This window comes from Shewanella xiamenensis (assembly GCF_024971755.1).
Lineage (GTDB): Bacteria > Pseudomonadota > Gammaproteobacteria > Enterobacterales > Shewanellaceae > Shewanella > Shewanella xiamenensis.
In genome coordinates this window covers 4,782,501-4,834,681 of the sequence record NZ_CP079718.1, presented here as the reverse complement: position 1 = coordinate 4,834,681, position 52,181 = coordinate 4,782,501, and the positions used below count along the sequence as shown (strand labels likewise).

At 46.4% G+C, this 52,181-nt stretch carries 57 protein-coding genes, 6 tRNA genes and 3 rRNA genes; 58 read left to right on the top strand and 8 right to left on the bottom strand.

The genetic code is table 11. The features are described from left to right. Nucleotides 1-10 precede the first annotated feature (10 nt). From KXJ80_RS22385 to birA, 7 genes are all read left to right on the top strand, one after another. Nucleotides 11-1,553: ribosomal RNA gene (locus tag KXJ80_RS22385) — 16S ribosomal RNA — on the top strand. Nucleotides 1,554-1,623: 70 nt separating this feature from the next. Then, a tRNA-Ile gene (locus tag KXJ80_RS22380) sits at nucleotides 1,624-1,700 on the top strand. A 137-nt stretch (nucleotides 1,701-1,837) separates the two neighbouring features. Beyond that, nucleotides 1,838-1,913: transfer RNA gene (locus KXJ80_RS22375), tRNA-Ala, on the top strand. A 282-nt stretch (nucleotides 1,914-2,195) separates the two neighbouring features. Next, a 23S ribosomal RNA gene (locus tag KXJ80_RS22370) occupies nucleotides 2,196-5,087 on the top strand. Nucleotides 5,088-5,309: 222 nt separating this feature from the next. Continuing rightward, a 5S ribosomal RNA gene (rrf, locus tag KXJ80_RS22365) occupies nucleotides 5,310-5,425 on the top strand. Together the 16S, 23S and 5S rRNA genes with 2 tRNA genes alongside form the textbook arrangement of a ribosomal RNA operon. A gap of 225 nt (nucleotides 5,426-5,650) precedes the next feature. Next, nucleotides 5,651-6,676, top strand: a complete 1,026-nt coding sequence (gene murB / locus KXJ80_RS22360; RefSeq protein ID WP_218737621.1) for a UDP-N-acetylmuramate dehydrogenase — start codon at nucleotides 5,651-5,653, stop codon at nucleotides 6,674-6,676. After that, complete coding sequence (gene birA / locus KXJ80_RS22355) at nucleotides 6,669-7,628, top strand: bifunctional biotin--[acetyl-CoA-carboxylase] ligase/biotin operon repressor BirA (protein ID WP_218737620.1); 960 nt, start codon at nucleotides 6,669-6,671, stop codon at nucleotides 7,626-7,628. The genes murB and birA overlap by 8 nt, the downstream gene beginning before the upstream one ends. 2 nt (nucleotides 7,629-7,630) lie before the next feature. Here birA and coaA read toward each other — a convergent pair whose 3' ends face one another. Next, nucleotides 7,631-8,581, bottom strand: coding sequence for a type I pantothenate kinase (gene coaA / locus KXJ80_RS22350; protein WP_037417855.1), 951 nt, complete (start codon nucleotides 8,579-8,581; stop codon nucleotides 7,631-7,633). 234 nt (nucleotides 8,582-8,815) lie between these two features. Here coaA and KXJ80_RS22345 point away from each other — a divergent pair. From KXJ80_RS22345 to rplQ, 46 genes are all read left to right on the top strand, one after another. After that, nucleotides 8,816-8,891 (top strand) — tRNA-Thr (locus KXJ80_RS22345). Between the two features lie 7 nt (nucleotides 8,892-8,898). Continuing rightward, nucleotides 8,899-8,983, top strand: a tRNA-Tyr gene (locus tag KXJ80_RS22340). A gap of 35 nt (nucleotides 8,984-9,018) precedes the next feature. After that, nucleotides 9,019-9,092, top strand: a tRNA-Gly gene (locus KXJ80_RS22335). A gap of 9 nt (nucleotides 9,093-9,101) precedes the next feature. After that, a tRNA-Thr gene (locus tag KXJ80_RS22330) sits at nucleotides 9,102-9,177 on the top strand. Between the two features lie 116 nt (nucleotides 9,178-9,293). Then, nucleotides 9,294-10,478: an elongation factor Tu gene (gene tuf, locus KXJ80_RS22325; protein WP_055647561.1), complete on the top strand. Its 1,185-nt coding sequence runs from the start codon at nucleotides 9,294-9,296 to the stop codon at nucleotides 10,476-10,478. A 271-nt stretch (nucleotides 10,479-10,749) separates the two neighbouring features. Then, a complete protein-coding gene (secE, locus tag KXJ80_RS22320) occupies nucleotides 10,750-11,121 on the top strand; it encodes a preprotein translocase subunit SecE (RefSeq protein ID WP_037418403.1) in 372 nt (123 codons plus the stop codon). Nucleotides 11,122-11,130: 9 nt separating this feature from the next. Then, on the top strand, nucleotides 11,131-11,682 hold the full coding sequence (nusG, locus tag KXJ80_RS22315) for a transcription termination/antitermination protein NusG (protein ID WP_011070606.1): 552 nt from the start codon (nucleotides 11,131-11,133) through the stop codon (nucleotides 11,680-11,682). 127 nt (nucleotides 11,683-11,809) lie between these two features. Further along, nucleotides 11,810-12,238: a 50S ribosomal protein L11 gene (gene rplK / locus KXJ80_RS22310; protein ID WP_037430687.1), complete on the top strand. Its 429-nt coding sequence runs from the start codon at nucleotides 11,810-11,812 to the stop codon at nucleotides 12,236-12,238. Between the two features lie 4 nt (nucleotides 12,239-12,242). Beyond that, a complete protein-coding gene (gene rplA / locus KXJ80_RS22305; RefSeq protein ID WP_011070608.1) occupies nucleotides 12,243-12,944 on the top strand; it encodes a 50S ribosomal protein L1 in 702 nt (233 codons plus the stop codon). A gap of 265 nt (nucleotides 12,945-13,209) precedes the next feature. Then, nucleotides 13,210-13,710 (top strand): 50S ribosomal protein L10, encoded by a 501-nt coding sequence (gene rplJ / locus KXJ80_RS22300; protein ID WP_011070609.1) that lies wholly within the window; start codon nucleotides 13,210-13,212, stop codon nucleotides 13,708-13,710. 54 nt (nucleotides 13,711-13,764) lie between these two features. After that, on the top strand, nucleotides 13,765-14,133 hold the full coding sequence (gene rplL / locus KXJ80_RS22295) for a 50S ribosomal protein L7/L12 (protein ID WP_007644333.1): 369 nt from the start codon (nucleotides 13,765-13,767) through the stop codon (nucleotides 14,131-14,133). A 242-nt stretch (nucleotides 14,134-14,375) separates the two neighbouring features. Continuing rightward, nucleotides 14,376-18,413, top strand: a complete 4,038-nt coding sequence (rpoB, locus tag KXJ80_RS22290) for a DNA-directed RNA polymerase subunit beta (RefSeq protein ID WP_037418393.1) — start codon at nucleotides 14,376-14,378, stop codon at nucleotides 18,411-18,413. Between the two features lie 83 nt (nucleotides 18,414-18,496). Then, the gene (gene rpoC / locus KXJ80_RS22285) at nucleotides 18,497-22,714 is read left to right on the top strand and encodes a DNA-directed RNA polymerase subunit beta' (protein WP_047539809.1); all 4,218 of its coding nucleotides are present in this window, start codon (nucleotides 18,497-18,499) and stop codon (nucleotides 22,712-22,714) included. Nucleotides 22,715-22,893: 179 nt separating this feature from the next. Further along, nucleotides 22,894-23,268 (top strand): 30S ribosomal protein S12, encoded by a 375-nt coding sequence (gene rpsL / locus KXJ80_RS22280; protein ID WP_011070612.1) that lies wholly within the window; start codon nucleotides 22,894-22,896, stop codon nucleotides 23,266-23,268. An 80-nt stretch (nucleotides 23,269-23,348) separates the two neighbouring features. Further along, on the top strand, nucleotides 23,349-23,819 hold the full coding sequence (gene rpsG, locus KXJ80_RS22275) for a 30S ribosomal protein S7 (RefSeq protein WP_011070613.1): 471 nt from the start codon (nucleotides 23,349-23,351) through the stop codon (nucleotides 23,817-23,819). Between the two features lie 78 nt (nucleotides 23,820-23,897). Next, nucleotides 23,898-25,994, top strand: coding sequence for an elongation factor G (gene fusA, locus KXJ80_RS22270; protein WP_037418387.1), 2,097 nt, complete (start codon nucleotides 23,898-23,900; stop codon nucleotides 25,992-25,994). Between the two features lie 71 nt (nucleotides 25,995-26,065). Then, nucleotides 26,066-27,250, top strand: a complete 1,185-nt coding sequence (tuf, locus tag KXJ80_RS22265; protein WP_055647561.1) for an elongation factor Tu — start codon at nucleotides 26,066-26,068, stop codon at nucleotides 27,248-27,250. 164 nt (nucleotides 27,251-27,414) lie between these two features. Next, the gene (tnpA, locus tag KXJ80_RS22260; RefSeq protein ID WP_039978090.1) at nucleotides 27,415-27,849 is read left to right on the top strand and encodes an IS200/IS605-like element ISShes8 family transposase; all 435 of its coding nucleotides are present in this window, start codon (nucleotides 27,415-27,417) and stop codon (nucleotides 27,847-27,849) included. A gap of 342 nt (nucleotides 27,850-28,191) precedes the next feature. Then, nucleotides 28,192-28,503, top strand: coding sequence for a 30S ribosomal protein S10 (rpsJ, locus tag KXJ80_RS22255; RefSeq protein WP_011070616.1), 312 nt, complete (start codon nucleotides 28,192-28,194; stop codon nucleotides 28,501-28,503). A gap of 27 nt (nucleotides 28,504-28,530) precedes the next feature. Beyond that, nucleotides 28,531-29,169, top strand: coding sequence for a 50S ribosomal protein L3 (gene rplC, locus KXJ80_RS22250; protein WP_011070617.1), 639 nt, complete (start codon nucleotides 28,531-28,533; stop codon nucleotides 29,167-29,169). 17 nt (nucleotides 29,170-29,186) lie between these two features. After that, the gene (gene rplD / locus KXJ80_RS22245; protein WP_011070618.1) at nucleotides 29,187-29,792 is read left to right on the top strand and encodes a 50S ribosomal protein L4; all 606 of its coding nucleotides are present in this window, start codon (nucleotides 29,187-29,189) and stop codon (nucleotides 29,790-29,792) included. Next, nucleotides 29,792-30,094, top strand: a complete 303-nt coding sequence (gene rplW / locus KXJ80_RS22240) for a 50S ribosomal protein L23 (RefSeq protein ID WP_037421480.1) — start codon at nucleotides 29,792-29,794, stop codon at nucleotides 30,092-30,094. The genes rplD and rplW overlap by 1 nt, the downstream gene beginning before the upstream one ends. A 16-nt stretch (nucleotides 30,095-30,110) precedes the next feature. After that, on the top strand, nucleotides 30,111-30,935 hold the full coding sequence (gene rplB / locus KXJ80_RS22235; RefSeq protein ID WP_011621028.1) for a 50S ribosomal protein L2: 825 nt from the start codon (nucleotides 30,111-30,113) through the stop codon (nucleotides 30,933-30,935). Between the two features lie 14 nt (nucleotides 30,936-30,949). Further along, the gene (gene rpsS, locus KXJ80_RS22230) at nucleotides 30,950-31,228 is read left to right on the top strand and encodes a 30S ribosomal protein S19 (RefSeq protein ID WP_006083596.1); all 279 of its coding nucleotides are present in this window, start codon (nucleotides 30,950-30,952) and stop codon (nucleotides 31,226-31,228) included. A gap of 15 nt (nucleotides 31,229-31,243) precedes the next feature. Beyond that, nucleotides 31,244-31,576: a 50S ribosomal protein L22 gene (gene rplV, locus KXJ80_RS22225; protein ID WP_006083595.1), complete on the top strand. Its 333-nt coding sequence runs from the start codon at nucleotides 31,244-31,246 to the stop codon at nucleotides 31,574-31,576. Nucleotides 31,577-31,585: 9 nt separating this feature from the next. Then, a complete protein-coding gene (gene rpsC, locus KXJ80_RS22220) occupies nucleotides 31,586-32,278 on the top strand; it encodes a 30S ribosomal protein S3 (RefSeq protein ID WP_011070621.1) in 693 nt (230 codons plus the stop codon). Between the two features lie 11 nt (nucleotides 32,279-32,289). Beyond that, nucleotides 32,290-32,700 carry a 50S ribosomal protein L16 gene (gene rplP, locus KXJ80_RS22215; RefSeq protein ID WP_006083593.1) on the top strand — a complete coding sequence of 137 codons (411 nt, stop codon included), beginning with the start codon at nucleotides 32,290-32,292 and terminating at the stop codon, nucleotides 32,698-32,700. Then, a complete protein-coding gene (gene rpmC, locus KXJ80_RS22210; protein WP_007644429.1) occupies nucleotides 32,700-32,891 on the top strand; it encodes a 50S ribosomal protein L29 in 192 nt (63 codons plus the stop codon). Before rplP ends, rpmC begins: the two co-directional genes overlap by 1 nt. Further along, entirely contained in the window at nucleotides 32,891-33,139 is a 249-nt protein-coding gene (gene rpsQ, locus KXJ80_RS22205) for a 30S ribosomal protein S17 (protein ID WP_011070622.1), read from the top strand. Before rpmC ends, rpsQ begins: the two co-directional genes overlap by 1 nt. Before the next feature lie 178 nt (nucleotides 33,140-33,317). Further along, nucleotides 33,318-33,686, top strand: coding sequence for a 50S ribosomal protein L14 (gene rplN / locus KXJ80_RS22200; protein WP_006083590.1), 369 nt, complete (start codon nucleotides 33,318-33,320; stop codon nucleotides 33,684-33,686). An 11-nt stretch (nucleotides 33,687-33,697) separates the two neighbouring features. Next, on the top strand, nucleotides 33,698-34,012 hold the full coding sequence (rplX, locus tag KXJ80_RS22195; protein ID WP_011070623.1) for a 50S ribosomal protein L24: 315 nt from the start codon (nucleotides 33,698-33,700) through the stop codon (nucleotides 34,010-34,012). 12 nt (nucleotides 34,013-34,024) lie between these two features. After that, nucleotides 34,025-34,564, top strand: a complete 540-nt coding sequence (rplE, locus tag KXJ80_RS22190; protein WP_011070624.1) for a 50S ribosomal protein L5 — start codon at nucleotides 34,025-34,027, stop codon at nucleotides 34,562-34,564. 10 nt (nucleotides 34,565-34,574) lie between these two features. After that, complete coding sequence (rpsN, locus tag KXJ80_RS22185; RefSeq protein WP_011070625.1) at nucleotides 34,575-34,880, top strand: 30S ribosomal protein S14; 306 nt, start codon at nucleotides 34,575-34,577, stop codon at nucleotides 34,878-34,880. Between the two features lie 24 nt (nucleotides 34,881-34,904). Continuing rightward, entirely contained in the window at nucleotides 34,905-35,297 is a 393-nt protein-coding gene (gene rpsH, locus KXJ80_RS22180) for a 30S ribosomal protein S8 (protein WP_007644434.1), read from the top strand. A gap of 10 nt (nucleotides 35,298-35,307) precedes the next feature. After that, nucleotides 35,308-35,841, top strand: coding sequence for a 50S ribosomal protein L6 (rplF, locus tag KXJ80_RS22175; RefSeq protein ID WP_037421473.1), 534 nt, complete (start codon nucleotides 35,308-35,310; stop codon nucleotides 35,839-35,841). A gap of 10 nt (nucleotides 35,842-35,851) precedes the next feature. Then, entirely contained in the window at nucleotides 35,852-36,202 is a 351-nt protein-coding gene (rplR, locus tag KXJ80_RS22170; RefSeq protein WP_011715467.1) for a 50S ribosomal protein L18, read from the top strand. A gap of 12 nt (nucleotides 36,203-36,214) precedes the next feature. Further along, nucleotides 36,215-36,718: a 30S ribosomal protein S5 gene (gene rpsE, locus KXJ80_RS22165; protein WP_007644438.1), complete on the top strand. Its 504-nt coding sequence runs from the start codon at nucleotides 36,215-36,217 to the stop codon at nucleotides 36,716-36,718. A gap of 6 nt (nucleotides 36,719-36,724) precedes the next feature. After that, the gene (gene rpmD, locus KXJ80_RS22160) at nucleotides 36,725-36,907 is read left to right on the top strand and encodes a 50S ribosomal protein L30 (RefSeq protein WP_006083582.1); all 183 of its coding nucleotides are present in this window, start codon (nucleotides 36,725-36,727) and stop codon (nucleotides 36,905-36,907) included. 3 nt (nucleotides 36,908-36,910) lie between these two features. Next, nucleotides 36,911-37,345: a 50S ribosomal protein L15 gene (rplO, locus tag KXJ80_RS22155; protein ID WP_011070628.1), complete on the top strand. Its 435-nt coding sequence runs from the start codon at nucleotides 36,911-36,913 to the stop codon at nucleotides 37,343-37,345. A 7-nt stretch (nucleotides 37,346-37,352) separates the two neighbouring features. Then, a complete protein-coding gene (gene secY, locus KXJ80_RS22150; protein ID WP_011621032.1) occupies nucleotides 37,353-38,693 on the top strand; it encodes a preprotein translocase subunit SecY in 1,341 nt (446 codons plus the stop codon). 22 nt (nucleotides 38,694-38,715) lie between these two features. Then, a complete protein-coding gene (gene rpmJ / locus KXJ80_RS22145; RefSeq protein WP_006083579.1) occupies nucleotides 38,716-38,829 on the top strand; it encodes a 50S ribosomal protein L36 in 114 nt (37 codons plus the stop codon). A gap of 114 nt (nucleotides 38,830-38,943) precedes the next feature. Continuing rightward, nucleotides 38,944-39,300 carry a 30S ribosomal protein S13 gene (rpsM, locus tag KXJ80_RS22140; RefSeq protein WP_011070630.1) on the top strand — a complete coding sequence of 119 codons (357 nt, stop codon included), beginning with the start codon at nucleotides 38,944-38,946 and terminating at the stop codon, nucleotides 39,298-39,300. A gap of 14 nt (nucleotides 39,301-39,314) precedes the next feature. After that, nucleotides 39,315-39,707: a 30S ribosomal protein S11 gene (gene rpsK, locus KXJ80_RS22135; RefSeq protein WP_006083577.1), complete on the top strand. Its 393-nt coding sequence runs from the start codon at nucleotides 39,315-39,317 to the stop codon at nucleotides 39,705-39,707. A 31-nt stretch (nucleotides 39,708-39,738) separates the two neighbouring features. Then, the gene (gene rpsD, locus KXJ80_RS22130; protein WP_037421477.1) at nucleotides 39,739-40,359 is read left to right on the top strand and encodes a 30S ribosomal protein S4; all 621 of its coding nucleotides are present in this window, start codon (nucleotides 39,739-39,741) and stop codon (nucleotides 40,357-40,359) included. A 24-nt stretch (nucleotides 40,360-40,383) separates the two neighbouring features. Continuing rightward, nucleotides 40,384-41,373 carry a DNA-directed RNA polymerase subunit alpha gene (locus tag KXJ80_RS22125; RefSeq protein ID WP_011070632.1) on the top strand — a complete coding sequence of 330 codons (990 nt, stop codon included), beginning with the start codon at nucleotides 40,384-40,386 and terminating at the stop codon, nucleotides 41,371-41,373. 40 nt (nucleotides 41,374-41,413) lie between these two features. Further along, on the top strand, nucleotides 41,414-41,809 hold the full coding sequence (gene rplQ / locus KXJ80_RS22120; protein ID WP_007644470.1) for a 50S ribosomal protein L17: 396 nt from the start codon (nucleotides 41,414-41,416) through the stop codon (nucleotides 41,807-41,809). A 62-nt stretch (nucleotides 41,810-41,871) separates the two neighbouring features. Here the strand turns inward: rplQ and KXJ80_RS22115 are convergent, their stop codons facing one another. The 6 genes from KXJ80_RS22115 to ccmA form a co-directional block, all read right to left on the bottom strand. After that, the gene (locus tag KXJ80_RS22115; protein WP_218737618.1) at nucleotides 41,872-42,876 is read right to left on the bottom strand and encodes an ABC transporter substrate-binding protein; all 1,005 of its coding nucleotides are present in this window, start codon (nucleotides 42,874-42,876) and stop codon (nucleotides 41,872-41,874) included. 114 nt (nucleotides 42,877-42,990) lie between these two features. Continuing rightward, nucleotides 42,991-43,476, bottom strand: coding sequence for a cytochrome c maturation protein CcmE (gene ccmE / locus KXJ80_RS22110; RefSeq protein WP_037422767.1), 486 nt, complete (start codon nucleotides 43,474-43,476; stop codon nucleotides 42,991-42,993). Next, a complete protein-coding gene (ccmD, locus tag KXJ80_RS22105) occupies nucleotides 43,473-43,673 on the bottom strand; it encodes a heme exporter protein CcmD (protein ID WP_037422771.1) in 201 nt (66 codons plus the stop codon). The genes ccmE and ccmD overlap by 4 nt, the downstream gene beginning before the upstream one ends. Next, nucleotides 43,673-44,419, bottom strand: a complete 747-nt coding sequence (locus KXJ80_RS22100) for a heme ABC transporter permease (protein ID WP_037422774.1) — start codon at nucleotides 44,417-44,419, stop codon at nucleotides 43,673-43,675. The genes ccmD and KXJ80_RS22100 overlap by 1 nt, the downstream gene beginning before the upstream one ends. 1 nt (nucleotide 44,420) lies before the next feature. After that, entirely contained in the window at nucleotides 44,421-45,107 is a 687-nt protein-coding gene (gene ccmB, locus KXJ80_RS22095) for a heme exporter protein CcmB (RefSeq protein ID WP_037422777.1), read from the bottom strand. A gap of 11 nt (nucleotides 45,108-45,118) precedes the next feature. Continuing rightward, nucleotides 45,119-45,769 (bottom strand): cytochrome c biogenesis heme-transporting ATPase CcmA, encoded by a 651-nt coding sequence (gene ccmA, locus KXJ80_RS22090; protein ID WP_037422780.1) that lies wholly within the window; start codon nucleotides 45,767-45,769, stop codon nucleotides 45,119-45,121. A 324-nt stretch (nucleotides 45,770-46,093) separates the two neighbouring features. Here ccmA and scyA point away from each other — a divergent pair, with 324 nt between their 5' ends. Continuing rightward, a complete protein-coding gene (scyA, locus tag KXJ80_RS22085; protein ID WP_037422782.1) occupies nucleotides 46,094-46,393 on the top strand; it encodes a monoheme cytochrome c5 ScyA in 300 nt (99 codons plus the stop codon). An 85-nt stretch (nucleotides 46,394-46,478) separates the two neighbouring features. On the opposite strand, the gene ccmI is transcribed toward scyA, so the two are convergent. Further along, nucleotides 46,479-47,726 carry a c-type cytochrome biogenesis protein CcmI gene (ccmI, locus tag KXJ80_RS22080; RefSeq protein ID WP_037429823.1) on the bottom strand — a complete coding sequence of 416 codons (1,248 nt, stop codon included), beginning with the start codon at nucleotides 47,724-47,726 and terminating at the stop codon, nucleotides 46,479-46,481. A 399-nt stretch (nucleotides 47,727-48,125) separates the two neighbouring features. Between ccmI and KXJ80_RS22075 the strand changes: the two genes are divergently transcribed. Genes KXJ80_RS22075 through KXJ80_RS22060 form a run of 4 tightly spaced genes read left to right on the top strand, consistent with a single transcriptional unit; the run spans nucleotide 48,126 to nucleotide 51,725 of the window. Beyond that, a complete protein-coding gene (locus tag KXJ80_RS22075; RefSeq protein ID WP_218737617.1) occupies nucleotides 48,126-50,105 on the top strand; it encodes a heme lyase CcmF/NrfE family subunit in 1,980 nt (659 codons plus the stop codon). Nucleotides 50,106-50,116: 11 nt separating this feature from the next. Beyond that, a complete protein-coding gene (locus KXJ80_RS22070; protein ID WP_037422791.1) occupies nucleotides 50,117-50,671 on the top strand; it encodes a DsbE family thiol:disulfide interchange protein in 555 nt (184 codons plus the stop codon). Further along, a complete protein-coding gene (nrfF, locus tag KXJ80_RS22065; protein WP_037422794.1) occupies nucleotides 50,668-51,147 on the top strand; it encodes a heme lyase NrfEFG subunit NrfF in 480 nt (159 codons plus the stop codon). Before KXJ80_RS22070 ends, nrfF begins: the two co-directional genes overlap by 4 nt. Next, nucleotides 51,144-51,725, top strand: a complete 582-nt coding sequence (locus KXJ80_RS22060) for a TlpA disulfide reductase family protein (protein WP_037429821.1) — start codon at nucleotides 51,144-51,146, stop codon at nucleotides 51,723-51,725. Before nrfF ends, KXJ80_RS22060 begins: the two co-directional genes overlap by 4 nt. The last annotated feature ends 456 nt before the right edge of the window (nucleotides 51,726-52,181 follow it).

Below are 52,181 nucleotides of genomic sequence, written 5' to 3'. Positions count from 1 at the left end.
ACAAAACTTTTAATTGAAGAGTTTGATCATGGCTCAGATTGAACGCTGGCGGCAGGCCTAACACATGCAAGTCGAGCGGCAGCACAAGGGAGTTTACTCCTGAGGTGGCGAGCGGCGGACGGGTGAGTAATGCCTAGGGATCTGCCCAGTCGAGGGGGATAACAGTTGGAAACGACTGCTAATACCGCATACGCCCTACGGGGGAAAGAGGGGGACCTTCGGGCCTCTCGCGATTGGATGAACCTAGGTGGGATTAGCTAGTTGGTGAGGTAATGGCTCACCAAGGCGACGATCCCTAGCTGTTCTGAGAGGATGATCAGCCACACTGGGACTGAGACACGGCCCAGACTCCTACGGGAGGCAGCAGTGGGGAATATTGCACAATGGGGGAAACCCTGATGCAGCCATGCCGCGTGTGTGAAGAAGGCCTTCGGGTTGTAAAGCACTTTCAGTAGGGAGGAAAGGGTGAGTCCTAATACGGCTCATCTGTGACGTTACCTACAGAAGAAGGACCGGCTAACTCCGTGCCAGCAGCCGCGGTAATACGGAGGGTCCGAGCGTTAATCGGAATTACTGGGCGTAAAGCGTGCGCAGGCGGTTTGTTAAGCGAGATGTGAAAGCCCTGGGCTCAACCTAGGAATAGCATTTCGAACTGGCGAACTAGAGTCTTGTAGAGGGGGGTAGAATTCCAGGTGTAGCGGTGAAATGCGTAGAGATCTGGAGGAATACCGGTGGCGAAGGCGGCCCCCTGGACAAAGACTGACGCTCATGCACGAAAGCGTGGGGAGCAAACAGGATTAGATACCCTGGTAGTCCACGCCGTAAACGATGTCTACTCGGAGTTTGGTGTCTTGAACACTGGGCTCTCAAGCTAACGCATTAAGTAGACCGCCTGGGGAGTACGGCCGCAAGGTTAAAACTCAAATGAATTGACGGGGGCCCGCACAAGCGGTGGAGCATGTGGTTTAATTCGATGCAACGCGAAGAACCTTACCTACTCTTGACATCCACAGAAGAGACCAGAGATGGACTTGTGCCTTCGGGAACTGTGAGACAGGTGCTGCATGGCTGTCGTCAGCTCGTGTTGTGAAATGTTGGGTTAAGTCCCGCAACGAGCGCAACCCCTATCCTTATTTGCCAGCACGTAATGGTGGGAACTCTAGGGAGACTGCCGGTGATAAACCGGAGGAAGGTGGGGACGACGTCAAGTCATCATGGCCCTTACGAGTAGGGCTACACACGTGCTACAATGGCGAGTACAGAGGGTTGCAAAGCCGCGAGGTGGAGCTAATCTCACAAAGCTCGTCGTAGTCCGGATTGGAGTCTGCAACTCGACTCCATGAAGTCGGAATCGCTAGTAATCGTGGATCAGAATGCCACGGTGAATACGTTCCCGGGCCTTGTACACACCGCCCGTCACACCATGGGAGTGGGCTGCAAAAGAAGTGGGTAGCTTAACCTTCGGGGGGGCGCTCACCACTTTGTGGTTCATGACTGGGGTGAAGTCGTAACAAGGTAGCCCTAGGGGAACCTGGGGCTGGATCACCTCCTTACCTATACGACTAACTCAATGTTTGTTGAGTGTTCACACAGATTTGCTTGATAGAAGATAGAGTAAAAGATGGGTCTGTAGCTCAGCTGGTTAGAGCGCACCCCTGATAAGGGTGAGGTCGGTGGTTCAAGTCCACTCTGACCCACCAATCCTTCCTTCTCAGCGTTGGAAAGTGACTCGTTTAGTGAACTAAACGTCGCCACTGTCCGCCTTGATAAGAAATGATTGGCAAACCAATCCTTTAAGAGGTTTGGAACATCTTATTTACTCGCACTGCATGTAAATGGGGCTATAGCTCAGCTGGGAGAGCGCCTGCCTTGCACGCAGGAGGTCTGCGGTTCGATCCCGCATAGCTCCACCATTTACTGCATTATGGTTAGAGATGCCAAAGATAAACTTAAACATTATCTTTGGCTTTTTTAAGCCCGCTCTTTAACAATTTGGAAAGCTGATAGTAATTAACACAATGATGTCTGTCGTTGTGTTAATACGAAAAAAATTGAGTTCTTAAAACACTTGTTAAGTGTCTTGAATATTCAAGTCTAAGGCGAGTCCATCTTCTTGGTCGAAGATGAGACAAGTAAAACCAGCTGGTCGCAACAGCGCAAGTGGCTCACGTAAGTGAAACCTATTTGGGTTGTATGGTTAAGCGACTAAGCGTATACGGTGGATGCCTTGGCAGTCAGAGGCGATGAAGGACGTAGTAACTTGCGAAAAGCGTTGGCGAGCTAGTAACAAGCATTTGAGCTAACGATGTCCGAATGGGGGAACCCAGCAGCATAAGCTGTTATCACTGCATGAATACATAGTGTAGTGAGGCAAACGAGGGGAACTGAAACATCTAAGTACCCTTAGGAAAAGAAATCAACCGAGATTCCCCTAGTAGCGGCGAGCGAACGGGGATTAGCCCTTAAGTCAGAGGGGTGTTAGTGGAATGGTCTGGAAAGTCCAGCGGCACAGGGTGATAGCCCCGTACACGAAAACTAACCTTTGATGAAAACGAGTAAGGCGGGACACGTGATATCCTGTTTGAATATGGGGGGACCATCCTCCAAGGCTAAATACTCCTGACTGACCGATAGTGAACCAGTACCGTGAGGGAAAGGCGAAAAGAACCCCTGTGAGGGGAGTGAAATAGAACCTGAAACCGTATACGTACAAGCAGTGGGAGCGGTTCTTGAGACCGTGACTGCGTACCTTTTGTATAATGGGTCAGCGACTTACGTTTTGTAGCGAGGTTAAGCGAATAGCGGAGCCGTAGGGAAACCGAGTGTTAACTGCGCGTTTAGTTGCAAGGCGTAGACCCGAAACCCGGTGATCTAGCCATGGGCAGGTTGAAGGTTGAGTAACATCAACTGGAGGACCGAACCGACTAATGTTGAAAAATTAGCGGATGACTTGTGGCTGGGGGTGAAAGGCCAATCAAACCGGGAGATATCTGGTTCTCCTCGAAAGCTATTTAGGTAGCGCCTCGAGCGAATACCATTGGGGGTAGAGCACTGTTAAGGCTAGGGGGTCATCCCGACTTACCAACCCTTTGCAAACTCCGAATACCAATGAGTACTACTCGGGAGACAGACGGCGGGTGCTAACGTCCGTCGTCAAAAGGGAAACAACCCAGACCGTCAGCTAAGGTCCCAAAGTGTATGTTAAGTGGGAAACGATGTGGGAAGGCTTAGACAGCTAGGATGTTGGCTTAGAAGCAGCCATCATTTAAAGAAAGCGTAATAGCTCACTAGTCGAGTCGGCCTGCGCGGAAGATGTAACGGGGCTAAACATACCACCGAAGCTACGGGTGCAATTCATTAGAGTTGCGCGGTAGAGGAGCGTTCTGTAAGCCGTTGAAGGTGAAGGGGTAACCCACACTGGAGGTATCAGAAGTGCGAATGCTGACATGAGTAACGATAAAGGGGTGAAAAACCCCCTCGCCGAAAGACCAAGGGTTCCTGTCCAACGTTAATCGGGGCAGGGTGAGTCGACCCCTAAGGTGAGGCCGAAAGGCGTAATCGATGGGAAACAGATTAATATTTCTGTACTTCCGCTAACTGCGATGGAGAGACGGAGAAGGCTAGGCTAGCGCGGCGTTGGTAGTCCGCGTTTAAGGTGGTAGGTGGGTGACTTAGGCAAATCCGGGTCACTATACACTGAGAGCTGATGACGAGTCCCCAAGGGGATGAAGTAGTTGATGCCATGCTTCCAGGAAAATCTTCTAAGCTTCAGGTTAGCGGGAATCGTACCCCAAACCGACACAGGTGGTCGGGTAGAGAATACCAAGGCGCTTGAGAGAACTCGGCTGAAGGAACTAGGCAAAATGGTACCGTAACTTCGGGAGAAGGTACGCTCTTGTTGGTGATGAGACTTGCTCTCTAAGCTGACGGGAGTCGCAGATACCAGGTGGCTGCAACTGTTTATCAAAAACACAGCACTGTGCAAACTCGCAAGAGGAAGTATACGGTGTGACGCCTGCCCGGTGCCGGAAGGTTAATTGATTGGGTTATCGCAAGAGAAGCTCATGATCGAAGCCCCGGTAAACGGCGGCCGTAACTATAACGGTCCTAAGGTAGCGAAATTCCTTGTCGGGTAAGTTCCGACCTGCACGAATGGCGTAATGATGGCCACGCTGTCTCCAGCCGAGACTCAGTGAAGTTGAAATTGCGGTGAAGATGCCGTATACCCGCGGCTAGACGGAAAGACCCCGTGAACCTTTACTATAGCTTGGCACTGAACATTGACCCTACATGTGTAGGATAGGTGGGAGACTATGAAGTTGGAACGCTAGTTCTGATGGAGTCGTCCTTGAAATACCACCCTTGTAGTGTTGATGTTCTAACTTGGCCCCATTATCTGGGGTAAGGACAGTGCCTGGTGGGTAGTTTGACTGGGGCGGTCTCCTCCCAAAGAGTAACGGAGGAGCACGAAGGTTGGCTAAGTACGGTCGGACATCGTACGGTTAGTGCAATGGCATAAGCCAGCTTAACTGCGAGACAGACACGTCGAGCAGGTACGAAAGTAGGTCATAGTGATCCGGTGGTTCTGAATGGAAGGGCCATCGCTCAACGGATAAAAGGTACTCCGGGGATAACAGGCTGATACCGCCCAAGAGTTCATATCGACGGCGGTGTTTGGCACCTCGATGTCGGCTCATCACATCCTGGGGCTGAAGTCGGTCCCAAGGGTATGGCTGTTCGCCATTTAAAGTGGTACGCGAGCTGGGTTCAGAACGTCGTGAGACAGTTCGGTCCCTATCTGCCGTGGGCGTTGGATGATTGAGGGGAGTTGCTCCTAGTACGAGAGGACCGGAGTGAACGAACCGCTGGTGTTCGGGTTGTCATGCCAATGGCATTGCCCGGTAGCTATGTTCGGAATCGATAACCGCTGAAAGCATCTAAGCGGGAAGCGAGCCCCAAGATGAGTCATCCCTTGGACTATAAGTCCACTAAAGAGCCGTTCGAGACTAGGACGTTGATAGGTCAGGTGTGTAAGCGTTGTGAGGCGTTGAGCTAACTGATACTAATGACTCGAGAGGCTTAACCATACAACCCAGATGGGTTTTGCTAAGTAGCACTTAGCTTGAATAGAAACACTTAAGAAGTGGTACTCAATACAGCTTTCCGAATTAACAAATAAAGGTTAATTACGCAGGTAATTGTACGGCAGACAAAGCCGTGACGAGCGAAGGGCGGAGTGTACGGTAGTACATGAGCACTGGAGTGAGGAAACAATGCCGTCAGACGTAGAATTAACCCGTAAGAATTTGCTTGGTGACAATAGCATTGTGGTCCCACCTGATCCCATCCCGAACTCAGAAGTGAAACGCAATCGCGCCGATGGTAGTGTGGGGTCTCCCCATGTGAGAGTAGGTCATCGCCAAGCGCCTAATTAAACAATGAAGCCAGCTGAATAAGCTGGCTTTTTTGTTTTTGATGTTTTATTCACGGCTTCCTCAACTTGTTTGTGCTCATCTTTAACTCTTGCTCAAAAGCACAAAAGCTCAAAAGCTTGAGTCATGACGTATCTGTTTTACCGATCAATCTCAGTTTGCTGCAATTCTAGGGTGAAGCGTTTACAATGTCACTTTTATCGCGGCAGAACATCATCATGTCTTTTCCATACTCGCTAAAACCGTTTAATACTTTTGGCGTAGAGCAATCCTGTTCATCATTGATTGAAGTCCATTCCAAGATGGAACTGCAAACGACTTGCTTATCTTTATATCAATCAAAGCAACCAATGCTTGTGCTTGGTGGTGGCAGCAATATCGTATTTACCGATGATTTTAATGGCACTGTAGTGCGAGTATTGTCTAAAGGTATTTCCTGCTCCGAAGATGACTCTCACTTTTATCTTGATGTTGAGGCGGGTGAAAACTGGCATGAATTGGTCCTATTTAGCTTAGATCAGAATATGCCTGGACTTGAGAATTTAGCCCTGATCCCGGGCACAGTTGGCGCAGCTCCGATTCAAAATATCGGTGCTTATGGTGTTGAGTTTTGTGATGTTTGTGATTGGGTTGAATATCTTGATGTCGAGTCTGGCGACTTACTAAGGCTTACGGTCGATGAATGTGAGTTTTCATATCGCGAGTCGATATTTAAAGGCAGCTTACGCGACAAAGCTGTGATTACCGCTGTTGGTTTGCGCCTCCCTAAAGCTTGGCAACCAAAATTGGCCTATGGCCCGTTGCAATCACTTAACGCTGAGACGGTGACCCCAAGGGAGATTTTTGACCGTGTCTGTGAGGTGAGGAGTGAGAAGCTGCCGAATCCTGAGGTGCTAGGTAACGCTGGGAGTTTTTTTAAGAATCCAATCGTTAGCGCATCAGTTTATATTGAACTAGCTCAACGCTTTCCAAGCATTGTTGGTTATGCTCAACCGAATGGAGAGGTCAAACTTGCTGCTGGTTGGCTAATTGAACATGCAGGTCTTAAGGGGTTTGTTCTTGGGAATGCGGGAGTGCATGCGAAGCAAGCCTTAGTATTAGTCAATTTAGGCCATGCAACTGGCCAAGATATTTGTCGATTAGCATTGCATGTGATTGCGCGAGTGAATGAGGTTTTTGGCGTTAAGCTAGAAGCCGAGCCAAGAATTATGGGATTAACAGGGGAGACGAGTCTCGATGTCTGATAATTGGGTGAGAAAACGCGAAATACTGGGATTACTGTCGAGCGAACATTTTGTTTCTGGTGAGGAGTTAGCTACACAACTGGGCATTTCCCGCGCTGCAGTGAGTAAGCATGTCGATGCTTTGGAAGACTATGGCGTGGCGATCTACAGTGTCAAAGGCCGCGGTTACAAGTTAGCTAATCCTATCTCCCTTATCGACTCGGCTCGTTTAATTCAGTCGATCGATAATCGATGCTTTTACTTTGATGAAATCCCGAGCACTAACAGCTTTATGTTAAGCCATACCAGTGAGCTGAAGAGTGGCGATGTATGTGTGGCTGAGTACCAGTCAGCGGGACGAGGACGTAGAGGACGAACTTGGGTGTCTCCCTATGGACATCATTTGTATTTCTCGCAGTTTTGGTCATTCCCCCAAGGGATGGCGCAGGCAATGGGCTTAAGCCTAGTGGTGGCTTGTAGTTTAGTTGAGGTACTGAAATCCTTTGGTGTTGATAATATCGGCGTGAAATGGCCAAACGATATTTATCTTAATTATAAAAAGCTTGCTGGGATTTTAATTGAAATGTCCGGGCAGGCGGATAGCGAGTGTCAATTAATCATTGGTATTGGTGTTAACATGGCTATGTCGGAAGACCAAGGTAAGGGAATTGACCAGCCTTGGAGCGACTTGTCTAGCTTGACGGATATGCCAAATAAAACGGATCTCGTGATTGCATTACACAAACAGTTGAAGAGAGACATACAGTTGTTTGAGCGTGAAGGGCTGGCAGCCTTTAAAACGCGCTGGCAACAGGCAGATCTATTCCATGGTAAAGAAATTCGTTTACTGATGGGCGAGAATCACGTTGACGGTATCTGTCGTGGTATCGATGAACAAGGTGCAGTATTGTTAGAAACCGCCGATGGCATACAAGCCTATATCGGCGGAGAAATCAGTTTAAGAGCAAGATAAGATTATTTACGCAGTAAAACGTGTGACATCAAATGATCCTGTCCTTTTTGTAGGATCAGATGCGCTCGTTCCCTTGTGGGCTGAATATTGAGCTGCAAATTGGGGCCGTTGATTGTGTCCCATATTTTCGCCGCTATAGTATAGGCTTCATCATCCGTCAGGCTAGCATAGTGATGGAAATAGGACTTTTCATCACTAAATGCCCCTTTGCGAAATTGCAAAAAGCGCTCTTGATACCATTGCTTCAATAAATGCTCTTCGGCATCGACATAAATCGAAAAATCGACAAAGTCGGAGACAAAGGGCCTACGTATATCGACTGGCGAATCTAAACCTGTTTGTAAAACATTCAGTCCTTCGAGGATCAAAATATCGGGCTGCGAAACGGTTTGATGCTGGCCGCGAATACGATCGTAAGTTACGTGGGAATAGATAGGCGCATTTACATGGGCTTGCCCGGATTTTACCGCCGAAATAAATTCGACCAACATCTTCATATCGTAACTTTCAGGAAAGCCTTTGCGTTGCAATAGCCCTTTACGCTTCAAATCTGCCAGAGGATATAGAAAACCATCGGTCGTAACTAAATCGACTTTAGGGTGCTCGGGCCACTGGCTTAGTAACGCCTGTAAAATACGCGCAGTGGTACTTTTACCCACGGCAACACTACCAGCAATGCTGATGATATAAGGGCTGCTTGAGGGCTTTTGCCCGAGAAACTCATCAAGGACTAAACCACGTTGTTGTTTGGCTTTTACAATTAAGTTAAGCAACCTGCTCAGAGGCAAGTAAATATCAGTGACTTCGGAGAGTGAAACCTTCTCATTGATACCCCGAAGATTCTCCAAGTCTTGTTCACTCAGCGTCATTGGCACTGCGTCCCTTAAAACAGACCATTGTGCGCGCTCAAAGGCAAGATAGAGTGCTTTTTGAATTGGATTTTTTGACGTCATTGGCTTTCCTCGGCTTAGGAATCGCACAGTACACCATGACTTAAGTATCGACAATATAAAATCAATTCGTGAAGCTCGGTTTCTAGCTCTTCTAGCCTGATTTACTGGATAAATGCTTGCCGACATCAGTTTGAGGGTAAAAAAGCATCATTTGATTGCTTTTTTTAAACAAATCGTCGATTTTCGCTTGCACTTGGGCACACATTTACCTAATATCCCGTTCCGAAATGATTTGCCGGCATAGCTCAGTTGGTAGAGCAACTGACTTGTAATCAGTAGGTCCCGAGTTCGACTCTTGGTGCCGGCACCATTTTACTGGAGGGGTTCCCGAGTGGCCAAAGGGATCAGACTGTAAATCTGACGGCTCCGCCTTCGAAGGTTCGAATCCTTCTCCCTCCACCATTTTCTAGGTAGTTAGGTAGCCTTAGTTAGGTTGCGCGGGCATCGTATAATGGTATTACTCCAGCCTTCCAAGCTGATAACGCGGGTTCGATTCCCGCTGCCCGCTCCAAATTTAGTTGCTGATATGGCTCAGTTGGTAGAGCACACCCTTGGTAAGGGTGAGGTCGGCAGTTCGAATCTGCCTATCAGCACCAGCCTTTCTGAATTAAGCTCCTATACCTAAATTAATCGGTTCGATGTCATTTATATGCATCGGATTTTTTCTATATGTATGTTTTCATCACCAAGACTCTTGGATTGAGGCAATACCATGGCTAAAGCTAAATTTGAACGTTCTAAGCCCCATGTTAACGTGGGCACCATCGGTCACGTTGACCATGGTAAAACCACTCTGACTGCAGCTATCTCTCACGTACTGGCTAAGACCTACGGTGGTGAAGCTAAAGACTTCTCTCAAATCGATAACGCTCCAGAAGAGCGTGAGCGCGGTATTACCATCAATACCTCTCACATCGAGTATGACACCCCAACTCGCCACTACGCACACGTAGACTGCCCAGGCCACGCTGACTATGTTAAAAACATGATCACTGGTGCTGCACAGATGGACGGCGCGATCCTGGTAGTTGCTTCTACAGACGGTCCAATGCCACAAACACGTGAGCACATCCTGCTGTCTCGTCAGGTTGGCGTACCATTCATCATCGTATTCATGAACAAATGTGACATGGTTGACGATGCTGAGCTGTTAGAATTAGTGGAAATGGAAGTGCGTGAACTGTTATCAGAATACGACTTCCCAGGTGATGACTTACCAGTAATCCAAGGTTCAGCTCTGAAAGCGCTAGAAGGCGAGCCAGAGTGGGAAGCGAAGATCCTTGAGCTGGCAGCAGCTTTAGACTCTTACATTCCAGAGCCAGAGCGTGATATCGATAAGCCATTCCTGATGCCAATCGAAGACGTATTCTCTATTTCTGGCCGTGGTACAGTAGTAACAGGTCGTGTAGAGCGTGGTATCGTTAAAGTGGGCGACGAAGTAGAAATCGTTGGTATCCGCACTACAACCAAGACAACTTGTACTGGTGTAGAAATGTTCCGTAAGCTGCTTGACGAAGGTCGTGCAGGTGAGAACTGTGGTATTTTATTACGTGGTACTAAGCGTGATGACGTAGAGCGTGGTCAAGTATTATCTAAGCCAGGTTCAATCAACCCACACACTACTTTTGAATCAGAAGTTTACGTTCTGTCAAAAGAAGAAGGTGGTCGTCATACTCCATTCTTCAAAGGCTACCGTCCACAGTTCTACTTCCGTACAACTGACGTAACCGGTACTATTGAACTGCCAGAAGGCGTAGAGATGGTAATGCCTGGTGACAACATTAAGATGGTTGTTACGCTGATTTGCCCAATCGCGATGGACGAAGGTTTACGCTTCGCAATTCGTGAAGGTGGCCGTACAGTAGGCGCTGGTGTTGTAGCTAAGATCATTGCTTAATAGCAATTGTGATTAGAAAAAAGGAAGCTTAGGCTTCCTTTTTTGTTTAAGTCGATTATTTAGTGGGTTTTGTGGGTTGCAACTGTTGTGCATCCTTGCTAACAAAGTCGAATCAGAATACAATCTATGGCCGATTTTTGACCCTGAGCTTATGCAACATGCGTTTCTAAGGGTATTCGGGATTCAGAGTATCTAAAGCGTATTGTAACTGGGTCGTATGTCCCTAATTATTGTGCTCAAGCTCAGGCCGTATTGAGTAACGGAATAACCGATGACAACAAATACTGAAAACCAGACTAACTCTCTGGATATCGTGAAGTGGGGTTTAGCGATCCTATTGCTGGCCGCTGCTGTTATTGGCAATCAAATGTATAGCGAGGCGAGTGCCGTGATCCGCGCACTGGCTGTTATCGTTGCATTCGCTATTGCTGGTTTTATTGCCCTGCAAACCGAAAAGGGTAAAAAAGCTTTAGCATTCGCGCGTGAGTCGCAAATTGAAGTGCGTAAGGTCGTATGGCCAACACGTCAAGAAGCGCTTAACACCACTTTTATTGTCCTTGCTGCAACAGGTATCTTAGCTCTTATTTTATGGGGTTTAGATGCAGTGTTAATGCGAATTGTCAATTTTATCACTGGCGTATAGGCACCTCGAATGACTGAAGCTAAAGAAGCTAAAAAAAGATGGTATGTAGTGCAGGCATTCTCTGGCTATGAAGGCCGAGTTTGTAAGTCACTGATTGAATACATTAAAATGCACGGCATGGAACAATACTTCGGTGAAGTCTTAGTTCCGACTGAAGAAGTCATTGAAATGCGTGCAGGCCAGCGTCGTAAGAGCGAGCGTAAGTTTTTCCCTGGTTATGTTTTGGTCCAGATGGAAATGAACGATGATAGCTGGCATTTAGTCAAAAGCATCCCGCGTGTTTTAGGCTTTATTGGCGGAACATCTGATCGTCCTGCTCCAATTTCAGATAGAGAAGCGGATGCTATTCTGCGTCGCTTACAAGAAACCACAGCTTCGCCAACTCACCGCGTTATTTTTGAGCCAGGCGAAGTGGTGCGTGTATGTGATGGTCCATTTGCTGACTTTAACGGTACCGTTGAAGAAGTAGATTATGACAAGAGCCGCGTAAAAGTGTCGGTAATGATCTTCGGTCGTTCTACACCAGTTGAGCTCGATTTTAGTCAGGTCGAAAAAGGCTGATTAAATTAAATACAAAATCCGTTTGGCAACGGGTGCGGATTTCTATATAATCCGCACCCGTTGTTTTCGGGGGAGCATGTTGGCATGTCGCTGATATGCGTTTGAACCCAAACTGAGGAAATGTCAGATGGCAAAAAAGATTGATGCTTATATTAAGCTACAAGTGAAATCAGGTTCTGCGAACCCTTCACCACCAGTTGGTCCAGCTCTGGGTCAGAAAGGTGTGAACATCATGGAATTCTGTAAAGCGTTCAACGCTCGTACAGAAAAAATGGAAAAAGGCATGCCTATTCCAGTCGTGATCACTGTATACAGTGACCGTTCATTCACTTTCGAAACTAAGACTCCACCAGCTTCTTACTTACTGAAGACTGCTGCAGGCCTGAAATCAGGTTCTCCACGTCCAAACACTCAGAAAGTAGGTACTATCGCTCGTGCTAAGATTCAGGAAATTGCTGAAATGAAAGCCGCCGATATGACTGGTGCTGATATTGAAGCGATGACTCGCTCAATCGAAGGTACTGCGCGTTCAATGGGTTTGGTTGTAGAGGGTTAATATAATGGCAAAACTAACTAAACGCATGCGCGTAATCCGCGAGAAAGTTGACGGTACTAAACTATACGAAATCAACGACGCTGTTGCTCTGTTAAAAGAATTAGCAACTGCTAAGTTCGTTGAAAGTGTTGACGTTGCTGTTAACCTGGGCATCGACCCACGTAAATCTGACCAAAACGTTCGTGGTGCAACTGTGTTGCCACACGGTACTGGTCGTGACGTTCGCGTTGCAGTATTTACACAAGGTGCAAATGCTGAAGCTGCTAAAGCTGCTGGTGCTGAACTTGTTGGTATGGATGATCTGGCTGAGAAAATCAAAGCCGGTGAAATGAACTTCGACGTAGTTATCGCATCGCCAGACGCAATGCGCGTTGTTGGTATGTTAGGTCAAATCTTAGGCCCACGTGGTTTAATGCCTAACCCCAAAACTGGTACAGTAACGCCAAACGTTGCTGAAGCAGTTAAGAACGCTAAAGCGGGTCAAGTTCGTTACCGCAACGACAAGAACGGTATTATCCACACTACTATCGGTAAAGTGGATTTCACACCAGTTCAATTGAAAGAAAACTTGGAAGCGTTAATCTCTGCACTGAAAAAGGCTAAGCCTGCAGTTGCAAAAGGTGTATACGTGAAAAAAGTAAGCATCTCCACCACTATGGGTGCAGGTGTTGCTGTTGACCAAGCTTCTCTCGAAACAGCTAACTAATTTTACAAGGTGAGTGCATTAGTCTATAATGCGCGCACTTTGTGGGTTGAAGCCTGTTTTTGATGCTTTAAGCATCATTAATTAGGCTTCCGTCCAAGACCGCAGGTGTTTACTTTAACGGTTTACTTAATTTCCTGCGTAGACGGTGTCAGGCCCCAGCTAAATTTTTTTACTGGATAATCTGCACCGTAAGTCACTAAATACATAAGTATTTAGTATGGTAAATACTAGGGAATACCCTAGGTAGAATCCAGGAGTAAAGCCAATGGCATTAAGACTCGAAGACAAAAAAGCGATTGTTGCTGAAGTCAACGAAGCTGCCAAAGGTGCGCTATCTGCAGTTGCCGCTGATTCTCGCGGTGTAACTGTAGGTGCTATGACCGGTCTGCGTAAAAAAGCTCGCGAAGCTGGTGTTTATGTACGTGTAGTACGTAACACTCTGGCTCGTCGTGCTGTTGAAGGTACTGCATTTGAGTGCCTAGCAGAAACGTTCACTGGCCCAACTTTGATTGCTTTCTCTAACGAGCACCCAGGTGCTGCAGCTCGTCTGTTAAAAGACTTTGCTAAAGAGCAAGCTAACTTCGAAGTTAAAGGCGCAGCCTTTGAAGGGAATTTCATCCCTGCAGCTGACATTGATCGTTTGGCGAAACTGCCAACATACGAAGAAGCACTAGCACAGTTAATGATGACTATGAAAGAAGCATCTGCTGGCAAGTTCGTTCGTACACTGGCCGCCCTGCGCGATCAAAAACAAGAAGCCGCTTAATTTCAAGCTGGCTGCTTAATAGAATTGAATTCAGAACAATAGGAAACATTTGTTATGTCTATCACTAAAGACCAAATCTTAGAAGCCTTTGCAGCTATGTCTGTAATGGAAGTTGTTGAACTGATCGAAGCAATGGAAGAGAAGTTCGGCGTTTCTGCCGCTGCTGCTGTTGTTTCTGGTGGTGGCGAAGCTGCTGCTGCTGTTGAAGAGCAAACAGAATTCAACGTAATTCTGACTGCACACGGCGACAACAAAGTTGCAGTTATTAAAGCCATCCGTGGCGCAACTGGTTTAGGCCTGAAAGAAGCTAAAGCAATGTCTGAAGCTGCTCCAGTAGCAGTTAAAGAAGGCGTTTCTAAAGAAGAAGCTGAAGCTCTGAAGAAAGAACTAGTTGAAGCTGGTGCTTCAGTAGAAATCAAGTAAGCTATTATTTAGCTTGCTCACCCAAGCCACTTGGGTGGAGGCTGGCGGTTTTTTAACCGTCGGCCTTTTTTGCGCTATATGCGCCGGCGATTTTTTTTCACCGTTTGTCGCCAGATTTTGCAGTCCCTAGCAGAGATTACTGGTTAGGTTCTTGCCATCAACGGTGATGGGCAAACGTGCTGAATGTAATAACTCAGGTTATTGATTCAGTCTTGGTCACATCTCGTAAGCAGAGGAAACCCATGGTTTACTCCTATTCTGAAAAGAAGCGTATTCGCAAAGACTTTGGTAAGCGTCCACAGGTGTTGGATATTCCTTACCTTTTGTCTATTCAGTTAGACTCTTTTAAGAAGTTCACCGATCAAGATCCTACCGGTGAGCGCGGTCTTGAAGCCGCCTTCCGTAGCGTTTTTCCCATCAAGAGCTTTTCTGGTAATTCAGAACTGCAATACGTCAGCTATAAGCTTGGCGAGCCTGTTTTTGATGTGAAAGAGTGTCAGATCCGTGGTGTTACATATTCAGCTCCACTGCGCGTTAAATTACGCATGGTGTTGTATGACCGTGAAGCAGCGGCAGGCACTGTAAAAGATATTAAAGAACAAGAAGTCTACATGGGTGATATCCCATTGATGACTGACAACGGTACCTTTGTTATCAACGGTACTGAGCGTGTAATCGTTTCTCAATTACACCGCAGCCCAGGCGTATTCTTCGATCACGACCGTGGTAAAACCCACTCATCAGGTAAGGTGCTATATAACGCACGTATCATCCCTTACCGTGGTTCATGGTTAGACTTTGAATTCGATCCTAAAGATGCACTATTCGTACGTATCGACCGTCGCCGTAAATTGCCAGCGACCATCATTCTGCGTGCATTAGAGTACTCTACTCAAGAGATCCTTGACCTGTTCTTCGAACGCGTTGAGTTCAAGATCAAGAAAGATACTCTGGTTATGACCTTAGTCCCTGAGCGTCTGCGTGGTGAAACCGCCAGCTACGACATCAAGGATGCAGAAGGCACTGTATTGGTTGAAGCGGGCCGTCGCGTGACTGCACGTCATATTCGCCAACTCGAAAAAACCAACACCACTGAACTCGAAGTACCAGTTGAGTACATCGTGGGCAAATATGCTGCTCAAGATTACATCGATCCGGACACGGGCGAAGTATTAGTTTCTGCTAACAGTGAAATCAGCTTAGAAGACTTAGCGAAGTTATCACTGGCAGGCATCAAAGAGTTGAGCACGTTATACATTAACGAGCTGGACCACGGTGCTTACATCTCTGACACTCTGCGTATCGATCCAACCACTAACCGCTTAGAAGCGTTAGTTGAGATCTACCGCATGATGCGTCCTGGTGAGCCACCAACCAAAGATGCAGCAGAAGCCCTGTTCCAAAACTTATTCTTCAGCGAAGAACGTTATGACCTGTCGAAAGTCGGTCGTATGAAGTTCAACCGTCGTCTCAGCATTCCTGATGACGAAGGTAGTGGCGTACTGTCTAAAGAAGACATCGTTGCAGTAATGAAGAACATCATTCACATCCGTAACGGCTTCGACGAAGTGGACGATATCGACCACTTAGGTAACCGTCGTATTCGTTCTGTGGGTGAGATGGCTGAAAACCAATTCCGTGTTGGTCTGGTCCGTGTTGAGCGCGCCGTGCGTGAACGTCTGTCATTAGGCGATCTGAACGAGCTGATGCCACAAGACTTAATCAACGCTAAGCCAATTTCTGCTGCAGTGAAAGAGTTCTTCGGTTCTTCTCAGCTGTCACAATTCATGGACCAAAACAACCCGCTGTCAGAAGTAACGCATAAGCGTCGTATTTCTGCTCTAGGCCCAGGTGGTTTGACCCGCGAACGTGCAGGCTTCGAAGTCCGCGACGTACACCCAACTCACTATGGTCGTTTATGTCCAATTGAGACCCCTGAAGGTCCAAACATTGGTCTAATCAACTCATTAGCAAGCTTTGCCCGTACTAACTCATACGGCTTCTTAGAAACCCCATACCGCAAAGTGGTAGACGGTGTGATCACTGACGAAGTGGAATACTTGTCAGCGATTGAAGAAGGTCGTTATGTGATTGCACAGGCGAACATCGAAGTTGACTCTGAAGGCCGCATGGTTGAAGAGCAGATCGCCTGTCGTCACAAAGGTGAATCTACCTTTATGCGCGCGTCTGACATTCAATACATGGACGTATCGCCACAACAGATCATTTCTGTTGCTGCGTCACTGATCCCGTTCTTAGAACACGACGACGCGAACCGTGCATTGATGGGTGCGAACATGCAACGTCAAGCGGTACCAACACTGAAGTCAGAGAAGCCTCTGGTCGGTACAGGTATTGAACGCACATTAGCTGTGGATTCAGGCGTAGTAGTCGCCGCTAAACGTGGTGGTGTGATCGATTACGTTGATGCGAGCCGTATCGTCGTTAAAGTAAATGAAGACGAGCTGCGCCCAGGCGAAGCGGGTATCGACATTTACAACCTGACTAAGTACACCCGTTCTAACCAAAACACGTGTATCAACCAACGTCCATGTTGCAGCGTTGGTGAGCCAGTGGTTCGTGGTGACGTGTTAGCAGACGGTCCGTCTACTGACTTAGGTGACTTAGCCCTTGGCCAGAACATGCGTATCGCGTTCATGCCTTGGAACGGTTACAACTTCGAAGACTCGATCTTAATTTCTGAGCGCGTTGCACAGGAAGACCGTTTCACCACTATCCACATTCAAGAGCTGTCTTGTATCGCTCGTGATACCAAACTGGGTAGCGAAGAAATCACTGCTGACATTCCAAACGTAGGTGAATCTGCGCTGTCGAAACTCGACGAGTCAGGTATCGTTTACATCGGTGCAGAAGTGAAGGGCGGTGACATTCTGGTAGGTAAAGTGACGCCAAAAGGCGAAACACAACTGACTCCAGAAGAGAAGTTACTGCGCGCCATCTTCGGTGAGAAAGCGTCTGATGTGAAAGACAGCTCACTGCGTGTACCTAACTCTGTTAAAGGTACCATCATCGACGTTCAGGTATTTACCCGTGACGGCGTTGAGAAAGACAAACGCGCCATTGAAATCGAAGAAATGCACATTGCCCAAGCTCGTAAAGACTTAGGCGAAGAGTTCAAGATCCTTGAAGAAGGCGTATTGAGCCGTGCACGCAACTTATTATTAAGTGCCGGTTTCACTGAAGCACAAATCGCAGCATTGCCACGTAAAGATGTATTGGTTCAAGTCATTGATGATGAAGCCAAACAAACTGAGCTTGAGCAATTAGCTGAACAGCATGAAGAGCTGAAAGCAGACTTCGATAAGAAGTTTGAAATCAAACGTCGCAAAATCACCCAAGGTGATGACTTGGCCCCAGGTGTACTGAAGATCGTTAAAGTTTACTTAGCGGTTAAACGTACTATCCAACCTGGTGACAAGATGGCGGGTCGTCACGGTAACAAGGGTGTTATCTCTAAGATTAACCCAATTGAAGACATGCCGTACGACGAGCAAGGCAACCCTGTGGACATCGTATTGAACCCGCTAGGCGTTCCATCACGTATGAACATCGGTCAGGTTCTTGAAGTTCACTTAGGTGCTGCGGCTAAAGGTATTGGTAACAAGATTGCTGCCATGCTGGAAGATCAGCGCGAGAAGGGACTTGCAGAAGTTCGTAACTACATCAAGCAAGTGTACGAATTAGGTGACGAAGTGCAGCAGCGCGTCGACATCGATTCATTCACTGACGATGAGTTATTGCGCTTAGCGAACAACCTGAAAGGCGGTATCCCAGTTGCTACGCCAGCCTTCGACGGTGCTAAAGAGAAAGAGATCAAGCAGATGCTTGAGCTTGCAGGCTTGCCAACCTCTGGTCAGCTGAAATTATTTGATGGTCGTACCGGTAACGAATTTGAGCGTCCAGTAACTGTTGGTTACATGTACATGCTCAAACTGAACCACTTAGTTGACGACAAGATGCACGCCCGTTCTACCGGTTCGTACAGCTTAGTAACTCAACAACCATTGGGCGGTAAAGCTCAGTTCGGTGGTCAGCGTTTCGGGGAGATGGAAGTGTGGGCACTCGAAGCATACGGTGCCGCTTATACGCTTCAAGAAATGCTCACCGTGAAATCGGATGACGTTAACGGTCGTACTCAGATGTATAAGAACATCGTCGACGGTAACCATCAGATGCAGCCTGGCATGCCAGAGTCCTTCAACGTATTACTGAAGGAGATCCGTTCACTCGGTATTAATATCGAGTTGGATCAGGAATAAGCGTCGCCTTAAGGCAACGTTTGGCAACAGAATGGTGCTCCGCAGTCGCGGAGCACCCGGTTTAACTCCTTCAGGAGAGAAACGTGAAAGACTTATTAAAGTTTCTGAAACAGCAAAGCAAGACTGAAGAATTTAACGGCATCAAAATTGGTCTGGCATCGCCTGATCTGATCCGTTCTTGGTCTTTTGGTGAAGTTAAGAAGCCAGAAACCATTAACTACCGTACCTTCAAGCCTGAGCGTGAAGGTCTGTTCTGTGCGCGTATCTTTGGCCCAGTCAAAGATTACGAATGTTTGTGCGGTAAGTACAAGCGTTTGAAGCACCGTGGTGTGATCTGTGAAAAGTGTGGTGTAGAAGTTACCCAGACTAAAGTACGTCGTGAACGTATGGGTCACATTGAACTGGCTAGCCCAGTTGCCCACATTTGGTTCTTGAAATCACTGCCGTCCCGTATCGGTTTAATGCTGGACATGACGCTGCGTGATATCGAGCGCGTACTGTATTTTGAATCTTTCGTCGTGATCGAGCCTGGCATGACCAGCCTTGAGCGTGGCCAAATGCTGACAGAAGAAAACTATCTGGACGCATTAGAAGAGTACGGTGACGAATTCGAAGCCAAGATGGGTGCTGAAGCGGTATTAGAACTGCTGCGCGCAATCGATCTTGAAAAAGAAATCGAACAAATGCGTGAAGAGCTGCCATCAATCAACTCTGAGACTCGTCGCAAGAAAGTGACCAAGCGTCTTAAGTTGATGGAAGCGTTCCACACTTCTGGTAACAAGCCAGAGTGGATGATCTTAAAAGTACTGCCTGTGTTACCACCTGACTTACGTCCGCTGGTACCGCTCGATGGCGGCCGCTTCGCGACTTCAGATCTGAACGATCTGTATCGCCGCGTGATCAACCGCAACAACCGTTTGAAGCGTCTGTTAGATTTAGCTGCGCCGGACATCATCGTACGCAACGAAAAGCGTATGTTACAAGAGTCTGTTGATGCGCTATTAGATAACGGTCGTCGTGGTCGTGCTATTACCGGTTCTAACAAACGTCCTCTGAAATCTTTGGCCGATATGATCAAAGGTAAACAAGGTCGTTTCCGTCAGAACTTGTTAGGTAAGCGTGTTGACTACTCTGGTCGTTCGGTTATTACCGTAGGTCCTACTTTACGTCTGCACCAATGTGGTCTTCCTAAGAAGATGGCACTGGAACTGTTCAAGCCATTCATCTATGGCAAGCTGGAAGGTCGTGGCTTAGCGACAACCATCAAAGCGGCTAAGAAGATGGTAGAGCGTGAAGTGGCGGAAGTTTGGGACGTTCTGGATGAAGTGATCCGCGAACATCCAGTGATGCTTAACCGTGCACCAACACTGCACAGACTCGGTATCCAAGCGTTCGAACCTGTACTGATTGAAGGTAAAGCCATCCAGTTACACCCACTCGTTTGTGCGGCATACAACGCCGACTTCGACGGTGACCAAATGGCTGTACACGTACCGTTAACACTGGAAGCGCAGCTTGAAGCCCGTGCCCTGATGATGTCTACCAACAACATCCTGTCACCAGCCAACGGCGAGCCTGTAATCACTCCATCACAAGACGTGGTATTAGGTCTGTACTACACCAGCCGTGAGCGTATTAACGGCCGTGGTGAAGGTATGTACTTTATGTCTGTTGCTGAAGTTGAAAAAGCTTATGCAACTGGCGCTGCTGAACTGCATGCCCGCGTGAAAGTGCGTATCACTGAAACCGTTATCGGTGACAATGGTGAGCGTACTGAACAACGTCGTATCGTAGATACTACAGTCGGTCGTGCTCTGCTGTCATTGATTCTGCCAGCAGGTTTGTCATTTGATCTGGTTAACCAGAACATGGGCAAAAAGCAGATTTCTAAGCTGTTGAACACCTGTTACCGTCAATTAGGTCTGAAAGATACCGTTATCTTCGCTGACCAACTGATGTATACAGGTTTCCGTTACGCCACTATCTCTGGTGCATCTGTCGGTATCGACGACATGGTGATCCCAGCTGAGAAGTACACCTTAGTTGCTGACGCTGAAGCCGAAGTGCTCGAAATTCAAGAGCAGTTCCAATCAGGTCTGGTTACTGCTGGTGAGCGTTACAACAAAGTTATCGACATCTGGGCAAGTGCGAACGAAAAAGTTTCTAAAGCGATGATGGAAAACCTGTCAACTGAGACAGTGATTAACCGTGATGGCGTTGAAGAAAAACAAGCTTCGTTCAATAGCATTTACATGATGGCCGACTCTGGCGCTCGTGGTAGTGCTGCACAGATCCGTCAGTTAGCGGGTATGCGTGGTCTGATGGCGAAACCAGACGGTTCGATCATTGAAACGCCAATTACCGCTAACTTCCGTGAAGGTCTAAACGTACTTCAGTACTTTATTTCTACTCACGGTGCGCGTAAAGGTCTTGCCGATACTGCATTGAAGACAGCGAACTCGGGTTACCTGACTCGTCGTCTGGTAGACGTTGCTCAAGACTTAGTCGTCATTGAAGATGATTGTGGTACTCACGAAGGTCTAACCATGAAGCCGCTGATCGAAGGTGGTGATGTGGTTGAGCCATTACGTGAACGCGTACTGGGTCGTGTGGTTGCTGTTGATGTGTTCTATCCAGGCACCGAAGACGTGCTTGCACCACGTAACACCCTGCTCGATGAAGCATGGTGCGACAAGTTAGAAGAGCATTCAATCGATGAAGTGATTGTTCGTTCAGTCATTACCTGTGATACCGATTTTGGTGTGTGTGCTGCCTGTTACGGCCGTGATTTGGCCCGTGGCCATATCATCAACCACGGTGAAGCGATCGGTGTTGTGGCTGCACAATCAATCGGTGAACCTGGTACACAGTTAACGATGCGTACGTTCCACATCGGTGGTGCTGCGTCACGTGCCTCAGCAGAAAACAACGTTCAAGTGAAGAACTCAGGTTCGTTGAAACTGCACAACGCTAAGTACGTAACAAACACAGACGGCAAGCTGGTTATCGTTTCTCGTTCTTCTGAACTGGCAATCATCGACGAATTAGGTCGTGAGAAAGAGCGTTATAAAGTGCCTTACGGTACTGTGCTCGAGAAGTTAGAAGAAGCATCAGTAGAAGCAGGCGATATCATCGCTAACTGGGACCCACATACTCACCCAATCATCACTGAAGTGGCGGGTAGTATTAAGTTCGTTGACATGATCGACGGCGTGACCATGACTCGTCAAACAGACGAACTGACTGGTCTGTCATCAATCGTGATCCTCGACGTGGGTCAACGTGGTTCAGCGGGTAAAGAAATGCGCCCAATGATCCGTCTGGTTGGCGCCGACGGTAGCGACCTGATGATCCCAGGTACAGAAGTACCAGCACAATACTTCTTACCAGGCAGTGCGATCGTTAACCTTGACGACAACGCGCAAATCGCCGTGGGTGACGCGTTAGCACGTATTCCACAAGAATCGTCTAAAACACGCGACATCACGGGTGGTCTACCACGCGTTGCCGACCTGTTCGAAGCCCGTAAGCCAAAAGAGCCTGCAATTCTGGCAGAAATCTCTGGTACCATCTCGTTTGGTAAAGAGACTAAGGGCAAGCGTCGTCTGGTGATTACACCAGCGGATGGCGGTGAACAGTACGAAGAGATGATCCCGAAATGGCGTAACTTAAACGTGTTCGAAGGTGAAAAAGTCGAACGTGGTGAAGTTATTGCTGACGGTCCAGAAGCGGCGCACGACATTCTGCGTCTTCGTGGCATCCACAACGTAGCTAACTACATTGTGAACGAAGTACAAGACGTATATCGTCTACAAGGCGTGAAGATCAACGATAAGCATATCGAAGTGATCATCCGTCAAATGCTGCGTAAGTGCGTAATCACCTCTGCAGGTGATAGTGAGTTCTTAGAAGGCGAACAAGTAGAAGTGTCTCGCGTGAAGATCGCTAACCGCGACCTGATCGAACAAGGCAAAGTGCCTGCGACCTTCGAACGTGAACTGCTGGGTATTACCAAAGCGTCTCTGGCAACAGAATCGTTTATCTCTGCAGCATCGTTCCAAGAAACAACTCGCGTACTGACAGAAGCTGCCGTAGGCGGCAAGTCTGATAACTTACGTGGTCTGAAAGAAAACGTAATCGTTGGCCGTCTGATCCCAGCCGGTACTGGTTACGCTTATCACAAGACCCGTAACGATGCCCGTGCTAAGAAAGACGAGCCAGTTGTAGTGAATAAGATCACTGCAAGCGAAGCGGAACAAAACCTTGCAGACCTCTTAAACTTGGCTGGCAGTCAAGATTAAGTAATCAGTTTGTAACAAAAAGGCGCCGTTGGCGCCTTTTTCATTGGAATATGCCGCAAAAGTTGGCTATTTCTTGACAGTTAGGCTTTACCTTTCTAAAATTCCGCGTCCCACCATTGTGGGATATAGATTTTTCACACCTTATCGTTGAGTTTGATTCAACTGACTCGGAGCTATACATGGCAACTGTAAACCAGTTGGTACGTAAGCCACGCGCGCCAAAAGTCGACAAGACTAATGTGCCTGCGTTGAATGCGTGCCCACAAAAGCGTGGTGTTTGTACACGTGTGTACACTACTACCCCTAAAAAACCTAACTCTGCACTACGTAAAGTAGCTCGTGTGCGTCTAACTAACGGTTTCGAAGTTACTTCGTACATCGGCGGTGAAGGCCACAACCTGCAGGAACACAGCGTGATTTTGATCCGTGGTGGTCGTGTTAAAGACTTACCTGGTGTTCGCTACCACACTGTTCGTGGCGCATTAGACTGTGCAGGCGTGACTTCACGTCGCCAAAGCCGTTCTAAGTACGGTGCTAAGCGTCCTAAGTCTTAACGTATCCGTTAAGTAAGGCCAAGCTAGTTTATTTTGAGAATTCCAGTTTTGGAAATCCCTGAAGCATACGGAGAATTGTTATGCCAAGACGTCGCGTTGTAGGACAACGTAAAATCCTACCAGATCCAAAGTTTCACAGTGAGTTGCTGGCTAAGTTCATCAACGTCATTATGCAGGACGGCAAAAAGTCGACTGCTGAAAAAATCATTTACAAGGCTCTTGATGTTATCGCTGAAAAGAAAGGCGCTAACCATTTAGACATCCTTGAAGCAGCCCTGGACAACGTTCGCCCATCAGTCGAAGTTAAATCTCGTCGCGTGGGTGGTTCTACATACCAGGTACCATGTGAAGTTCGTCCTGTGCGTCGTAACGCACTGGCGATGCGCTGGTTAGTTGAAGCTGCACGTAAGCGTGGTGAAAAATCTATGGCTTTACGTCTAGCAGGTGAAATGCTAGATGCGTCTGAAAACAAAGGTACTGCTGTTAAGAAGCGTGAAGACGTGCACCGCATGGCTGAAGCTAACAAGGCCTTTGCTCATTACCGTTGGTAATCTGATGGTGTGGGCTTAGGCCCACACCATTGTTGTTGATATTGCCAAGACTTAGGTTTTGGTGGAGAGGGTATAATCGTGGCTCGTACAACCCCAATTGAGCGTTATCGTAATATCGGTATTTGTGCTCATGTGGACGCAGGTAAAACCACCACAACAGAACGTGTTCTGTTCTATACCGGTTTGTCTCATAAAATCGGTGAGGTGCATGACGGCGCCGCGACCACTGACTGGATGGTGCAAGAGCAAGAGCGTGGTATTACTATCACCTCGGCTGCTGTCACTACTTTCTGGCGTGGTATGGATGCTCAATTCACTGAACACCGCATCAATATCATCGATACCCCTGGTCACGTTGACTTTACTATTGAAGTTGAACGTTCTTTGCGCGTTCTTGACGGCGCTGTTGTGGTTTTCTGTGGTGCTTCAGGTGTTGAACCTCAATCAGAAACCGTATGGCGTCAAGCTGACAAATACCGCGTTCCACGCATCGTATTTGTCAACAAGATGGACCGTGCAGGCGCGGACTTTGAACGTGTAGTGAAGCAAATCAGAACTCGCCTTGGAGCAACTTGTGTACCGATCCAATTAAATATCGGCGCAGAAGAAAACTTCACTGGCGTGATCGACTTAATCAAGATGAAAGCCATTAACTGGAACGAAGCGGACCAGGGGATGACGTTCTCTTATGAAGAGATCCCTGCACATTTAGCAGCTAAAGCGGCTGAAATGCATGAGTATCTGGTTGAAGCAGCCGCTGAAGCCTCTGATGAACTGATGGACAAGTATCTTGAAGAAGGTACCCTGTCAGAAGAAGAGATCAAAAAAGCACTGCGTCAACGTACTATAAATAATGAAATCGTTTTAGCGACCTGTGGTTCTGCATTTAAGAACAAAGGCGTTCAAGCGGTTCTTGATGCGGTAGTAGAATTCTTGCCAGCACCAGTCGATGTGCCACCGATTAAGGGCATCGATGACAATGAGCAAGAAGTTGAGCGCCCATCAGATGACAATGCCCCCTTTGCGGCGTTGGCATTTAAGATTGCTACAGACCCGTTTGTGGGTACTTTAACCTTTATTCGTGTGTATTCAGGCGTACTCGAATCAGGTTCTGGCGTTTACAACTCTGTTAAACAGAAACGTGAACGTATTGGCCGTATCGTGCAGATGCACGCTAACGACCGCACAGAACTGAAAGAAGTCCGTGCAGGTGATATTGCCGCGGCTATTGGTCTAAAAGACGTAACCACGGGTGATACACTTTGTGATAATGACCACAAAGTAATCTTGGAACGCATGGAGTTCCCAGAACCTGTAATTACCATTGCCGTTGAACCTAAGTCAAAAGCCGACCAGGACAAAATGGGTATCGCACTGCAAAAACTTGCAGCAGAGGATCCTTCATTCCGGGTTGAGACTGACGAAGAATCATCACAAACACTGATTTCTGGAATGGGTGAGTTACACTTAGACATTATCGTTGATCGTATGCGTCGCGAATTTGGTGTTGAGTGCAACGTAGGTAAGCCACAAGTGGCCTACCGTGAAACCATTCGTGGATCAGTTGAGGCTGAAGGTAAATTTGTACGCCAATCAGGTGGCCGTGGACAATTCGGTCATGTTTGGTTAAAACTAGAGCCTAATGAAGAAGGCGCTGGTTACGAATTTATCAACGCAATCGTTGGCGGTGTAGTTCCACGTGAATTCATCCCTGCGGTTGATAAAGGTATCCAAGAGCAGATGAAGAATGGCGTTCTCGCTGGCTTCCCTGTATTGGACGTGAAGGTCACTCTGTTCGATGGTTCATATCATGATGTGGACTCGAATGAAATGGCGTTCAAAATTGCGGGTTCTATGGGCTTCAAAAAGGGTGCGCTTGAGGCGAAACCTGTGTTGCTCGAACCTTGCATGAAAGTAGAAGTAACTACTCCAGAAAACTATATGGGTGATGTTGTTGGTGATTTAAACCGTCGCCGTGGTTTGATTGAAGGTATGGATGATGGCTTTGGTGGCATCAAAATAGTCCATGCAGTAGTGCCTCTTTCTGAAATGTTTGGTTATGCAACTGATTTGCGTTCTGCAACTCAGGGTCGTGCTTCTTACTCCATGGAGTTCTTGAAGTACACTGATGCACCGCAAAACATTGCGAAAGCGATTATTGAATCTCGTAGCTAATTTCCAGTTACGACATAAATGTAATATGGTCCTGTCAATGCAGGACTATTCTGAAAAGAAAGGAATATATCGTGGCAAAAGCTAAATTTGAACGTAGTAAGCCTCACGTAAACGTGGGCACCATCGGTCACGTTGACCATGGTAAAACCACTCTGACTGCAGCTATCTCTCACGTACTGGCTAAGACCTACGGTGGTGAAGCTAAAGACTTCTCTCAAATCGATAACGCTCCAGAAGAGCGTGAGCGCGGTATTACCATCAATACCTCTCACATCGAGTATGACACCCCAACTCGCCACTACGCACACGTAGACTGCCCAGGCCACGCTGACTATGTTAAAAACATGATCACTGGTGCTGCACAGATGGACGGCGCGATCCTGGTAGTTGCTTCTACAGACGGTCCAATGCCACAAACACGTGAGCACATCCTGCTGTCTCGTCAGGTTGGCGTACCATTCATCATCGTATTCATGAACAAATGTGACATGGTTGACGATGCTGAGCTGTTAGAATTAGTGGAAATGGAAGTGCGTGAACTGTTATCAGAATACGACTTCCCAGGTGATGACTTACCAGTAATCCAAGGTTCAGCTCTGAAAGCGCTAGAAGGCGAGCCAGAGTGGGAAGCGAAGATCCTTGAGCTGGCAGCAGCTTTAGACTCTTACATTCCAGAGCCAGAGCGTGATATCGATAAGCCATTCCTGATGCCAATCGAAGACGTATTCTCTATTTCTGGCCGTGGTACAGTAGTAACAGGTCGTGTAGAGCGTGGTATCGTTAAAGTGGGCGACGAAGTAGAAATCGTTGGTATCCGCACTACAACCAAGACAACTTGTACTGGTGTAGAAATGTTCCGTAAGCTGCTTGACGAAGGTCGTGCAGGTGAGAACTGTGGTATTTTATTACGTGGTACTAAGCGTGATGACGTAGAGCGTGGTCAAGTATTATCTAAGCCAGGTTCAATCAACCCACACACTACTTTTGAATCAGAAGTTTACGTTCTGTCAAAAGAAGAAGGTGGTCGTCATACTCCATTCTTCAAAGGCTACCGTCCACAGTTCTACTTCCGTACAACTGACGTAACCGGTACTATTGAACTGCCAGAAGGCGTAGAGATGGTAATGCCTGGTGACAACATCAAGATGGTTGTTACGCTGATTTGCCCAATCGCGATGGACGAAGGTTTACGCTTCGCAATTCGTGAAGGTGGCCGTACAGTAGGCGCTGGTGTTGTAGCTAAGATCATTGCGTAATAGCAATTGTGATTAGAAAAAAGGAAGCTTAGGCTTCCTTTTTTATTTTTAGCCCAAAACCACCTACTTCAGTAGGTGGTTATCATCATTTGAGGCTTTGCCTGTATACCTACCCATGTTAAATGCATCTTTGATTTTTAGCGAAGTCAAAAGAGGCAAATAACATGAGTAGATACGAGCAAGCATCGCATGTGTTCTGGCGATGTCAATATCATATAGTCTGGACACCAAAGTACCGCTTTCGGATATTGAAAGGTAATGTCGGAAAAGAGGTTTATCGATGCATTCAGGTTTATTGCCATCAAATGGGATGCATAGTCATGGAGCTAAATGTTCAAGTTGACCATGTTCATTTAGTGGTGAAGGTACCTCCGAAGATATCTATATCGAATTTAATGGGGGCGTTAAAAGGTAAGATAGCTTTGAAAATATTCAGTAAATTTCCTTACCTACGTAAGAATAAACTTTGGGGAAATCATTTTTGGCAGAGAGGATACTTCGTCGATTCGATTGGAATTAACGAGGAAATAATCCGTAGATACGTTAGGCATCAAGAGAAAGTAGAGCGGCAAGAGCAGGGTCAACTTGCTCTTGAATAAAGGCCCCCTTTTAGGGGGTTAAAACAAAGCCACCTTCTTCAGAAGGTGGATTCTTTACTTTGGGCTGGTGTTATTCTGAAATTTGTGTAAAATGCTCGCCACTCTGACGTTGAATAGTTTTTGATGACTATTTACACAGCGGGCTTGAAATCTGATTTCAGATGAGTATAATGGCCCCCTCGTTAACCTAGGTTAACGAATTAAATGACAAGTATTTGAACTTATCATTATCATAGCGGCTCCGATTGGGAGTCGAACGGTTAAATCATCTCGCTCTGCTTTTCCAGTAAGGAAGAAGCTAGAGGGTGATTTTTTATGTGTCCATTTTAGGAGCTCTGGTCAATGCAGAACCAAAGAATCCGTATCCGCTTAAAAGGGTTTGATCATCGCTTAATTGATCAGTCTACAGCGGAAATCGTTGAAACTGCTAAGCGTACTGGCGCCCAAGTACGTGGTCCTATTCCACTACCTACGCGCAAAGAGCGTTATACCGTTTTGATCTCTCCGCACGTTAATAAAGATGCTCGTGACCAGTACGAATTACGTACTCACAAGCGCCTGGTTGACATCGTAGAGCCAACTGAAAAGACTGTAGACGCTCTAATGCGTTTAGATCTTGCGGCTGGTGTCGACGTACAGATTAGCTTGGGTTAATTGAGATCCTTAGAAGAGGTTTGAGAGATGGCTATCGGTCTTATTGGTCGTAAAGTTGGTATGACTCGCATCTTCACTGAAGATGGTGTTTCTATACCTGTTACAGTAATTGAAGTTGCTGGCAACCGTGTTACTCAAGTGAAAACTTTAGAAACTGACGGCTACCGCGCACTTCAAGTTACTACTGGTACCAAAAAAGCCAATCGCATCACTAAACCAGAAGCAGGTCACTTTGCTAAGAGCGGCGTAGAAGCCGGTCGTGGACTGTGGGAACTGCGTCTGGCAGACGGTGAAGGCGAAGGCATTGAAGTTGGTGCTGAGCTAAACGTAGGTATCTTCGCTGATGTAGCGAAAGTTGACGTTACTGGTCAATCAAAAGGTAAAGGCTTCCAAGGCGGTGTTAAGCGTTGGAACTTCCGTACTCAAGATATGACGCACGGTAACTCTTTGTCGCACCGTTCGAACGGTTCTATCGGTCAGAACCAAACGCCTGGTCGCGTATTTAAAGGCAAGAAAATGTCAGGCCATATGGGTGCCGAGCGTGTTACTACTCAAAATCTAGACGTTGTACGTGTAGATGTTGAACGTAACCTGCTACTGGTTAAAGGTGCTGTTCCGGGCGCAACTAATGGCGACCTGATCATCAAGCCTGCAGTTAAAGCTTAAGGTCTGAGGAGATAGTAATGGAATTGGTATTGAAAGACGCGCAAAGCGCTCTTGAAGTTTCCGAAACTACCTTCGGCCGTGACTTTAACGAGGCACTGGTTCATCAGGTAGTTGTAGCATACGCTGCAAACGCGCGTCAGGGCACTCGTGCTCAAAAGACTCGTGCGGAAGTAACTGGCTCTGGCAAAAAGCCATGGCGCCAAAAAGGCACTGGCCGCGCTCGTGCGGGTGGTGTTAAGGGCCCAATCTGGCGTGGCGGTGGCGTAACTTTCGCTGCTAAAACTCAAGATCACAGCCAAAAAGTTAACAAGAAGATGTACCGCGGCGCGCTGAAAAGCATTCTGTCTGAACTGGTACGTCAAGACCGTCTGGTTGTTGTTGAATCATTCAGCGTTGAAGCTCCTAAAACTAAAGAGCTGAAAGCTAAACTGAAAGCAATGAACTTAGAAGACGTGTTAATTGTGACTTCAGAAGTTGACGAGAATTTATTCTTAGCAGCTCGCAACCTGTACAAGGTTGACGTTCGTGACGTTGCAGGTCTAGACCCAGTAAGTCTGATCGCGTTCAACACAGTGCTTGTGACTGCTGATGCAGTTAAGCAAATCGAGGAGATGCTAGCATGATGATCCGCGAAGAACGTTTGCTAAAAGTAATTCTGGCACCTCACATCTCTGAAAAGAGCACTGTGAATGCTGAGAAGCACAACACTGTTGTTTTCCGCGTAGCTATCGATGCAACTAAAGCTGAAATTAAAGCTGCTGTTGCTAAGCTATTTGAAGTTGAAGTCGAATCAGTTCGCACTTTAGTGAGCAAAGGCAAAACTAAACGTACTGGTGGCCGTACTGGCCGTCGTAGCGATTGGAAAAAAGCCTACGTGACTTTAGCTGCTGGTGCTGACATCGATTTCGTCGGCGGCGCTGAGTAAGCAAAGGAGAATTATCATGGCAGTTATTAAGTGTAAGCCAACCTCTCCAGGTCGTCGCCACGTTGTTAAAGTGGTGAACTCTGACCTGCACAAGGGTAAACCTTTTGCTGGCCTGTTGGCGAAAAAATCTAAAAGTGGTGGCCGTAACAATACTGGCCGTATCACTGTTCGTCACGTTGGTGGCGGTCACAAGCAGCACTACCGTTTAATCGACTTTAAACGCGATAAAGATGGTATCCCTGCAAAAATTGAGCGTCTGGAATACGATCCAAACCGTACTGCGCACATCGCTCTAGTACTGTATGCGGATGGTGAGCGTCGTTACATCCTTGCTGCCAAAGGCATGCAAGCTGGCGACAAGATCCAGTCTGGTGTTGAAGCCGAAATCAAAACCGGTAACGCAATGCCACTGCGCAACATTCCAGTAGGTTCTGTTGTGCACGCTGTAGAAATGAAGCCTGGTAAAGGTGCTCAGATCGCGCGTTCAGCGGGTGCTTATGTACAAGTTGTTGCTCGTGATGGCGCATATGCCACTTTACGTCTTCGCTCTGGCGAAATGCGCAAAGTGCCAGTTGATTGCCGCGCAACATTTGGTGAAGTTGGTAATGCCGAACACATGCTACGCCAGTTAGGTAAAGCAGGTGCTAAGCGCTGGAGAGGCGTTCGCCCAACAGTTCGCGGTGTTGCAATGAACCCGGTAGACCATCCACACGGTGGTGGTGAAGGCCGTACTTCTGGTGGTCGTCACCCAGTGACTCCATGGGGTGTGCCAACTAAGGGTTATAAGACTCGTAGTAACAAGCGCACTGACAAGTACATCGTACGTCGTCGTAATAAATAGTAAGAGGATTCGCCATGCCACGTTCTCTCAAGAAAGGTCCCTTCATTGACCTGCACTTGCTGAAGAAGGTAGAGAAAGCGATGGAAGCAGGTGACAAGAAGCCTATTAAGACTTGGTCACGTCGCTCTATGATCATTCCAAATATGATTGGTTTGACCATCGCTGTCCATAATGGTCGTCAGCACGTTCCTGTGTTCGTAACTGACGAAATGATCGGCCACAAACTTGGTGAATTCTCACCAACTCGCACTTATCGCGGCCATGCTGCTGATAAGAAAGCGAAGAAGCGTTAATACGGGAGGAATAAGATGGAAGTTTTAGCTAAACATCGTTTTGCCCGTACGTCTGCGCAGAAGGCTCGTCTCGTTGCTGATCAAATTCGCGGTTTGCCTGTTGCTAAGGCCCTCGAAATTTTGACTTTCAGCCCAAAGAAAGCCGCCGTACTGGTTAAAAAAGTACTTGACTCAGCTATCGCAAACGCCGAACACAACGAAGGCGCGGATATTGATGAGCTAAAAGTAGGCGCCGTCTTCGTTGACGAGGGTCCAACTATGAAGCGTATCATGCCACGTGCTAAAGGCCGCGCTGATCGTATCATGAAGCGTACCAGCCACATCACTGTGGTTGTATCAGATCGCTAGGAGAGAGCAATGGGACAGAAAGTACATCCTAATGGTATCCGTCTGGGTATCACCAAGCCTTGGATCTCTACCTGGTACGCAGATAAGTCAGATTATGCAAATAACCTGAACAGCGACTGGGAAGTGCGTAAGTATCTTGCAGACAAACTGCAAGCTGCGTCAGTATCTAAGATTGTTATTGAACGCCCAGCGAAAAGCATCCGCGTTACTATTCACACTGCCCGTCCAGGTGTTGTGATTGGTAAGAAAGGTGAAGACGTTGAAGTATTGCGTGCTGCCGTTTCAAAACTGGCTGGCACTCCTGCTCAAATTAACATCGCTGAGATCCGTAAACCTGAGCTAGATGCCAAGTTAGTTGCTGACTCAATTGCACAGCAATTAGAGCGTCGTGTTATGTTCCGTCGCGCGATGAAGCGTGCGGTACAAAACGCAATGCGTATTGGTGCTCAAGGTATCAAAGTTGAAGTTAGTGGCCGTTTAGGCGGTGCTGAGATTGCGCGCTCTGAGTGGTACCGTGAAGGTCGTGTACCTTTACATACACTGCGTGCTGATATCGACTATTCAACCTCTGAAAGTCACACTCAATATGGTGTGATTGGTATTAAAGTTTGGATCTTCAAAGGTGAAGTTCTGGACGGAATGCTGCCACAGATTGAAGAGCCGAAACAGCAGCAACCTAAGCGCAAGCCTCGTGGTAAATAGGAGAGCCGGCAATGCTGCAACCTAAACGTATGAAGTTTCGCAAGATGTTCAAAGGCCGCAACCGCGGTCTAGCGAACGGTACCGAAGTTAGCTTTGGTACTTTTGGTCTGAAAGCAGTCGGCCGTGGTCGTTTAACTGCTCGTCAGATCGAATCTGCACGTCGTGCCATGACACGTCACATTAAGCGTCAGGGACAAATTTGGATTCGAGTTTTCCCGGACAAACCTATTACCTCTAAGCCTCTTGAAGTGCGTATGGGTAAAGGTAAAGGTAACGTTGAATACTGGGTATGTCAGATTCAACCTGGTAAGGTTCTTTATGAGATGAATGGTGTTTCTGAAGTGATCGCTCGTGAAGCGTTTGCTTTAGCTGCTGCCAAGCTTCCAATCAAGACTACCTTCGTAACTAAGACGGTGATGTAATGAAAGCGAGCGAACTAAGAGAAAAGAGCGTTGAAGAACTGAACGCTGAACTACTTGGTCTGCTGCGTGAGCAGTTCAACCTGCGTATGCAACACGCCACTGGTCAGTTGACTCAGACTCATCAACTGAAATTGGTGCGCCGTAATATTGCGCGCGTTAAGACCATTATTACTTCTAAGGCGGGTGCATAATGTCTGATAAAATCCGTACTTTGCAAGGTCGTGTCACTAGCAACAAAATGGATAAAACCATTACTGTCGCTATCGAACGCCAAGTGAAACACCCAATCTATGGGAAATACATTAAGCGTACGACTAAGATCCATGCACATGACGAAGCTAATCAGTGCAATGAAGGTGACGTAGTCGCGATTCGCGAATGTCGTCCTTTGTCTAAGACTAAGTCTTGGACCCTGGTTGAAGTAGTATCAAAGGCCTAATAATATTAGGCATTTAGGTAAACGGCTCCAGTATTTGGGGCCGTTTGTTTTTTTAATACTATACATTCCATATTTATGGTGTTATATTTGCGCCCCATTTTTGACTAAATTCAAAGCAAAAATGGTGTTTATAGTCCCATAGTGGGAATTGTGTAGTAACGATAGCGGAGCACTTAAAATGATCCAAATGCAATCGACTCTTGACGTCGCATGTAACAGCGGCGCACGCAGAGTTCAGTGTATTAAGGTCTTGGGTGGCTCTCATCGTCGTTATGCCGGTATCGGCGACATTATCAAAGTTTCTGTTAAAGAAGCAATTCCTCGCGCTAAAGCGAAGAAAGGTGATGTGTATAACGCGGTGGTAGTCCGTACTAAGAAAGGCGTACGTCGTCCAGACGGTTCTGTCATTCGCTTCGATCGGAATGCAGCTGTTCTTTTGAACAACAACCTGCAGCCGATTGGTACTCGTATCTTTGGACCAGTGACACGTGAATTGCGTAATGAGCAATTTATGAAAATTGTCTCGCTGGCACCAGAAGTACTGTAAGGAGCTTCAAAATGGCAGCTAAAATCCGTCGTCAAGACGAAGTAATCGTATTAGCAGGTAAAGACAAGGGCAAGCGTGCTAAAGTTGCTCAAGTATTACCTACTGGTAAGTTAATTGTTGAAGGCATCAATCTTGTCAAAAAACACCAAAAGCCAAACCCACAACTGGGTGTAGCCGGTGGTATTGTTGAGAAAGAAGCACCGATTCAAGCATCAAATGTTGCGATCTTTAACCCTGTCACTGGCAAGGCGGATCGTGTTGGTTTCCGATTTGAAGACGGCAAAAAAGTTCGTTTCTTTAAATCGAACAGTGAACTCGTTAAGTAACTGGAGTAAACGATGGCGAAACTGCATGATAAATATCAAGAGACTGTTGTCGCTGAACTGACTCAAAAGTTCGGTTATACCAGTGTCATGCAAGTCCCTCGGATTGAGAAAATCACCCTGAACATGGGTGTTGGCGAAGCCGTTGCAGACAAAAAAGTTATGGAACATGCTGTCCGTGACATGACTGCAATTGCTGGTCAAAAACCAGTAGTAACTGTTGCTCGTAAATCAGTTGCTGGTTTTAAAATCCGTGAAGGCTACCCTATTGGCTGTAAAGTGACCCTGCGCGGTGAGCGTATGTGGGAATTCTTAGAGCGTTTAGTTGACATCGCAATCCCACGTATCCGTGACTTCCGTGGTCTGAGCGCTAAAGCGTTCGATGGCCGTGGTAACTACGCGATGGGCGTGCGTGAGCAGATCATTTTCCCAGAGATCGATTACGATAAAATCGATAAAATTCGCGGTATGGATATTGTTATCACTACCTCTGCGAAGACTGATGAAGAAGGTCGTGCTTTGTTAGACGCTTTTAACTTCCCATTCAAGAAATAAGGGTAGCGTAATGGCAAAAACATCAATGAAAGCACGTGAAGCAAAGCGTGCACAGCTCGTAGCTAAGTTCGCTGAAAAGCGTGCTGCTCTGAAAGTGATTATTGCAAGTCCAGCTTCTTCTGATGAAGATCGTTGGGATGCAGTATTAAAGCTGCAAGCTCTACCACGTGATTCCAGCGCATCGCGTCAACGCAATCGTTGTAATCAAACTGGTCGCCCACATGGTTTCCTACGTAAGTTCGGTTTAAGCCGTATCAAATTACGTGAAGCAACCATGCGTGGTGAAGTTCCTGGCCTGCGTAAGGCTAGCTGGTAAGCACTTGTCACGGAGTAAGCTAATATGAGCATGCAAGATCCTATTGCGGATATGTTAACCCGTATTCGTAACGGCCAAGCTGCTAACAAAGTATCTGTGAAGATGCCTTCTGCTAAGCTGAAAGTCGCTATTGCGAAACTGCTTAAAGAAGAAGGTTACATCGCGGATTACGCCGTAGCAGATGAAGCCAAGCCTGAATTGGAAATTACCTTAAAGTACTTCCAAGGCCAACCAGTCGTTGAGACTATCCAGCGTGTAAGCCGTCCAGGTCTTCGTATTTACAAAGGTAAAAACGAACTTCCTAAAGTAATGGGCGGACTGGGTGTCGCAATTGTGTCCACTTCTAAAGGCCTGATGACTGATCGTGCCGCCCGCCTTGCAGGCATGGGTGGCGAGGTTATCTGCTACGTAGCATAAGGAGCTAGGAATGTCTCGTGTAGCAAAAGCACCAGTATCTATTCCAGCTGGCGTAGAGGTGACCTTAAACGAACAGACCCTGACCGTCAAAGGCGCGAAAGGAAGTCTGACTCGAGTGATCAACAATGCGGTCAATGTTGTTATTGAAGGTGGCGTGATTAAATTCCTTCCTGTTGAGGGCGCAGTTGGCGCTTGGGCACAGGCTGGTACAACACGTGCATTAGTAAACAACATGGTTGTTGGTGTATCTCAAGGTTTTGAGCGTAAATTAAAGTTAGTTGGCGTTGGTTACCGTGCGAAACTCGTCGGTGCTGACATTGACCTTACTTTAGGTTTCTCTCATCCGTTAGTACACAAACTGCCCGCAGGCGTTACTGCAGAGTGCCCTAGCCAAACTGACATCGTCCTACGTGGCGTTGATAAACAGTTAATTGGCCAAGTCGCTGCTGAGATTCGCGGATATCGTCCACCAGAGCCATACAAAGGCAAGGGTGTTCGCTATGACGACGAAGAAGTACGCCGTAAAGAGGCTAAGAAGAAGTAGGTAACGCGATATGGATAAGAAAACATCTCGCTTACGTCGCGCTATTCGCGCTCGTAAGAAGATCCAAGAGCTGGGCGTGAACCGTCTGGTTGTACATCGTACACCGCGTCACATTTATGCTCAGGTGATCAATCCTGAAGCTCAGGTGGTGGCAGCTGCTTCAACCGTGGAAAAAGCGGTTAAAGAGCAACTGAAGAGTACCGGCAACGTAGACGCGGCTAAGGCAGTAGGTAAATTTATTGCTGAGCGCGCGATCGAAAAAGGCGTAACAACAGTTGCGTTCGATCGTTCTGGTTTCAAGTATCACGGTCGTGTAGCTGCTCTAGCAGATGCTGCTCGTGAAGCTGGCCTCCAGTTCTAAGGGGTTATAAAAATGGCTAAATTAGAAGCTCAGCAAAAAGACGATCTGCAAGAGAAATTAATTGCAGTTAATCGTGTTTCTAAAGTAGTTAAGGGCGGTCGTATCTTTAGCTTCACAGCACTGACAGTAGTGGGTGATGGTAATGGTAAGGTCGGCTATGGCTATGGTAAAGCGCGCGAAGTTCCAGCAGCAATTCAAAAAGCTATGGAAAAAGCCCGTCGTAACATGGTGACCGTTGAGTTGAATGCAGGTACTCTGCATCACCCAGTTAAAGGTCGTCATACTGGTTCACGTGTATACATGCAACCAGCATCACAGGGTACCGGTATTATCGCCGGTGGCGCAATGCGTGCCGTATTGGAAGTTGCAGGCGTTCATAACGTTCTGTCTAAAGCATACGGTTCTACTAACCCGATCAACATCGTTCGCGCGACTGTAGATGCTCTGGTGCACATGAAGTCACCATCGCAAATCGCAGCTAAGCGTGGCCTGAATGTTGACGAAATTCGGGGGTAATGCACCATGGCAACTAAAACTGTAAAAGTTACTCAAACTAAAAGCGGTATCGGTCGTTTACCGAAGCACCGTGCAACCCTAACGGGTCTTGGTTTGCGTCGCATTGGTCACACTGTTGAATTAGAAGATACTCCTTCAGTTCGCGGTATGATCAACAAGGTCTACTACATGGTTAAGGTGGAGGATTAATAGATGCGTTTAAATACTCTATCTCCAGCTGCAGGCGCTAAGCATGCACCAAAGCGTGTAGGCCGTGGTATGGGTTCAGGTTTAGGTAAAACTGCGGGTCGTGGTCACAAAGGCCAAAAATCTCGTAGCGGTGGCGGTGTACGCCCAGGCTTCGAGGGTGGTCAAATGCCACTTAAGATCCGTTTACCTAAATTTGGTTTTACCTCGCGTCGCGCTATGGTAACAGCTGAAGTTCGTGTACTCGAACTGGCTAAAGTTAACGGTGATGTTATCGACTTAAACGCTCTGAAAGATGCGAACGTTATTACTCGCAACATCCAGTTTGCGAAAATCGTTCTTTCAGGTACCATTGAGCGCCCAGTGACTGTAAAAGGTCTGAAGGTAACCAAAGGTGCACGTGCAGCAATTGAAGCTGCTGGCGGTAAGATCGAGGAATAATACGTCGATGGCAAAACCAGGACTTGATTTAAAAAGCGCGAAAGGTGGACTTTCAGAGTTGAAGGCTCGCCTCCTGTTCGTGATTGGTGCGATTATCGTCTTTAGGGCCGGTTCGTTTGTACCAATTCCTGGTATTGACGCAGCTGTATTAGCAGAGCTGTTTGCTCAGCAAAAAGGGACCATCCTAGGCATGTTTAACATGTTCTCGGGTGGTGCTCTTTCCCGTGCTTCTATCTTTGCATTAGGTATCATGCCGTACATTTCGGCATCGATTATCATGCAGTTATTGACTGTTGTGCATCCTGCACTCGCTGAATTGAAAAAAGAAGGCGAGTCTGGACGTAAAAAAATCAGTCAGTACACTCGATGGGGTACGTTGGTGCTGGGTACATTCCAGTCGATCGGTATTGCAACAGGGTTACCAAACTTAGTCCCAGGCCTAGTGGTCAATATTGGATTCGGTTTCTACTTTGTAGCGGTTGTGAGCTTAGTAACAGGAACTATGTTCCTGATGTGGCTAGGTGAGCAAATTACCGAACGAGGTATAGGTAACGGTATCTCGATTTTAATTTTCGCAGGTATTGTTGCTGGATTACCTTCCGCTATCGGCCAAACGGCTGAGCAGGCGCGTCAAGGTGACCTGAATGTGTTAGTGTTGTTGTTGCTCGCGGTAATTATTTTTGCTGTGACTTATTTCGTGGTGTTTGTAGAGCGTGGTCAACGTCGTATCGTCGTTAACTATGCTAAGCGTCAGCAAGGCCGTAAGGTATTCGCTGCGCAATCTACTCACTTGCCACTGAAAATAAACATGGCGGGTGTAATTCCTCCAATTTTTGCGTCAAGCATCATTTTGTTCCCAGGCACACTGGCTCAGTGGTTTGGTCAAAATGAGTCTATGTCATGGTTAAGTGATTTTTCATTGGCCGTGTCACCTGGACAACCGCTTTACTCATTATTGTATGCAGCAGCGATTATCTTCTTCTGTTTCTTCTATACAGCGTTGGTATTTAATCCACGTGAAACAGCAGACAACCTGAAGAAGAGTGGTGCATTCATCCCTGGGATCCGTCCTGGAGAACAGACTTCGCGTTACATTGATAAAGTAATGACTCGCCTAACATTAGCTGGCGCGTTATACATTACCTTTATCTGTTTAATTCCGGAGTTCATGCTAATTGCGTGGAAAGTACAGTTCTATTTTGGCGGTACTTCACTACTAATTATGGTAGTCGTAATCATGGACTTCATGGCTCAGGTTCAGACCCATATGATGTCACATCAGTATGAGTCTGTGATGAAGAAAGCTAACCTAGTTAACAAAGCGAATTTAGATCGTTTTGGTCGCTAAGTAAGCTTTACGGAGTGATGAAATGAAAGTTCGAGCTTCCGTGAAGAAGATCTGCCGTAACTGCAAGATCGTCAAGCGTAGTGGCGTTGTGCGCGTTATCTGTGTTGAACCAAAACACAAACAGCGTCAAGGCTAAAAGTGAAATTGTTCAGCCCACTGTTGGGCTGAACAAATATTGTTTGCAAATCTGTCAACTGTCGAGTATCCTTTCGGGCTTTTCGCAGTTGGCCTTTAACTTAAGGAGTGCATAGTGGCCCGTATCGCTGGCATTAACATTCCTGATCAAAAGCATACAGTCATCGCATTGACTGCAATTTTCGGCATCGGCCGTACTCGCGCTAGAGCAATCTGCGCAGCTACGTCAATTGCTGAAACTGCTAAGATCAAGGAATTGAGCGAAGCTCAAATCGACACCCTACGCGAAGAAGTTGCCAAATACTTAGTAGAAGGTGACTTACGTCGTGAGATTTCTATGAACATCAAGCGTCTTATGGATCTTGGTTGTTATCGTGGTCTCCGCCATCGTCGTAGCCTGCCTCTTCGTGGGCAACGTACTAAGACCAATGCGCGTACGCGTAAAGGTCCACGTAAACCAATCAAGAAGTAACGGGAAGGTAGACAATGGCTAAAGTTCCGTCACGTTCTCCGCGTAAGCGCGTACGTAAACAGGTTGCAGATGGCATGGCTCATATCCATGCTTCTTTCAACAACACAATTGTCACCATTACAGATCGTCAAGGTAATGCGTTGTCATGGGCTACTTCAGGTGGTTCAGGTTTCCGTGGTTCACGTAAATCGACGCCATTTGCTGCACAGGTAGCTGCTGAGCGTGCAGGCGCTGCTGCTCAAGACTACGGTTTAAAAAACCTTGAAGTGTTTGTGAAGGGTCCAGGTCCAGGTCGTGAATCAGCCATTCGTGCGCTGAACGCTGTTGGTTACAAAATTACCAACATTACCGATGTGACGCCGATCCCTCATAATGGTTGTCGTCCTCCTAAAAAGCGTCGTGTATAACGCGTTTCATTAGGATAGTTGGAGAAAGATCATGGCAAGATACTTGGGTCCCAAGCTCAAGCTCAGCCGCCGAGAAGGTACTGACCTTTTCTTAAAAAGCGGTGTGAGAGCAATCGATTCTAAGTGTAAACTGGAATCTGCACCAGGACAGCATGGCGCTCGTAAGCCACGTCTGTCAGAGTACGGTTTACAGTTACGCGAAAAACAAAAAGTTCGTCGTATTTACGGTGTGTTAGAAAAGCAATTCCGTAACTACTATAAAGAGGCTGCACGTCTGAAAGGCAACACTGGTGAAAACCTGTTGCAACTTTTAGAAACTCGTTTAGATAACGTTGTTTATCGTATGGGTTTCGGTGCGACTCGTGCAGAATCACGTCAGCTAGTAAGCCATAAATCTGTTATGGTTAACGGTCGTGTTGTTAACATTCCGTCATTCAAAGTGTCTGCGAATGATGTTGTAAGCATCCGTGAAAAGTCACGCACTCAAGCTCGTATCAAAGCGGCTTTAGAAGTGGCTGGTCAACGCGAGAAGCCTACATGGGTTGAAGTCGACAGCGCGAAAATGGAAGGTGCTTTCAAGCGTATTCCAGAACGTAGCGATTTGTCTGCGGAAATTAACGAACAGCTGATCGTCGAGCTTTACTCTAAGTAAGGCTAACAAACAAGAGAGGACACAATGCAGGGTTCTGTTACAGAATTTCTTAAACCGCGTCTCGTTGATATCGAGCAGGTTAACTCAACACGTGCCAAGGTTACTTTGGAACCGCTTGAGCGTGGTTTCGGCCACACTTTAGGTAACGCGTTGCGTCGCATCCTATTGTCGTCTATGCCCGGCTGCGCGGTTACCGAAGTCGAGATTGACGGCGTACTGCACGAATACAGCAGTAAGGAAGGCGTACAAGAAGATATCCTTGAAATCTTGCTTAATCTGAAAGGATTAGCAGTGACTATCGAGGGTAAAGACGAGGCTATGCTTACATTAAGCAAGTCCGGCGCAGGCCCTGTCATCGCAGCAGATATCACGCATGATGGTGATGTCACTATCGTGAATCCTGATCATGTTATCTGTCATTTAACAGGTAACAATGATATCAGCATGCGTATTCGCGTTGAGCGTGGTCGTGGTTATGTGCCAGCATCTGCTCGTGCACAGACAGAAGACGATGATCGCCCAATCGGCCGCTTGCTGGTTGATGCTTCTTTCTCGCCAGTCGCACGTATTGCCTACAATGTAGAAGCAGCTCGTGTTGAACAGCGTACTGACTTGGATAAACTCGTTATCGATATGACCACTAATGGTACTATTGATCCTGAGGAAGCTATCCGTCGTTCTGCAACCATCTTAGCTGAACAGCTGGATGCGTTTGTTGAGCTGCGTGACGTGACTGAGCCAGAAATGAAGGAAGAGAAGCCGGAGTTCGATCCGATTCTGTTGCGTCCTGTCGACGATTTAGAGCTAACTGTACGTTCGGCTAACTGTTTGAAAGCCGAAGCGATTCATTACATCGGAGATCTGGTACAGCGTACTGAAGTTGAGCTGCTGAAAACCCCTAACTTAGGTAAGAAATCTCTTACTGAAATTAAGGACGTTTTAGCTTCTCGCGGACTGTCGTTAGGTATGCGTCTGGAAAACTGGCCTCCAGCTAGTTTAGCAGACGACCTATAAGTCTCAGGTTTGTACAGATTTAGGTTATAAGGATTAGGTCATGCGCCATCGTAAGAGTGGTCGTCAACTTAACCGCAACAGCAGCCACCGCCAAGCTATGTTCCGTAACATGGCAAGCTCACTGGTTCGTCATGAGATCATCAAGACAACCGTAGCTAAAGCGAAAGAACTGCGTCGCGTAGTTGAGCCTCTGATAACACTTGCTAAGAGTGACAGCGTTGCAAACCGTCGTTTAGCGTTTGCACGTACTCGCGACGCTGAAGTCGTAGGTAAGTTATTCACTGAATTGGGTCCACGTTACCAGGAACGTCCTGGTGGCTACACCCGTATCCTTAAGTGCGGTTTACGTGCTGGTGATAAAGCCCCAATGGCTTACATCGAGCTAGTAGGTCGTCCAGAAGCTGCTCAAGCTGTTGATGTTGAAGCTGCTGAGTAATTAAGGTTACAAATTTAAAAGCCGGGCTCTAAGCCCGGCTTTTTATTTCAGCTCGTTTTAACTTACTCGACCCAAGTCGTTTGTTTCTCGATTTCTTTAGGCAATGTTAAGTGCCATTTACTTAACCCTTTACGGCTAAACATAAATTGTCCTAGGTCATCTGTTACTGGGAATATGTTTTCCGGTTTCTCACCTGCGAGGATCCTTGAGGCCATTTTTGCTGCGATCTTGCCGTGTTGGTAACCATCGAGAACATAGCCGCCGATATTGCCGTTGTTGTACACGCTAAATCCCCAAAAACCAAAATTGGGTACTGGTGTGTTAGCTGAAACCCATCCTAATAATTCTTCAGCATTAACCGACTGATCTTTGTCATCCCTCACTGCATGATAAAGTGCAACGACTATCGCACTAAAGCCATTGTCTTTAGCTGCAATGACTTGCTTTTGCCATTCACTAAGTTGATTTAGTTGTAATATTTCAACTTCCACATCGCTCAACATGCTCAGTTGCTGCTTACTGATATAATCCGCTGCAAGTCTAGACGTATCACTTTGATCGAACAGAACTAAGATTTTTCGGTGCTTTGATATTGGTAATATTCGTTGCAGTAATAGCAGAGAGCGTCTGAGTAGAGGTCTTTCAAGCACACCCGTAAAACGCTTATATTCATTTAAGTGATATTCTCTTGGGTTCATATTAATGCCAAGGTATACCACTGGAATTTGGCTTGAGTTTAACCGTTGGTGTAGATAATTAACGGCATTATCATCTGCTAGGATCACTAACTGTGGTTTTTGTTGTTGAATAAATTGCCATGCTAGTTCTGCCCGTTTGGCATGAAGATTTTTAGGTAGCCGTTTTGTGTCCATTTCAAAGTGATTTACCTCATTGAGAGGTGTCAATGTATCGAGTATGGCTTGATAATACTGCTTATCCCACGTGTAACCTTGGTGATAGCTCTCGATGACAACCACCTTGGCCGCATATGCCATTGGTATGAAACATGCCAGCATTAAGGTAAAAATCTGTCGCCATCTTTTAATTAATAACTTAATTAAATTCATGGAGAGATACCTAGTGGAATATAGCTTTGAGTATAGTCCAACCTCGAGTATCCGGCGGGCAATAAAAAAGCCTCATAATGAGGCTTTAAATATTCTTTCGGCGATGTGCTTACGTTATTGTGCTGTCGCTTTCTGCTGACTGTAATCTAGCTTCTCATGTTTTTGCCCCATTGCTTCTGCAACTTCTGGAGGCATGTAGTTTTCATCATGTTTTGCTAAGACTTCAGTTGCGGCCAACTTACCATCTTCCCCTAATACACCTTGGGCGACGATGCCTTGTCCTTCGCGGAATAGATCCGGTAATAGATCGTCATAGGTCACTAGAATTTCGCCACCTAAGGAATCGTGTACTGCAAATTGCACATGTAGGCTGTTTGGATCACGTACCATAGAGCCTACCGTTACCATGCCACCTACTCGAATACGTTGGCCCGCTTCGGGTTTAACGCCTGTATCGGTTTTACCGTTTACGATTTCTGACGGTGTATAGAATAAGTTTAAGTTGGAGTTCAACGCATACAGCAGCAGTGAAGCAATCGCGGCTACGCCACCGATTAGTGCTATAGCTAACGTCAGTCTCTTTTTGCGTCTTGGGTTCACGATTTGTTACTCCTAGTTTCTTTGAGGCGCTCTTCGCGGTTCATCTTTTTCGCTATTTCAATCAAAACCTTACGCTTTTGGCGTGCGCTAGTGATGATCAGCGTCGATACACAGAAGAAGGTCACACCATAGGCAAGCCATACATAAAAGGCATAGCCACCCATGTTGAAAAAATCACTGATAGAATCGAATTGCATTATTTGACCTCCTCAGCTTTAGCAAGTTCACGTACCCAAGGGCGCATGCCGTTTCTTGCTAAGATTTCTGCTCTAAATCTCACAATAGTGATAGCGCCTATCATAAGCCCGAAACCTAAAATATTGATTAAAAGTGGGTATAACATGTCGCTCGACATGGTCGATTTAGAGGTAATTTTGATGGTTGATGGTTGATGCAATGAGCTCCACCATTCAACGGAATATTTAATAATGGGGATATTAATTACCCCTACGATTGCCAAGATCCCTGCTGCACGTGCAGCGAGTACTTTATCCTCAAAGGAAGCGTAGAGGGAAATCACACCTAAGTAGAGGAATAGTAGTACTAATTCAGAGGTCAGACGCGCATCCCATACCCACCAAGTGCCCCACATAGGTTTGCCCCAAGCGGCACCAGTAAAGAGTGCTATAAAGGTGATGACAGCTCCTATAGGAGCAATAGACGCAGCTGCCCAGTCTGCTAATTTGACCTGCCAGACAAGACCAATAAATGCTGCTGTCGCCATACCCATGTAGGCCGCCATTGACATTGATGCAGCTGGTACATGGATAAAGATAATACGGTAGCTATCTCCTTGCTGGTAATCTGTCGGGGCAAACAATAAACCCCATACGGTGCCAACTGTAAGGAAAAGGCAGGCTAAGGTGGCAAACCATGGAAATAATGTTCCTGATAACTTATATGCGCGTTCAGGATCCGCGTAAGGGTGTAACCATTTCCACATTTTAGTTAGTACTCACTCGCAGAGATGCACCGATTGCAAAAGGTGCTAAGGTTAACGAACCGATCAACATGGCGCCAATTATAGCGAGCTGACCGTCATAGGGTAAATTCATTCCTGCCGCATCAATGGCGCTGGTCGCGAAAATGAGCACTGGAATATAAAGTGGCAGAATCAAAAGGCTTAATAGTACGCCGCCTTTACGTAGACCAACGGTTAATGCCACGCCAATAGCACCTAAGAGTGACAACACTGGGGTGCCTAAAGCCAGTGTGGCAATCAATGCACCATAACTATTAGCATCTAAGTTCAGTAGCACGGCCAGCAGTGGGGCAATAATAATCAATGGAACACCCGTAAGTATCCAGTGGGCTAACACTTTGGCTAAGACTAAAACAGACAAAGGTTGTGGGCTAAGTAGCATCTGTTCTAAGCTGCCGTCACTAAAGTCAGCTTTAAATAGACGCTCCAGCGACAACATGGATGCTAACAATGCCGCAACCCAAATAATCCCTGGGGCAATACGGGCTAGCATTTGTGGTTCTGGGCCAATGCCGAGTGGAAATAGGGTTACAACCATAATGAAGAATAATAGGGGATTAAAAATATCACCACGGTGTCGAATGGCAATCTTTAGATCCCGCTGAAGTAACGTTAAAAACGCTTGAGTAAAGCTGATGCCTCTTTTCATTATGCCAAACCTTATACGAAGCGATAATCTAGACGAATTTTACGAAGCCTATCATCTTTGATAATGCCCATATCTTGGTGAGTGGTCAGGATCACACAGCCACCATTATCCGCATGTTGAATAAATAACTGTTCAAGCTCTTCGACGCCTTTTTTATCGATTGCGGTAAAAGGTTCATCTAGGATCCACACCTTACAATCATTGTGCCAAAGCCTTGCCAATGCTGTTCGGCGATGTTGGCCCGCGGACAAATGCCCAGCAAGCGCTTCCTCAAAACCTGATAGATTTACTTTAGCTAATATGGCAGACGTATCAAAATCATCATAGCCACTGATTCTTAAATTGAAGTTAAGGTTTTCCTCAGCGGTTAATTCGGATTTCACTCCCGCAAGGTGGCCTAAATACAGTAGATCTTCGTTATATTCGTCACGACAGCGGTTGATATCTTCATTTATATAGAAGGTTTGCCCCGCATAGGGGCGAGATAGACCTGCTAATATGCGTAATAAACTGGTTTTGCCGGCACCATTAGGGCCTTCAATCTGGACGATATCGCCAGCATTAATCTCAAAACTTAATTCATCAAATAGAATGCGTTCTTCACGGATGCATGTCAGCTTGCTCGCTGATAACAGTGTGTTTACTGAAGTTATATTTGTCACTGAACCCTCTATCTCAAGCCGGAAGGAAACACAAGTGATTCTAACACAAACGATATTGCGGGTTTACACTTGCTTGGGACTAGATGTCAGCAATTTGATGTGGTTCCAATAACCGCAATATTTCTCGTACAAATCGAACTTTTTTAATATTTGCTAATATATTAACGAATTTGTCACGCTTGTCGCCTTATATCATTTGTGCTGAGATTCTAATCACAAAAAGATGAGATTTATTGAAGTTTGTAGTAATCTTAGTCCGCTATAATGAGTCTGCCTCAAAGGGCAGCGCGAGCTTTGTACGTATTTGCATTAGGAACATTGAACATGAAAAAACTGTTAGCAATGACTGCAGTCGCTGCTTTGACTATGTCAGTCAACGTTTCAGCTCAAGATGCTGAAGCTATTTTCAACAAGGCATGTACCGTGTGCCATAGCATGGGTGTTGCTGGTGCTCCAAAAGCGCACAATGCAGCGGAGTGGGAACCACGTTTAGCTAAAGGTGTTGATAATCTAGTTAAAAGTGTAAAAACAGGTTTAAACGCAATGCCACCAGGTGGTATGTGTACTGATTGTACTGATGATGATTACAAAGCAGCTATCGAGTTTATGTCTAAAGCTAAGTAATTTTTTGCAGTGTTAAAAAAAACCGGCATTAGCCGGTTTTTTTATGTCTGCGCTAAGCTGAAACTTAGTGCTAGGTGCGAATAACTTATTGCACTTGGGTATCCAGTACTAAGTTTGCCGTTTCACCCACATTAACTTTGCTGATTTTTCCTTGAATATCACCCGCCTGAGGTTTGATATTGCCATGCTTGGATAAGACGGCAATAACTTCAACGCTAGCAGTTTGGCTTAATTTTACATCGCCCCCCATGCCTGTGCTGTCGTCTAGTGTCACTGTAACAGGCAATGATTTTGCACTAACTTTGGTTGCTGCTAGCGGTACTTTAGGACCTTCAGTTGCACGTGCAAAGACAAAGATAGTGTCTTCTGGGCTCGCTTTAGCTGCAAGTTCAGGTGAAATTGAAATTTCAATACTTACTGATTTGCTTGTGACTTTTGCCTGCTTGTGTACATCATCGTTAGGCATACCTGTCGTTTCGGCTTGCATACGTAAGTTAGCTGTTTCGATGGCATTCATCAGTGCGGCGCGATCCACATCTGTGCGGTCACTATTAAGAATGGTCTGCCATGAATCAATGGCTTTTTGGTACTTAGCAGTAAAGAAAGCATCCATACCAACTAACAACAGTGTTGATGGATCCTGTGGATCTAATGCTAGCGATTCGTCTATTAAGGCTTGAATTTCTGGTGTCATTTGCTGACCGGCTTTGTAGTACAGCGCCGTGGCCTTTGGTCCGATTAACTCGGCATGTTTGCCCACTAAATCCATCACTTTGTCGAAGGCCGCGACTGCTTTATCAAATTGGTTAGCCGAAATATATGCATGACCTAGACTAAACCAAGCCTGACTATTTTCTGGCTCGGCTTGCACTTGGGCTTCCATCATTTGTACGCGCTGCCCCATGATTTGCGCAGTATCCATACCTGCATGTGGGTTAGCCGCTTGGGTATTGCCAATATTTTCAAAGGCCCCTAATTGCTGATAAAGGTAACCTGAGATCGCAATCAAGCATACCGACATGACTGATGGCCAAAGGATACTTTTAGGTTTGATTTGATTGACAAGGGAATCATCGCTCGCTTGTTTGATGTCTTGGAGTAAACTGATTTCGAGTTCTTTCTTAAGCGCATCAAATTCTGCTTGGTCGAGCAGTTCTTCATTAAGTTCTTTCTCAAGGGTGGAAAGACGTTCATTGAACAATTCGAGGTTCGTTTGTTTGCGAACACCAGCTTCCTCAGTACGCAATAACTTTTGCTGTCTGAAATGTGGGATCCAGATCAGTGTTAAGCTGACCAACACAACAAGCGCAATAAAAATCCAAAATGTCGTCATTGTTTCTATATTCACTTTAGTTTGCATAAAAGCGGTTGTTACCGCTGGCTTGGAAGCAAGATTATACGTAAAGATTATTCATTGAACAGTAATATAAGACCTTCACAACTGTGAAAGCTGAGAGTTGGGCACTGGTTCACAAATTGTTCCATCTGGTAAATTTTATATGAAACTTAAGGCTCATTTATCTGTCACATGCAAAACTGTAGGCCTGCGGTGGCTCCATTTGGGCAAAAATCGAGAATGAGACAAGTCACCCAGTTTTGTATGAAAGAGGCAGACAGGAACAATAGCAAATACTAAAATGAACCAAATTTCGTGCATTTGTGTGAACAGCATGTTGTGCGTTGGTTTGGAATTTTTCTAAATCAACATATTATTAGAGACTGAGGAAAACCCATGATCCCAGAACTTGGACACTTTTCGCTGATTATAGGAGTGGCATTCGCCTTCTTGTTAACCAGCGTTCCCCTTATAGGTGTTGCCCGTAAAGACCAATACCTAGTGAGGTATGCTTGGCCGTTAGCCTACGGAATGTTCTTTTTTATTGCTTTATCCGTAGTATCGCTTGGTTATAGCTTCGCCGTTGATGATTTCTCCGTGGCCTACGTGGCACATCACTCTAATTCTCAGTTACCTATTTTCTTTAAGATTGCGGCCGTATGGGGCGGTCATGAAGGGTCTCTGTTGTTCTGGGTGTTTGCGTTATCGACTTGGGCCGCTTCTGTCGCATTATTCAGTAAAGGCTTGGAAGAAGTGTTTACTGCAAGGGTGCTGGCTGTATTGGCGCTGATTGTGATTGGTTTTAGCTTATTTATGCTGCTCACTTCTAGCCCATTTGAACGTTTATTTCCAATGCCAGCCGAAGGTCGCGACTTGAACCCAATGTTGCAGGATGTTGGCTTAATCTTCCATCCGCCAATGTTGTATTTAGGTTATGTGGGTTTCTCTGTAAGCTTTGCGTTTGCAATTGCTGCATTGATGAGTGGCCATCTTGACTCGGCTTGGGCTCGTTGGTCTCGTCCTTGGACCTTGGCTGCTTGGATTTTCCTCACTGGCGGTATTGCATTAGGTTCTTGGTGGGCATACTACGAATTAGGCTGGGGTGGCTGGTGGTTCTGGGATCCAGTAGAAAATGCCTCTTTTATGCCTTGGTTAGTGGGTACTGCTTTAGTGCATTCGCTCATCGTAACGGAAAAACGTGGTGCATTCCGTAACTGGACAGTATTGCTGTCAATCTTTGCATTTTCGTTAAGTTTACTGGGTACCTTTATCGTGCGTTCCGGCGTACTGACTTCGGTTCACTCATTCGCAGCCGATCCAAGCCGCGGTATGTTTATTCTGTTATTGCTCGGCTTAGCTATCGGTGGTTCGCTCACGTTGTTTGCCTTCCGCGCAAGTGAAATGAGCAGCCCTGCACGCTTCGAATTGAAATCAAAAGAAACCATGCTGTTAGTCTGTAACGTATTGCTGACTGTCGCTGCTGGTACAGTCCTGTTAGGGACGTTATATCCACTGTTGATCGATGCTTTAGGCATGGGCAAGATCTCTGTTGGACCTCCATATTTTAATGCTGTGTTTGTACCGATCGTGCTCGTGCTGTTTGCGTTTATGGGCGTGGGTCCGATCATCCGTTGGAAGAAATCAAAAGCGGGTGAGTTAAAACGCCAATTGCTGGTGCCTGCATTAGTATCAGCCGCGATTGGTATCGTGACGCCATTTATTGTCGATGGTGCTTTTAACGTGTGGGTTGCTTTGGGTATCGCCGCTGCTGCTTGGATTGTGTTGGCAACCGCAAGAGCCGCTTACAATATCGTGAAGCCTAAAGATGGTGAATTAAGCGTGGCACGTATGGGCCGTAGTGAGCTGGGTATGGTCTTAGCTCACTTAGGTATTGCTGTGTCGGTTATCGGTGCCACTATGGTATCTAACTACTCGGTTGAGAAAAGTGTGCGTATGGGGCCCGGCATAAGCCAAGAGCTTGCGGGTTATACCTTTAAATATCTTGAGACTAAGAACGTCGTTGGTCCTAACTACACCGCACAACAAGGTCAAATTGAGATCTACAAAGGCGATAAGCTGCTGACGTTACTCAAGCCTGATCGTCGCCAATACAATGTGCGTACTATGGACATGACCGAAGCCGGTATCGATTGGGGTCTGTTCCGTGACTTATATGTCACCATGGGCGATCCAATCAGCAGCACTGAATTTGCTGTGCGTTTGAACTACAAGCCTTTTGTTCGTTGGTTATGGTTTGGAGCAATATTCATGATGGTCGGTGGTTTCTTTGCCGCATCGGATAAACGCTATCGCTCAAAAGTGGCAGCTACCGTTAAGCCGCAAACTGAAAAAGCGAAATTAGCTACCGCTCAATAATTGGGGAATGTATGAAGAAGTTGGTTCTGTTTATCCCATTAGTCATTTTTCTTGGCATGGGAGTATTTTTATACAAAGGATTGTTTTTAAATCCGCAGAAACTGGATTCAGCTCTGGAAGGAAAGCCTATTCCGGCTTTCCAACTGGAACGTCTCGAAACACCAAACGAGATGATTACCAATGAGCAACTGAAAGGAAAAGTGTCATTACTTAACGTTTGGGCTACTTGGTGCCCCTCTTGTAAGTATGAACACCCTTTCTTAGTCATGCTGAAACGTCAGAATATTCTGCCTATCTATGGGATTAACTACCGTGACGAACGTATCCCCGCGCTGGAAGAATTAAAACGCCAGGGTGATCCTTACAATATTAATATTTTTGATAAGGATGGACGCTTAGGCTTAGATCTTGGCGTTTACGGTGCACCGGAAAGCTTTATTGTTGATCATAATGGCATTATTCGTTATCGCTACGCAGGGCCTATTGATCAGCGTGTATGGAGTGAAACTCTCTATCCTATGATTCAACAACTCCAAGCTGAAGCGGCGAAGGATGGTGCAGCGTGAGAATTTTGACAAAAATCATTGGTGGCCTGGTGTTAATGCTGAGTATGGTGACAACCGTAATGGCCACACCTGTAGATACTTACGAATTTAAATCACCCGAAAATCAAAAACGAGGTTTGTCATTAGCGCATGAGTTGCGTTGCCCGCAATGTCAGAACCAAAACTTGATCGATTCCAACTCGCCCGTTGCACGAGATCTGCGCCTTGAAGTGTATAAAATGGTCGATGAAGGCAAAGGTGACGATGAAATCATCGAGTTTATGACCAGCCGTTATGGTGAGTTTGTACTCTACAAACCGAAAATGGAAACTAAAACCTATATTCTTTGGTTAGGTCCAGTGGGTTTGTTATTGCTCGGTCTTATCATTGGTTTCATCTTTATCCGCAAGCAACGTATCGGTGGCACGACCGAGCCTGAGATCAGTGCCGAAGATCAAAAAGCGCTTGATGCTTTATTAAAGCGTGATAATAAATGAAGTCATTTGCTTTAGCTGCAATCCTAGCGAGTCTGTCTGTTGCCTTTGCTGGTGGTGCCCATGCGTACCCCGGCATGCAGCAGGCAAATAAACCGATTGAGTCGACAGTCGATCTGATTAACGTTCTTCCACAGACTTATCCTATCGAAGTTGTTGCTTTTAGTGATGCGAATGGAAAGCCTATCGACTTTAGCCAATACAAAGGCAAAGTTGTGATGGTCAACATGTGGGCGACCTGGTGCCCACCCTGCGTAAGGGAGTTGCCCGCAATTGAGCGTTTGGCGACAAAGTTTAAAGCGGATCAGTTTGCGTTATTGCCTATCTCTATCGATGCTGGTGGTAAGCAACAAGTGCAGCCTTTTCTCACATCATTAGGAATGGCAAACTTTAATTCCTATTACGATCCTACGCAAAACTTAGGGCAGGTGTTCCCACTGGATACCATTCCTGCAACCTTTATTCTCGATCAAAATGGCCAATTGATCGCGTTTGTGCGCTCCTTTGTCGATTGGGATGATGCAAAAGCCGTATCGCTAATCCAAAGTTTTATCGATAAAGGCGCTAAAAAGCTGAATTAAACAGCATATAGAGCGTAAATAGAGCACCGTTGTAGAAAAGATCGCCATGCGATCTTTTTTCTTTTAAAAAGCGCTTGCACAAAAAGTTTCGCTGCCTATAATGCGCATCCACTGACACGGCAGACAGCGAAAGCTAACGCGGTTACAGTACGAATCGAATGCAAATTGTGCAGTTGATTCGAAAGCCTCAAGAAGTTTGTAAAAACACCTTGACGCGACAAGGGAAATGCGTAGAATACGCAGCCCTGACCCGCTGAGCGGTAACGCGAAGTGAGTGGTCAAATGCTCTTTAACAATCTAAACAAGAAATCTGTGTGGACACTCACAGGTGTTGAGTTAATCGAAATTACTCTGCCGTTTGGCGAGTAATCAAAGAATTAAATCAATGAATGAGTGTTCATAGCAATATGTACAGTTTGTTTTGGCACTTCTTTTAACTAAGAAATGTTGAAACAA

Excerpts from the sequence above, each read along its gene's own strand:
- murB (WP_218737621.1), top strand. The coding sequence starts at position 5,651 with ATGTCTTTTCCATACTCGCTAAAACCGTTTAATACTTTTGGCGTAGAG.
- birA (WP_218737620.1), top strand. The coding sequence starts at position 6,669 with ATGTCTGATAATTGGGTGAGAAAACGCGAAATACTGGGATTACTGTCG.
- coaA (WP_037417855.1), bottom strand. The coding sequence starts at position 8,581 with ATGACGTCAAAAAATCCAATTCAAAAAGCACTCTATCTTGCCTTTGAG.
- tuf (WP_055647561.1), top strand. The coding sequence starts at position 9,294 with ATGGCTAAAGCTAAATTTGAACGTTCTAAGCCCCATGTTAACGTGGGC.
- secE (WP_037418403.1), top strand. The coding sequence starts at position 10,750 with ATGACAACAAATACTGAAAACCAGACTAACTCTCTGGATATCGTGAAG.
- nusG (WP_011070606.1), top strand. The coding sequence starts at position 11,131 with ATGACTGAAGCTAAAGAAGCTAAAAAAAGATGGTATGTAGTGCAGGCA.
- rplK (WP_037430687.1), top strand. The coding sequence starts at position 11,810 with ATGGCAAAAAAGATTGATGCTTATATTAAGCTACAAGTGAAATCAGGT.
- rplA (WP_011070608.1), top strand. The coding sequence starts at position 12,243 with ATGGCAAAACTAACTAAACGCATGCGCGTAATCCGCGAGAAAGTTGAC.
- rplJ (WP_011070609.1), top strand. The coding sequence starts at position 13,210 with ATGGCATTAAGACTCGAAGACAAAAAAGCGATTGTTGCTGAAGTCAAC.
- rplL (WP_007644333.1), top strand. The coding sequence starts at position 13,765 with ATGTCTATCACTAAAGACCAAATCTTAGAAGCCTTTGCAGCTATGTCT.
- rpoB (WP_037418393.1), top strand. The coding sequence starts at position 14,376 with ATGGTTTACTCCTATTCTGAAAAGAAGCGTATTCGCAAAGACTTTGGT.
- rpsL (WP_011070612.1), top strand. The coding sequence starts at position 22,894 with ATGGCAACTGTAAACCAGTTGGTACGTAAGCCACGCGCGCCAAAAGTC.
- rpsG (WP_011070613.1), top strand. The coding sequence starts at position 23,349 with ATGCCAAGACGTCGCGTTGTAGGACAACGTAAAATCCTACCAGATCCA.
- tnpA (WP_039978090.1), top strand. The coding sequence starts at position 27,415 with ATGAGTAGATACGAGCAAGCATCGCATGTGTTCTGGCGATGTCAATAT.
- rpsJ (WP_011070616.1), top strand. The coding sequence starts at position 28,192 with ATGCAGAACCAAAGAATCCGTATCCGCTTAAAAGGGTTTGATCATCGC.
- rplC (WP_011070617.1), top strand. The coding sequence starts at position 28,531 with ATGGCTATCGGTCTTATTGGTCGTAAAGTTGGTATGACTCGCATCTTC.
- rplD (WP_011070618.1), top strand. The coding sequence starts at position 29,187 with ATGGAATTGGTATTGAAAGACGCGCAAAGCGCTCTTGAAGTTTCCGAA.
- rplW (WP_037421480.1), top strand. The coding sequence starts at position 29,792 with ATGATCCGCGAAGAACGTTTGCTAAAAGTAATTCTGGCACCTCACATC.
- rplB (WP_011621028.1), top strand. The coding sequence starts at position 30,111 with ATGGCAGTTATTAAGTGTAAGCCAACCTCTCCAGGTCGTCGCCACGTT.
- rpsS (WP_006083596.1), top strand. The coding sequence starts at position 30,950 with ATGCCACGTTCTCTCAAGAAAGGTCCCTTCATTGACCTGCACTTGCTG.
- rplV (WP_006083595.1), top strand. The coding sequence starts at position 31,244 with ATGGAAGTTTTAGCTAAACATCGTTTTGCCCGTACGTCTGCGCAGAAG.
- rpsC (WP_011070621.1), top strand. The coding sequence starts at position 31,586 with ATGGGACAGAAAGTACATCCTAATGGTATCCGTCTGGGTATCACCAAG.
- rplP (WP_006083593.1), top strand. The coding sequence starts at position 32,290 with ATGCTGCAACCTAAACGTATGAAGTTTCGCAAGATGTTCAAAGGCCGC.
- rpmC (WP_007644429.1), top strand. The coding sequence starts at position 32,700 with ATGAAAGCGAGCGAACTAAGAGAAAAGAGCGTTGAAGAACTGAACGCT.
- rpsQ (WP_011070622.1), top strand. The coding sequence starts at position 32,891 with ATGTCTGATAAAATCCGTACTTTGCAAGGTCGTGTCACTAGCAACAAA.
- rplN (WP_006083590.1), top strand. The coding sequence starts at position 33,318 with ATGATCCAAATGCAATCGACTCTTGACGTCGCATGTAACAGCGGCGCA.
- rplX (WP_011070623.1), top strand. The coding sequence starts at position 33,698 with ATGGCAGCTAAAATCCGTCGTCAAGACGAAGTAATCGTATTAGCAGGT.
- rplE (WP_011070624.1), top strand. The coding sequence starts at position 34,025 with ATGGCGAAACTGCATGATAAATATCAAGAGACTGTTGTCGCTGAACTG.
- rpsN (WP_011070625.1), top strand. The coding sequence starts at position 34,575 with ATGGCAAAAACATCAATGAAAGCACGTGAAGCAAAGCGTGCACAGCTC.
- rpsH (WP_007644434.1), top strand. The coding sequence starts at position 34,905 with ATGAGCATGCAAGATCCTATTGCGGATATGTTAACCCGTATTCGTAAC.
- rplF (WP_037421473.1), top strand. The coding sequence starts at position 35,308 with ATGTCTCGTGTAGCAAAAGCACCAGTATCTATTCCAGCTGGCGTAGAG.
- rplR (WP_011715467.1), top strand. The coding sequence starts at position 35,852 with ATGGATAAGAAAACATCTCGCTTACGTCGCGCTATTCGCGCTCGTAAG.
- rpsE (WP_007644438.1), top strand. The coding sequence starts at position 36,215 with ATGGCTAAATTAGAAGCTCAGCAAAAAGACGATCTGCAAGAGAAATTA.
- rpmD (WP_006083582.1), top strand. The coding sequence starts at position 36,725 with ATGGCAACTAAAACTGTAAAAGTTACTCAAACTAAAAGCGGTATCGGT.
- rplO (WP_011070628.1), top strand. The coding sequence starts at position 36,911 with ATGCGTTTAAATACTCTATCTCCAGCTGCAGGCGCTAAGCATGCACCA.
- secY (WP_011621032.1), top strand. The coding sequence starts at position 37,353 with ATGGCAAAACCAGGACTTGATTTAAAAAGCGCGAAAGGTGGACTTTCA.
- rpmJ (WP_006083579.1), top strand. The coding sequence starts at position 38,716 with ATGAAAGTTCGAGCTTCCGTGAAGAAGATCTGCCGTAACTGCAAGATC.
- rpsK (WP_006083577.1), top strand. The coding sequence starts at position 39,315 with ATGGCTAAAGTTCCGTCACGTTCTCCGCGTAAGCGCGTACGTAAACAG.
- rpsD (WP_037421477.1), top strand. The coding sequence starts at position 39,739 with ATGGCAAGATACTTGGGTCCCAAGCTCAAGCTCAGCCGCCGAGAAGGT.
- KXJ80_RS22125 (WP_011070632.1), top strand. The coding sequence starts at position 40,384 with ATGCAGGGTTCTGTTACAGAATTTCTTAAACCGCGTCTCGTTGATATC.
- rplQ (WP_007644470.1), top strand. The coding sequence starts at position 41,414 with ATGCGCCATCGTAAGAGTGGTCGTCAACTTAACCGCAACAGCAGCCAC.
- KXJ80_RS22115 (WP_218737618.1), bottom strand. The coding sequence starts at position 42,876 with ATGAATTTAATTAAGTTATTAATTAAAAGATGGCGACAGATTTTTACC.
- ccmD (WP_037422771.1), bottom strand. The coding sequence starts at position 43,673 with ATGCAATTCGATTCTATCAGTGATTTTTTCAACATGGGTGGCTATGCC.
- KXJ80_RS22100 (WP_037422774.1), bottom strand. The coding sequence starts at position 44,419 with ATGTGGAAATGGTTACACCCTTACGCGGATCCTGAACGCGCATATAAG.
- ccmB (WP_037422777.1), bottom strand. The coding sequence starts at position 45,107 with ATGAAAAGAGGCATCAGCTTTACTCAAGCGTTTTTAACGTTACTTCAG.
- scyA (WP_037422782.1), top strand. The coding sequence starts at position 46,094 with ATGAAAAAACTGTTAGCAATGACTGCAGTCGCTGCTTTGACTATGTCA.
- ccmI (WP_037429823.1), bottom strand. The coding sequence starts at position 47,726 with ATGACGACATTTTGGATTTTTATTGCGCTTGTTGTGTTGGTCAGCTTA.
- KXJ80_RS22075 (WP_218737617.1), top strand. The coding sequence starts at position 48,126 with ATGATCCCAGAACTTGGACACTTTTCGCTGATTATAGGAGTGGCATTC.
- KXJ80_RS22070 (WP_037422791.1), top strand. The coding sequence starts at position 50,117 with ATGAAGAAGTTGGTTCTGTTTATCCCATTAGTCATTTTTCTTGGCATG.
- KXJ80_RS22060 (WP_037429821.1), top strand. The coding sequence starts at position 51,144 with ATGAAGTCATTTGCTTTAGCTGCAATCCTAGCGAGTCTGTCTGTTGCC.